Below are 57,671 nucleotides of genomic sequence, written 5' to 3' on the forward strand. Positions count from 1 at the left end.
ATGGAGCACGGCAGCATCGTCGAGCGCTTCGATGCCGGCGATCTGCAGGCAAAGATGCCGGTGCTGCATGAACTGCTCGGGGTCTGATCCCGGGATCTGACCGATACCCGGATCGTTGATTGCTGTTTGGCAGGAACGGGTGGCGCATCGCCGCCGCAAATCAGGAGACAAAGAGATGAAAAAGACTCGGCTCGCGGCCGCGATGGCGGCTATTGCCATGGGTGCGGTTTCGTTCGGCGCTGCCGCGCAGGTATCCGGCGACACCGTGAAGATCGGCTATATCACCGACATGTCGGGCCTGTACGCCGACATCGACGGCCCCGGCGGCCTGGAAGCCATTAAGATGGCGATCGAGGACCGCGGCGGCAAGGTGCTGGGCAAGCCCATCGAGATCGTTTCCGCCGATCACCAGAACAAGGCCGACATCGCCGCCTCCAAGGCGCGCGAATGGATGGACCAGCAGGGCCTGGACATGCTGCTGGGCGGCACCAACTCCGGCACCGCGCTGGCGATGAACAAGGTCGCTTCCGAGAAGAAGCGCGTCTACATCAACATCGGTGCCGGCACCGCGCGCCTGACCAACGAAGAGTGCTCGCCGTACACGGTGCACTATGCCTATGACACGGTGGCGCTGGCCAAGGGCACCGGCAGCGCGGTGGTCAAGCAGGGCGGCAAGTCGTGGTTCTTCCTGACCGCCGACTACGCCTTCGGGCACTCGCTGGAAAGCGACACTGCCGCGGTGGTGAAGGCCAGCGGCGGCACGGTGGCGGGGCAGGTACGGCATCCGCTGTCGGCGTCCGACTTCTCGTCGTTCCTGCTGCAGGCGCAGTCGTCGAAGGCGCAGATCCTGGGCCTGGCCAACGCCGGCGGCGACACCATCAATGCGATCAAGGCGGCCAAGGAATTCGGCATCACCAAGACGATGAAGATCGCTGGCCTGCTGATGTTCATCAATGACATCCACAGCCTGGGTCTGAAGAACACCGAAGGCCTGCTGATGACCGACAGCTGGTACTGGGACATGAACGACGACACCCGCAAGTTCGCCAACCGCTTCTTCGGCAAGATGAAGAAGATGCCGAGCAGCCTGCAGGCCGCGGACTATTCGGCCGCCAGCACCTACCTGAAGGCGGTGGAAGCAGCCAAGACCGATGATCCGGACAAGGTCATGGCCGAGCTGAAGAAGATGAAGATCAACGACTTCTACACCAAGGGCTATATCCGCCAGGACGGCCGTGGCATCCACGACATGTACCTGATGCAGGTGAAGACCGCGGCCGAGTCGAAGAAGCCGTGGGATTACCTGAAGGTGGTGGCGACCATCCCGGGCGACCAGGCATTCACGACGGTGGCCGAGTCGAAGTGCGCGATGTTGAAGAAGTAAGAGCCGTCGACACTGCGACGGTTTGCTCCCCTCTCCCGCGCGCGGGAGAGGGGCAGGGGAAGAGGGCCGGCGCTAGCAGGAGCGTGGCGCAACCAAACTTCCGGCAGCGGTCCTGAGGCCCGCACGCGCCGGTGTTGAAGTCGGCAGCCTCTTGCACGCCGGCCCTCTCCCCCAACCCCTCACCCGAAGCGGGAGAGGGGAGACACAACCAGCAACGGATGCCCATGGACATCTTCGGAATTCCCCTGCCTGCCATGCTTTCCCAGCTGTTGCTGGGGCTGGTGAACGGCGCCTTCTATGCGATGCTGAGCCTGGGCCTGGCGGTCATCTTCGGCCTGCTCAACGTCATCAACTTCGCGCACGGCGCGCTCTTCATGCTGGGTGCGGTGCTGGCCTGGATGGGCATGGAGTACGCCGGGCTCAACTACTGGATCATGCTGCTGCTGTCGCCGCTGGTGGTTGCCGCCATCGGGGTGGTGATCGAGAAGACCATGCTGCGCTGGATCTACAAGCTCGACCACATCTATGGCCTGCTGCTGACGCTGGGCATCACGCTGGTGATCGAAGGCATCTTCCGCTCGATCTACGGCGTGTCGGGCCTGCCGTACCAGACGCCTGACGCGCTGCAGGGTGCGACCGACCTCGGCTTCATGATCCTGCCGAACTACCGCGCCTGGGTCGTGGTGGCGTCGCTGGTGGTGTGCTTCGCGACCTGGTACGTGATCGAGAAGACCAAGCTGGGCGCCTACCTGCGCGCCGGCACCGAGAACCCAAAGATGGTCGAGGCCTTCGGCGTCAACGTGCCGCTGATGGTGACGCTGACCTACGGCTTCGGCGTGGCGCTGGCGGCGTTTGCCGGGGTGCTGGCCGCGCCGGTGATCCAGATCTCGCCGCTGATGGGCCAGAACCTGATCATCATCGTGTTCGCGGTGGTGGTGATTGGCGGCATGGGCTCGATCATGGGGTCGATCCTGACCGGCCTGGGGCTAGGCGTGGTCGAGGGCCTGACCAAGGTGTTCTATCCTGAAGCATCGTCGACCGTGGTGTTCTTCATCATGGTGATCGTGCTGCTGCTGCGCCCGGCCGGGCTGTTCGGGAAGGAGAAGTGATGAGCGCACCAACCACATCATCGACGCGGCCCGCAGTGGCTGCCAACGCGGGCCGGGCAGGAAAGGGACAGGGCGTGCAGAAGAAACTGTTGTACGGATTGCTGCTGCTGGGGCTGATCGCCGCGCCGCTGGCGGGTGCCTATCCGGTATTTGTGCTCAAGGTGCTGTGCTTTGCGCTGTTTGCCTGCGCGTTCAATCTGCTGATCGGCTATACCGGGCTGCTGTCGTTCGGCCATGCGGCCTTCTTCGGCGGTGCCGGCTACGCGGCCGGCCATGCCATGAAGGCCTGGGGCGTGACGCCCGAGATCGGGCTGATCCTGGGCACGGCCACCGGCGCGCTGATCGGCTACGTGGTCGGCTCGCTGGCGATCCGGCGCCAGGGCATCTACTTCTCGATGATCACGCTGGCGCTGGCGCAGATGCTGTTCTTTATCTGCCTGCAGGCGCCATTCACCGGCGGCGAGGACGGACTGCAGGGCATCCCGCGCGGCAAGCTGTTCGGCGTGCTGCCGCTGTCCAATGACCTGACGCTGTACTACGTGGCGCTGGTGATCATTGTCGCGGCCTTCGCGCTGATCGTGCGCACGGTGCATTCGCCGTTCGGCCAGATCCTGAAGGCGATCAAGGAGAACGAGCCGCGGGCTATCTCGCTGGGCTACGATGTCGACCGCTTCAAGCTGACCGCTTTCGTGCTCTCGGCGGCGCTGTCGGGGCTGGCCGGCTCGATCAAGGCGCTGGTGCTGGGCTTCGAGACTCTGACCGACGTGCACTGGTCGATGTCGGGCTCGGTGATCCTGATGACGCTGGTGGGCGGCCTGGGCACCTTGTCGGGCCCGATCGTCGGCGCCTTCGTGATCGTGGCGCTGGAAAACAAGCTGGGCGACATCGGCAGCTTCCTGGCCTCGGCCACCGGCCTGCAGTGGTTCAACACGCTGGGCGAGTCGGTGACGATGGTGACCGGCGTGATCTTCGTGATCTGCGTGCTGACCTTCCGCCGCGGCATCATGGGCGAGCTGCTGGCCCGGTTCGGCCGCAAGCACGAGTGATCGTGGGGCGACATGCCCGATTCTGGGGCTAGGGTTTTTTCTAGCTTGTCCTCTGTGCACCGCTTCGTTACATTCCATATACGGTTTTCGCAGGTTAAATGGAGGCGGAAGCGAGGAGACGACAGGCGCGCACCCGGTGTCGGGTAGCAGCGTTATAAAATAAAGGGCGTTGCCGGGTGATCCTCGGCAACGCTTTTTTCATTGGTGCTTCGCCCACGGCAGCGAGCACGCAATCCTTCACTGTGCCGTGTTCGCCTCATTGTGGGGCACCCATGCCGGATCGGCATCACCCCGGTCCCCGACGCATGCGACAATGCGGGCGCTTTCCGTTGCCCGCCATGCCCGACTATCCCCCTGATTCCCAAGATCCGCCGCTTCCGGACGGCTCGGGTCGTCCCGACGCAACGCCGCAACGGCCCATGCCGCAGCTGTGGGTACGCGCCGGCCAGAGTGCCGATGGCGCCATGCTGGAGGCCTGGCTGGCAGTCGTGCAGCCGTTGCCGGTGCCGGCGGCCAGGGCTCGGCGGCTGATGCTGGACGAGTTGCTGGCGCAGTCCGGGCGCGGGATCTGCCTTCTGGCCTATGGCGGCGCGCCGGACGATGTGCTGGCTTGCCTGCCGGTGGCGCTGGTGCCAAGCCTGGAACTGGCAGGCCTGGCCGCCCTGGCCACGGAATGGTGGGTACGCCCCGGCCTTGGTGCCGGTATGACCCGCGCCTGCCTGGACGCCGGCTGCGACACGCTGGCCGACTGGGGGCGCGCCCATGGCATCCGCCATGCGCTGCTCGCCCCGGCACTGGCCGGCGCGCAGGGCGGCGCGCCGCCCGGTTTTGCCCCGCATGCCAGCGGCATGTGGATGCGCAATCTTGTGCCGGCGGCCAAGGTGCTCGGCTGAGCCGGCACTGACGCGCTCCGGCGCCCCGTTTTTTCCTCTCCCCGTTTTCCTTTCCCCGTTCCTGCAATGATGGAGTTCGCTTTCCTGGCGGTTGCCGCCTTTCTCGCCGGCATGATCGACGCGGTCGCCGGCGGCGGCGGCCTGGTCCAGATCCCGGCGCTGTTCTCCGCCTATCCCGGCATGGCGCCGGCAACGCTGCTGGGTACCAACAAGGTTGGCTCGATCGCCGGCACCGCCAACGCCGCGCTGCGCTACGGCCGCAGCGTGCGCATCTACTGGGGCGCGACCGCGCCGGCGGTGGTGGCGGCCTTTGTCTTCTCGATGGCCGGCGCGTGGGCGCTGACCATGATCCCGGCCGAGCCGATGCGCAAGGCGCTGCCATTCATCCTGGTGACGCTGCTGGTGTATACGCTGGCCAAGAAGGACCTCGGGACCGAGCATGCGCCGACGCTGAAAGGCGGCCGCGAACGGCTCGCGGCATTGCTCGCCGGCGCAGTGCTCGGCTTCTACGATGGCGTGTTCGGCCCCGGCACCGGCAGCTTCCTGATGATCGTGTTCGTGCGCGTGTTCGGCTATGACTTCCTGCATGCCGCGGCGTCGACCAAGCTGGTCAACCTCGCCACCAACCTGGCGGCGTTGCTGCTGCTCGCCAGCAAGGGCCATATCTGGTGGCAGCTGGGGCTGGTGATGGCGGTGGCCAATGTTGCCGGCAGCCAGGTGGGCAGCCGGCTGGCGCTGCGGCATGGCAGCGCGTTCGTGCGCAAGGTGTTTATCGTGGTGGTGAGCGCGTTGATCCTGAAGACGGCATGGGATGCGTTTGCGCGCTGAGCAGCCGGGCGCTGACCTTGATGCGGGTTAATCCTGCTTTTCGCGTCAAGTCGCTGTGATAGACTCGATTCGCATTCCCGACCGCACGGTCGGTGAATGACAGAAGCGCCAATTCCGGGGGAATTCCGGGGAAAATGGGGCCGGTTCGCCAGGGCGAACGGGTTCTCGGCGTGGACGGGAAATGGGGAATGGTGTGTCATCGTTCCTGGCAGTAGCGCAGGTGCCGGCGATGTGCCTGCGTCAGACCCGAGGGGTCCGTAGAAAATGGGCATCCGCCGGTGGACGCCGGACGGATGCCTTTCCGTTTCAGGAACCGAAGGAGACAAGATGGATTTCAAGCGCGCCAGCCTGCTGGCAATCGCGGCGGCCTGCCTGGCTGCCGGCGCCGCCCAGGCACAGGTCAAGGTCGGGGTCACGGTGTCGGCGACGGGTCCGGCCGCATCGCTGGGTATTCCGGAGAAGAACACCTTCACGCTGATGCCCAAGGAAGTCGCGGGCAAGAAGATCGAGTACATCGTCCTGGACGACGCTTCGGACACCACCACCGCGGTCAAGAACACCCGCAAGCTGATCAGCGAAGACAAGGTTGACGTGGTGGTCGGTTCCACCGTGACGCCGAACTCGCTGGCCATGGTCGACGTGGTCGCCGAGAACGATACGCCGATGATCACCATGGCCGCCTCGGCCCGCATCATCGAGCCGATGGATGCCAAGCGCGCCTGGATCTTCAAGACGCCGCAGAATGACTCGCACATGGCTACCGCGATTGCCGAGCACATGGGCAACAACAACGTGAAGACGGTGGCTTTCATCGGCTTCGCGGATGCCTATGGCGACAGCTGGGCGCAGGAATTCGCCAAGGTGGCGGAGATGCGCAAGATCAAGGTGGTCGCCAACGAGCGCTTTGCCCGCACCGACACTTCGGTGACCGGGCAGGTGCTGAAGATGATGAGCGCCAACGCCGACGCGGTGCTGATCGCAGGCTCGGGTACGCCCGCGGCGCTGCCCGCCAAGACACTGAAGGAGCGCGGCTACAAGGGCAAGGTCTATCAGACTCACGGCGTTGCCAACGCGGACTTCCTGCGCGTGTGCGGCAAGGATTGCGAAGGCACGTTCCTGCCGGCCGGCCCGCTGCTGGTGGCTGAACAGTTGCCCGACAGCAACCCGGTGAAGAAGCCGGCCATGGCCTACAAGACCGCCTACGAGAAAGCCTTCGGCGGCCAGGTCTCGACCTTCGGCGGCCATGCCTGGGATGCGGGCCTGATCCTGCAGCACGCCATTCCCGAGGCACTCAAGAAGGGCCAGCCCGGCACCAAGGAATTCCGCAAGGCGCTGCGCGACGCCATGGAGCAGACCAGGAACCTGCCGGTGTCGCACGGCATCATGAACATGAGCACCACCGACCACCTCGGCTTCGACCAGCGCGCACGCGTGATGGTGCAGATCGTCGACGGCAAGTGGAAGCTGCTGAAATAAGCCGCTGCACTGAATTCCCGAGTGACAGTTGAGTAGGAGTGAAGCAGGGCGCATGGGTTATGCCATGCGCCCTTTTTTCTGCCGCACCGCCATACCTAGGGTTGCCGAGTATTTCCGCAATGGGCAACCCGTTTACCATTTCGTAAATCCCACCGCGCGCAGCACCCTGTCGGCCCCCTTCGAAGCAGGCAGGTATTTCAACGATACGGGGAGACAATGGACCTATCTATCGCCGCCATCCTGGCGCAGGACGGCATCACCTCGGGCGCGATCTACGCGCTGCTGGCACTGGCCCTGGTGCTGGTGTTCTCGGTGACGCGCGTCATCTTCATCCCGCAAGGGGAGTTCGTTGCCTACGGCGCGCTGACGCTGGCCGCGATGCAGGCCGGGCATGCGCCGCAGACCAGCTGGCTGCTGCTGGCCATGGGCGCGCTGACCTTCGTCTATGAAACCGTGACCGTGCTGCGCAGCGCCGAGCTGCGGCGCACGCTGGGCCAGCGGCTGGCGGTGCTGGCCGGCAAGTACCTGGTGTTCCCGCTCGCGGTGCACTGGGTGGTCCAGCAATACGGCGCGCAGCCGCTGCCGATGGTGGCGCAGATCGCGCTGACGCTGCTGGTCATCATCCCGCTCGGGCCGATGCTGTACCGCCTCGCCTACCAGCCGCTGGCCGAGGCCAGCACGCTGGTGCTGCTGATCGTATCGGTCGGCGTGCACTTTGCGCTGGTGGGGCTGGGGCTGGTGATGTTCGGCGCCGAGGGCTCGCGTACCACGGCGTTCTCTGATGCGCGTTTCGAAGTGGGCGCGCTCAGCGTCTCGGGCCAGAGCCTGTGGGTGGTGGGCGTGTCGGCGCTGCTGATCGGCGCGCTGTACTTCTACTTCGAGCGCACGCTGCAGGGCAAGGCGCTGCGCGCGACCGCGGTGAACCGGCTGGGGGCGCGCCTGGTCGGCATCGGCACCACGCAGGCGGGGCGGCTGTCGTTCACGCTGGCCGCGGCGATGGGCGCGCTGTGCGGCGTCCTGATCGCGCCGCTGACCACGGTGTACTACGAGTCGGGCTTCCTGGTGGGCCTGAAGGGCTTTGTCGGCGCGATCGTCGGCGGGCTGGTGAGCTATCCGGTCGCAGCACTGGGTGCGCTGCTGGTGGGCCTGCTCGAATCCTATTCGTCCTTCTGGGCCAGCGCGTTCAAGGAGGTCATCGTCTTCACACTGATCATTCCGGTGCTGCTGTGGCGCTCGCTGACGAGCAAGCATGTCGAGGAGGAGGAATAAGCCATGACCATGCTGACCGACAAGCAAGCGGCGGCCGTGACCGGCGCCGAGGCCGGCAGCCGTGCGCGGTTGAACCGTAACCGGATTCTGGTGCTGGCCTTCATCGTCGTGCTGGCGCTGCTGCCGGTGCTGCCGACGCCTGAATTCTGGATCACGCTGGGCAACTACATCGGGCTGTACAGCATCGTCGCGATCGGGCTGGTGCTGCTGACCGGCGTGGGCGGCATGACATCGTTCGGACAGGCCGCGTTCGTGGGGCTGGGCGCGTACAGCACCGCCTACCTGACCACGCAGTTCGGGCTGTCGCCGTGGTTCGGGCTGCTGGTGGGCCTGGTGATCACGGTAGCCTCGGCCTATGTGATCGGGCTGATCACGATGCGCATGTCCGGCCACTACCTGCCACTGGCGACCATCGCGTGGGGCCTGTCGCTGTTCTTCCTATTCGGCAACCTGGAGTTCCTGGGCAAGTACGACGGCATCAACGGCATCCCGGTGCTGTCGTTCTTCGGCATCGAGCTGCAGTCGGGCCGCTCGATGTTCTACCTGATCTGGGCAGTGGTGCTGCTGGCCGTGCTGGCGATGCAGAACCTGCTGAACTCGCGCCCGGGCCGCGCCATCCGCGCGCTCAAGGGCGGCGGGGTGATGGCCGAGGCGATGGGCGTCAATACCGCGTGGATGAAAGTGGTGATCTTCGTCGTGGCGGCGATCCTGGCGTGCGTGTCGGGCTTCCTCTACGCGCACCTGCAGCGCGCGGTGAACCCGACGCCGTTCGGCCTGAACTACGGCATCGAGTACCTGTTCATGGCGGTGGTCGGCGGCGTCGGCCACGTGTGGGGCGCAGTACTGGGTGCGGGCATCCTGACCATCCTGAAGGACGTGCTGCAGGGCGTGCTGCCCAAGCTGCTCGGCGCCAACGGCAACTTCGAGATCATCGTCTTCGGGGTGCTGCTGGTGCTCCTGCTGCAGTATGCGCGCGATGGCATCTGGCCGTTCCTGCGCCGGCTGTTTCCGTCGGGCCCCGCGGTGCTGGCGCCGGCGCAAGCCGAGGCGCTGGCGGTGCGGCGCAAGCCCGAGGCGGGCGAGCTGATCCTCGACGTGCGCGCCGCGCGCAAGGAGTTCGGCGGGCTGGTCGCGGTCAACGATGTCAGCTTCCAGGTGCGTGCGGGCGAAATCATCGGCCTGATCGGCCCGAACGGTGCCGGCAAGTCCACCACCTTCAACCTGGTGACGGGCGTGCTGCCGGTCACGCGTGGCGAGGTCCGCTATCGCGGCGAGGTGATCTCCGGCCTGCCGTCGCGCGAGATCGTCAAGCGCGGCATTGGCCGCACCTTTCAGCACGTGCACCTGCTGCCGACCATGACGGTGCTGGAGAACGTCGCCATCGGCGCGCACCTGCGCGGCGACTTCCGCGCGCAGGGCGGTGTCTCGGCAGCGATCCTGCGCATGAACAAGGTCGAGGAAGACAAGCTGCTGTTCGAAGCGAAGCGGCAACTGGAACGCGTAGGCCTGGCCGACTGCATGTACATGGAAGCGGGCAGCCTGGCGCTGGGCCAGCAGCGCATCCTGGAGATCGCGCGCGCCCTGTGCTGCGACCCCGCGCTGCTGCTGCTCGACGAGCCGGCTGCGGGCCTGCGCTACAAGGAGAAGCAGGCGCTGGCCGACCTGCTGCGCAAGCTCAAGGGCGAGGGCATGAGCGTGTTGCTGGTCGAGCACGACATGGACTTCGTGATGAACCTGACCGACCGGCTGGTGGTGATGGAGTTTGGTACGCGCATCGCCGAGGGCGTGCCCGAGGAAGTGCAGAAGAACCCGGCGGTACTGGAAGCCTACCTGGGTGGCGTGGAATAGGTGTGGAGCAAGGACCCGACATGAGCCTGATACTTGAAGTGAAGGACCTCCACGTCCGCTACGGCAAGGTGGAAGCGGTGCACGGCGCCAACCTGAAGGTGGAAGCCGGAAAGATCGTGACGGTGATCGGCCCCAATGGCGCCGGCAAGTCGACCATGCTCAACGCGATCATGGGTGCGCTGCCGGTCAACGGCTCGGCGAGCGGATCGGTCAGCTACCTCGGTCACGACATGGCCGGTATCCCCGTGGAGGGCCGCGTCGCGCGCGGCATGTGCCTGGTGCCGGAGAAGCGCGAGCTGTTTGCGTCGATGACGGTCGAAGACAACCTGTTGCTGGGCGCTTTCCGCCGCAAGCGTGCCGGCGAGAAGAACTACCTGGACCAGATGGACGTGGTCTACGACTTGTTCCCGCGCCTGCGCGAGCGTGCGCGCCAGGATGCCGGCACGCTGTCGGGCGGCGAGCGCCAGATGCTCGCGGTGGGCCGCGCGTTGATGGCCAAGCCGCAGCTGCTGATGCTGGACGAGCCCAGCCTCGGCCTGGCACCGCTGATCGTCAAGGAGATCTTCCATATCATCAGCAACCTGCGCCAGACCGGCGTGGCCACGCTGCTGATCGAGCAGAACGCCCGGGCGGCGCTGCAGGTGGCTGACTATGGCTATGTGATCGAGACCGGGGATATGTCGATGGAGGGGCCCGCAGACGAGTTGGCGGCGAACCCGAAGGTGATTGAAACCTATCTTGGGTTGGCAAAAAAGGCCGCTTAATCCGTAAGGATGATAGCCGGACGAATGAGGGCTCGCCTAGGCGAGCCCTTTTTCATTTCTCGTGTGAATAACTTTGGGGATAAGTGGTTTCAGAGGCCTGTTTTTTGGTATCGGGAGGAGCGACGCAGGGTTGGGTACGCTTCGATTCGGTTGATGAATGAAAGGCTGCGAGAATCCTCTGTAGATATCGAGGCCAACGATGATGGCGCTAAAATTATGCTTTGAAGGAATATAGTGGCGCTATCATTTTGGTGTTTTATTTTTCGCGAGAATGTCCTTCGGTATCTTGGATAGCTTCTTGCTGCGCGGTCTCCAGCAACCAATCGCGAAAGCGGTTTAGCGCCGGATGATCGCGGCGCTCCCGCGGCGCGCACAAGAAATAGCCCCGTTGCAGCGAAATCGGCAAATCAAACGGCGCAAAAACACGTCCCGCTGCAATTTCATCTCTCACCAGGCATCGCTGCAACACCGCGACTCCCATGTCGGCGCGAACAGCCTGGATCAGGATCGACACCTGGTCGAACGCTGTGGATAACATCGGCGCAGCGTTGGGTACGCCGGCCGCTCGCAGCCAGTTTTGCCAGTTCGCCGGCGCTGACGTGTGATAGAGCAGGGGCTCCTGCAACAGCTCCGCCGGCGTCTGCCAGCGGCCGGCCTCGCGGCGAGCACGGGCGCGGTCCGGATGGCAGACCGGCACCATTTCACGCCCGATCACGTAGTCGGCCTGCAGGCCCGGCCACTTGCCCGCTTCACCCGCCAGGATGGCGGCATCGGGCGTGGCGCCCGAGAGATCCTCATCGCGCTGGTAGGGAACGAAGTCGAGGTGGATTTCCGGATGGCGCCGATGGAAGTCCGGCAGGCGCGGCACCAGCCATACGCTGGCCAGCGTCGGCACGACCGACAGCGTCAGGCGGTGGCGCCGGTCGCCGGCGAGCAGGGCAGCGCTGGCATTTTCGATTGCGGCCAGCGGCTCGGCCACGGCATCGAGCAGCTGCCGGCCGGCATCGGTCAGCACCAGCCGATGTGCATTGCGCTGGAGCAGCGGCTGGCCGAAGTGTTCCTCGAGCCGGGCGATTGCCCGGCTGATCGCGCCCTGGGTGACGCACAGCGTGTCCGCGGCACGGGTGAAGCTGCCAAGCTTTGCCGCGGCGGCAAAGGCGTGCAACTCGGACATCGACGGGGAACGCAGCCGCATGGCGCAGGGTACAGCGCAGGAGAGGGGGCAGAACCTGCGATGCCACAGTGTTTACCTGGGCGTGGGGCAGGATGATCTTTGGTAATGCAAACGTGCAATATAGTCGTTTGTGCGCAACCGGTAAACGCCTGACACTCGCTCGGTTCCTTCGCATAAAACAACAGGAGAAAGCCTCATGAACCGAGCCACGATGACGCGCCGCCAGCTGATGCTGTCGGGCGCCGCAGCCGCCGCCACGCTGATGCTTACCAGCAGCGCCTTCGCGCAGGCCAACTATCCGACCCGCCCGATCCGCTTGATCGTGCCGTTTGCCGCGGGCGGTTCGACCGACCTGTCGGCGCGCCTGGTGGCCGAATTCGCCGGCCGCGAGCTGGGCCAGTCCATCGTGGTCGAGAACAAGGGCGGCGCGGGCGGTTCGCTCGGCATGGAGCAGGTGGCCGGCTCGGCACCGGACGGCTACACCATCGGCATGGCCACGGTCAGCACGCACGGCTCCAACCCGGCTGTGTATCCGAGGCTGAAGTACGACCCGATCAAGGACTTCGCCCCGGTGACCAACGTGGTCGCCATCCCCAGCGTGTTCGCCGTACACCCAAGCGTGCCGGCCAAGACCATGCAGGAGTTCATCGCGCTGGCCAAGGCCAATCCGGGCAAGTACAGCTTTGCCTCGCCGGGTGCGGGCTCGCTTGGCCACGTCAACATCGAGAACTTCATGATGCTGGCCAAGATCGACCTGCTGCACGTGCCGTACAAGGGCGCCGGCCTGGCGCTGAATGACGCTGTAGCAGGGCAGGTCAATGCCATCACCGATAACCTGTCGTCGACGCTGCCCCACGTGAAATCCGGCAAGTTGCGCGCGCTGGCGGTGCTGGGCGCGTCGCGTTCGGCACAGCTGCCGAACGTGCCGACGTATGCCGAGCTGGGCTTCAAGGACATGGGCGAGGGCGGCTGGTTCGGCATCGTCGCCCCGGCCGGCACGCCGCCGGCGATCGTCAACAAGCTGAACCAGGCTATCCACAAGGCCATGCAGAACCCCGAGTTCAAGCGCAAGGTGGAAGAGTCGGGCGGCACGCTGGTGCCGACCACGCCGGATCAGTTCAAGGCCCAGATCCAGCAAGCCATGGCGCGCTATGCCCGCGTGGCCAAGGCCGCCGAGATCAAGCTGGACTGAGGCATGGCTGAAGCGAATCATCAGGGCGCGCTGCCGCCGGTCATCGTGCGGCTGCCGGAAGGGAAGGCGCTGCCGCTGGTGTGCGACTCGCCGCATAGCGGCACCGTGTACCCGGCGGATTTCGGCGCGGCGATCCCTGCGGCGCGGCTGCGCGGCGGTGAAGACACGCACGTTGATGCGCTGTGGGCAGCGGTGCCGGCGGTCGGCGGCACGCTGCTGGCGGCTACGTTCCCGCGGGTCTATATCGACCCGAACCGGATGGCCGACGATATCGACCCGGATCAGCTGGACGGGGCGTGGCCCACGGCGCTGGCGCCGGGACCGAAGACCAGCCTGGGCTATGGCCTGGTCTGGAGCCGGATCGATGCGAGCACGCCGATCTACGATCGCCGGCTGTCCGTGGCGGAAGTGCAGGGGCGTCTGGACCGCTATTACCGCCCCTACCATGCGGCGCTTGCCGAGGCCGTGGAGGGCGCATACCGGCGCTTTGGCGCGGTCTGGCACCTGAACCTGCACTCGATGCCAAACAATGCCTATGAGCGCCTGAAGATCGACAGCCCGCACCCGCTGGCGGACTTTGTGCTGGGAGACCGGGACGGAACCACCTGCGAGCCGGGGCTGGTCGACCTGGTCGACCGGGAACTGCGCAACATGGGCTACACGGTTGCGCGCAATGACCCCTACAAGGGCGTGCAGCTGATCGCCCAGATCGGGCGGCCGGCCGAGCGGCGTAGCAGCCTGCAGATCGAGATCCGACGCCCGCTCTATATGGACGAGGCGACGCGGAAACGGAATGCCGGGTTCGATACCTTGCAGCACGACCTTGGCAGGCTGGCGGAGCAGGTTGCAGCATATATCCGGGCCAGCCTCTGAGCAGCTTGTTCCACGTGAAACATTGGCCGGGCCTTGTTGCCCGGCCTTTTTGTTTCACGTGGAACATCGTGGCACCCCAGGCGTCGCTTGCCGGCCACGCGCAGGTATCGTCCACATCATGTTTCACGTGAAACATGGTGTCGGTCGAAAAGCGGCCAGACGAATGCCGCTATAATTTCGCATTCCCGCATTTTCCCGCCAGCCTCCCGGAGGAGGTGTCTCATGCTTTACCCAAAAGAATTCGATGTCATCGTCGTCGGTGGTGGTCACGCCGGAACTGAAGCAGCACTCGCGGCCGCGCGCATGGGCTGCCAGACGCTGCTGCTGACCCACAACATCGAGACGCTGGGCCAGATGAGTTGCAATCCGTCCATCGGCGGCATCGGCAAGGGACACCTGGTCAAGGAAGTGGATGCGATGGGCGGCGCCATGGCGGCCGCCACGGACGAGTCCGGCATCCAGTTCCGCATTCTCAATTCCAGCAAGGGACCGGCGGTGCGCGCCACGCGCGCGCAGGCGGACCGTGTGCTGTATCGCAAGGCGATTCGTACTCGCCTGGAAAACCAGCAGAACCTGATGCTGTTCCAGCAGGCAGTGGATGACCTGATGGTCGAGGGCGATCGGGTCGTCGGCGCCATGACGCAGGTCGGCATCGCCTTCCGCGGGCGGGCCGTGGTGCTGACCGCCGGCACTTTCCTGGACGGCAAGATCCACGTCGGCCTGGACAACTACACTGGCGGGCGCGCCGGAGATCCGGCTGCCGTATCCCTGTCGGCGCGCCTGAAGGAACTGAAGCTGCCGCAGGGCCGGCTGAAGACCGGCACGCCGCCGCGCATCGACGGCCGCACCATCGACTTCTCGGTGATGGAAGAACAGCCTGGCGATCTGGATCCGGTGCCGGTGTTCTCCTTCCTGGGCCGTCCGGAGCTGCACCCGCAGCAACTGCCTTGCTGGATCACCCATACCAACAGCCGCACGCATGACGTCATCCGTGGCGGTCTCGACCGTTCGCCGATGTACACCGGCGTGATCGAAGGGGTGGGGCCGCGCTACTGTCCCAGCATCGAGGACAAGATCCATCGCTTTGCCAGCAAGGAAAGCCACCAGATCTTCCTGGAACCGGAAGGGCTGACCACCAATGAGTTCTACCCGAACGGGATCTCGACCAGCCTGCCGTTTGACGTGCAGCTGGAGCTGGTGCATTCGATCCGCGGCCTGGAGAACGCGCATATCCTGCGCCCTGGCTACGCCATCGAGTACGACTACTTTGATCCGCGCGGCCTGAAGTCATCCCTGGAGAGCAAGGCGATCCGCGGGCTGTTCTTTGCCGGCCAGATCAATGGCACCACCGGCTATGAAGAAGCCGCCGCGCAGGGCCTGCTGGCCGGCATCAATGCCGGTTGCTACGTGCGCGAGCGTGAAGCCTGGACGCCGCGTCGCGACCAGGCCTACCTGGGCGTACTGGTTGACGACCTGATCACGCGCGGTGTGACCGAGCCGTATCGCATGTTCACCAGCCGTGCCGAATTCCGACTGAGCCTGCGCGAGGACAACGCCGATATGCGGCTGACGGAAGTCGGCCGTGAGCTGGGTGTCGTTGACGATGCACGCTGGGATGCTTTCAACCGCAAACGCGACACTGTTTCACGTGAAACAGAGCGGCTGAAAAGCACATGGGTGAACCCGGCCATGCTGCCGCCGGAAGACGCCGTGCCGTTGCTGGGCAAGCCGATCGAACGCGAGTACAGCCTGGCCGACTTGCTGCGCCGGCCGGAAGTCCGCTATGAGTCGCTGATGGCGCTGCAGGGCGGCCGCCACGCGCCCGAAGCACCGCTCGACGCCGATGCCATGCTGGCCGACCAGATCCGTGAGCAGATCGAGATTGGTATCAAGTACCACGGCTATATCGCTCGCCAGGCTGCCGAGGTCGACAAGCTGGAAGCCAATGAATCGACCCGCCTGCCCGAGAACCTCGACTACACCGAGGTACGTGGGCTGGGCTTCGAGGTCAGCCAGAAGCTGAACCAGCACCGCCCGGAAACGCTGGGCCAGGCATCGCGCATCTCGGGCGTGACTCCGGCGGCGATCTCGCTGCTGCTGGTACACCTGAAGAAGAAGGGGCTCGGCCGAACGCGCGCCGATTCGGCTGCCGTTGGCGGCAACTCGGAAGAGGCGGCCTGAGTGGCGGGCGCTCGACACACCATGACAGACGACGCCACGCAGCGTCGTCGCCTCGAAGCCGGTCTCGCCGAGATCGGGCTGGTATTGGCACCGGTACAGATTGACAAGCTGTTCGACTACCTCGCGCTGCTGCGCAAATGGAACGGCGTCTATAACCTGACCGCGATCCGCCACCCCGATGAGATGCTTACGCATCACATGCTGGATTCGCTCGCGGCAGTGCCCGCGCTGGCCGCTGCCGCGCGTTCTGCAGAGATCGGTACGCCTGCGCGGGGCAGGGTGCTGGACGTCGGCTCGGGCGGCGGCATGCCCGGGCTGCCATTGGCGATTGCGTGTCCCGACGTGTCGGTGCTGATGGTCGACATCGTGCAGAAGAAGACCGCATTCCTGACGCAATGCCGCGCCCAACTCGGCCTGGTCAACGCCGCGGCGCACTGGGGCCCGGTGGAAAAACTGGACGATGCGGACGGCTTTGCCGTGATCACGTCACGTGCCTTTGCTGAACTGACCGACTTCGTGAACCTGTCGGGCCAGTTGCTCGCGCCGCACGGCAAGCTGATCGCCATGAAGGGTGTTTATCCACAGGCGGAGCTCGACCGGATGGAAGCCGCGGGACTGATGGCCAACTGGCAAGTCGACGAAGTACCGCGCCTCACTGTGCCGGGACTGGATGCCGAGCGCCACCTGGTGGTGCTGTCGCGGCGCGCAGGCGCGCACGCATGACCTACGCCGCGGCGCTGCAAGCAGTGCCGCGAACTGCCGGCCATGAGGCTGGCCGGATGAATTGAAGCAGGAGCCTCAGGAACATATGGCCAAGGTATTCGTGATTGCAAACCAGAAGGGCGGGGTGGGCAAGACCACCACGACGGTGAACCTCGCCGCCGGCCTGGCCGCGCAGGACCAGCGCGTGCTGCTGGTCGACCTGGATCCGCAGGGCAATGCCTCGATGGGTTCGGGCATCGACAAGCAGGCGCTGGAACACAGCGTGTACCAGGTGCTGGTTGGCCTGGCCAGCGTCCCGCAAGCGCGCCAGAAATCCGAGACCGGCAGGTACGACGTGCTGCCGGCCAACCGCGAGCTGGCCGGTGCCGAAGTCGAACTGGTCGAGCTCGATCACCGCGAGCGCCGGCTCAAGCAAGCCATCGACGCAGTCGACGACGAGTACGACTTCGTGCTGATTGACTGCCCGCCGTCGCTGTCGCTGCTGACGCTGAACGGGCTGTGCGCGGCGCATGGCGTGATCGTGCCGATGCAGTGCGAATACTTCGCGCTCGAAGGGCTGTCCGACCTCGTCAACACCATCAAGCAGGTGCACGCCAACCTGAACCGCGAGCTCAAGGTGATCGGCCTGCTGCGCGTGATGTTCGACCCGCGCGTCACGCTGCAGCAGCAGGTGTCGGCACAGCTCGAATCGCACTTCGGTGACAAGGTGTTCAAGACCCTGATCCCGCGCAACGTGCGCCTGGCCGAGGCACCGTCCTATGGCATGCCGGGCGTGGCATTCGATCCGTCATCCAAGGGCGCCAAGGCGTACCTGGACTTTGGCGCCGAGATGATCGCGCGCGTCAGGCAGCTGGGCTGAAGCTCGAGGAGGCATCGACCATGAGTACCGCAAAGACGCCGGCAAAGAAGAAGGGCCTGGGCCGGGGCCTGGAAGCATTGCTGGGCGGTCCCGCCGAGATCGTCGAGACAGCGAAGCAGGAGGGCGCGCCCAGCGTGTTGCACGTGGACCAGTTACAGCCCGGCAAGTACCAGCCGCGTACACGCATGGATGAAGGCGCGCTGCAGGAGCTCGCCGCCAGCATCCGCGCGCAGGGCCTGATGCAGCCGATCCTGGTGCGGCGCGTGGCCGAGCCGGATCGCTACGAGATCATTGCGGGCGAACGCCGTTACCGCGCGTCGAAGCTCGCGGGCCTGGACCAGGTGCCGGTGCTGGTCAAGGACGTGGCCGACGAAGCCGCGGCCGCGATGGCGCTGATCGAGAATATCCAGCGTGAAGACCTGAACCCGCTGGAAGAAGCGCAGGGCATCATGCGCCTGATCCGCGAATTCAAGTTTACGCACGAGCAGGCCGCCGAGTCGGTGGGCCGCTCCCGCAGCGCCGTGTCCAACCTGCTGCGCCTGCTGAACCTGGCGGCGCCGGTGCAGACCATGCTGATGGCGGGCGATCTTGACATGGGTCACGCGCGCGCGCTGCTTGCTGTCGACGGCGCCAATCAGATCACGCTGGCGAACCAGATCGTCAACAAGCGGCTGTCGGTGCGCGAGACTGAAAAGCTGGTGGCGTCCACGCTCAAGCCGTTCGACCTGAGGTCGCTCAAGCAGAAGGGCGTGAACAATATCCGCGACGTGGCGCGGCTGGAGGAAGAGCTGTCGGATGCGCTGGGGCTCTCGGTGCAGATCAAGGTGGGTGCGCGCGGCAAGGGCCAGCTCACCATCCACTTCAGCGACAACGATGCGCTCGATGGGGTGCTCGCGCGGCTGCGCGAATCGCGCGAAGGGCAGCAGGCAGCCTGAAATAGCGGGCGATAACCGGCCATTGCGAGGGTAACTGTTGCATCGAAGCAGCAGTGGCCGGTGCGATTATCGGTATACGTGAGGCGTACCCGCTAATCCACCATCATGCGCAGGGTCCGCTGCGCAATCCAATTACGTCAAACATCATTGCGGCGCAATTTTTGTGAAGCCATCATGCAATCGTGATGGCAACCGTTGTGCGCAACGCACTGCAAGCTAACTGTAAGCAGATTGACGCGAATCAGTAGTTCCCCTTAAAATCGTGCGGTTTGAATTCTGGTCGGGCCGATAAGTTCCGGCCTGAATGAGGCAGGCAGGTAGTGGTTCGAGACCGTCAGCAGCGCAGCGCCGGTTCCCGTCAGGAAGATGACTGGGACGACTGGAAAGAAGGCGCAGAACGTGAAGATGAAGCTGTCGATCCGCTGTCGCACGCCGATGCGGTGAAGCTGTTTGGCGAACGCGCGCTGCGTCCTTCGCGCATGACCCCGGGCAAGGTTGTCCTGGCGCAGGTGATCGTTTCCCTGCTGTCAGCATTTTGCTGGGCGTTGTTCGGGAAAGAGGCGGGGCCGTACGGCTGGTCAGCGTTGTTCGGCGGCATGGTGTGCTTCGTGCCCAGCGGATTCTTCGCATTCCGGCTGTGGGTGGCGCGGGATCGCGCATCGGTCGGCGGGCTGGTCCTGGGTGAGGCGATCAAGGTGTTCGCCACCGTGGCCATGCTGGTGCTGGTGGTGGTGCTGTACCGGGATCTGCGTTGGGTACCAATGCTGGTCACGTTCCTGCTGGCGCTCAAGACTTACTGGGTGGTGGCCCTCGCGATGCGCTAGGCCGCTGCACAAGACAGGTGCTTCATCCGGAGGTGGGGCACCGAAACGGAATATCAAGATGTTTCCGTGGCGGTTTCACCGTGGTTTCACAGCGGTGACACCGGACACGGTCAAGGTTGGAAACCCGCTTGCATCGCGGTGACCGGCGAATCCGCCGAAGGCAATGCAAGACGCGTACCGGGTGCCGCACAGGAGTGTAGCGGCGCGCGGCCCGAAGATTTCGCAATATACCGTTCGATTCGACAATGGCAGAAGCTACCCAAAGCGCGGAACACGTGCTGACACCCTCCGGCTATATCGCCGAACACTTGCAGAACTTGAACTCGGTCGGCGGCAAGCAAGCGTCGGTGGTCGATTTCTCCGTGATCAACTATGACACGGTGTTCTGGTCGGTCCTGTGCGGCGCCATCGCCGTGCTGTTCCTGTATGCCGCCGCGCGCCGCGTCACCTCGGGCGTGCCGGGCCGCTTCCAGGCCTTCGTCGAGATGATCGTCGAGATGGTCGACGACCAGGCCAAGGGCATCATCCACGGCGACCGTTCGTGGATTGCTCCGCTGGCACTGATGGTGTTCTGCTGGATCACCATGATGAACGCGATCGACTTGATCCCGGTGGACTGGGTCACCGGCCTGAATCATGTCCTGGGCATCTTCCACATCCACCTGCCCCACCACCGCGCGGTGGCCACGGCCGACCTGAACGGCACGCTGGGCATGTCCTGCGCCGTGCTGGTGCTGATGATCTACTACAGCTTCAAGATCAAGGGCGCGGGCGGCTTCATGCACGAACTGTTCTCGGCCCCGTTCGGCGCCAAGTGGTACCTGGCCCCGTTCAACCTGATCCTGAACATCATCGAATTCCTGGCCAAGGCCGTTTCGCTCGGCATGCGGTTGTTCGGCAACATGTACGCCGGCGAACTCGTGTTCCTGCTGATCGCGCTGCTGGGTTCCATCTGGACGTTTGGTGCCGACCTGTCGGCGCTGGGTTTCGTCGGCCACGTCCTTGCCGGCGCTGTCTGGGCGATCTTCCACATCCTGATCGTGCTGCTCCAGGCCTTCATTTTCATGATGCTGACGCTGGTGTACATCGGCCAGGCTCACGATCACCACTGATCGCTGCAGGTTTCAAGTTTTAGGTTTTTGGTTTTTTGATTTTTTGGTTCTAAGTCTCTCTAAATTAAAGGAGTCGTCATGCAAGAATTTCTCGCCAACATCCAGGGTCTGACCGCTATCGGTATCGGCATCATCATCGGCCTGGGCGCTATCGGCGCCTGCCTGGGTATCGCCCTGATGGGTGGCAAGTACATCGAAGCCTGCGCACGTCAGCCCGAGCTGATGAACCCGCTGCAAACCAAGATGTTCCTGCTGGCCGGCCTGATCGACGCGGCATTCCTGATCGGCGTGGGTGTTGCAATGCTGTTCGCCTTCGCGAACCCGCTGCTGGCTGTCATCAAGTAATTCTTTTCGGTCTGCATGATGCTGACGGGCGGCGCGGGCCACCAGCCCAGCCGCCTTTTGTGCATTTATCTGTAGTTTGATTACCGAAAGGAACACACCATGAATCTGAACGCAACGTTTTTTGCGCAGATGGTCGTGTTCTTCATCCTGTGGTGGGTTGTTGCCAAATTCATTTGGCCGCCGCTGGTGAAGGCGCTCGACGAACGCGCAACGAAGATCGCCGATGGCCTCGCCGCTGCCGAGAAGGGCAAGGCCGAGCTTGAACTCGCCAACAAGCGTGTGGACCAGGCCATGGCCGAAGCCCGCACCGAAGGCGCCCAACGCGTCGCTGACGCCGAGAAGCGCGCCCAGCTGACGGCCGAAGAGATCAAGCAGAACGCCCAGGCAGAAGCCGCACGCATCATTGCCCAGGCCAAGGCCGACGCCGAACAGCAGGTTACCCGCGCGCGCGAAGAACTGCGCGACCAGGTCGCCGTGCTGGCCGTCAAGGGTGCCGAGCAGATCCTCAAGCGTGAAGTGAACGCGCAGGTCCACAGCGACCTGCTCAATCAACTCAAGGCTGAGCTCTAATCATGGCTGAAACCGCAACCATTGCCCGTCCCTACGCTGAGGCGCTGTTCCGCGTCGCCAGTGAATCGAGCGCAGGCAACCTGGGTGCATGGTCCGAGCTGGTGTCGGAAATGGGGCTAGTTGCCGCCAATGCCGACATGAAGGCGGTCGCCGACGATCCGAACGTTCCCGGCGACAAGCTGGCCGAACTGTTCCTGTCGGTGCTGAAGTCCCCGGTCAGCGACGAGGCACGCCGCTTCGTCAAGCTGCTGGTGGAGAACGGCCGCCTGACGGTGATGCCTGACATCGCCGAACAGTTCCATGCGCTCAAGAACGCCCGTGAAGGGTCGTCGGATGTCGAGATCACCAGTGCTTTTCCGCTGGAAGATGGTCAGCTGAACGACCTGGTCGCCGCACTCGAACGCAAGTTCGGCCGCAAGCTGTACGCGCAGGTGGCGGTGGACCCGTCCCTGATCGGCGGCGTCAGCGTCAAGGTTGGCGACGAAGTGCTCGACACCTCCGTGCGTGCGCGCCTGGCAGCCATGCAAACCGCGCTGACCGCCGCCTGAGCGGCAGTCCGACGGATTGAAGAATTAGGAGCATTGTGATGCAACTGAACCCCTCAGAAATCAGCGAGCTGATCAAGACCCGCATCTCGGGTCTTGGCGCCGAAGCTGAAGTGCGCAACACCGGCACGGTGATTTCCGTGACCGACGGTATCTGCCGCGTGCATGGCCTGTCCGGCGTGATGCAGGGCGAGATGCTGGAATTCCCCGGCAACACCTTCGGCCTCGCGCTGAACCTCGAGCGCGACTCGGTCGGCGCCGTGGTGCTGGGCGACTACGAACACATTTCCGAAGGCGACACGGTCAAGTGCACCGGCCGCATTCTGGAAGTGCCCGTTGGCAAGGAACTGCTGGGCCGCGTGGTGAACACGCTGGGCCAGCCGATCGACGGCAAGGGCCCGATCAACGCGAAGCAAACCGACGTGATCGAAAAGGTCGCGCCGGGCGTGATCGCGCGTCAGTCGGTGAGCCAGCCGGTGCAGACCGGCCTGAAGTCGATCGACTCGATGGTGCCGATCGGCCGTGGCCAGCGCGAGCTGATCATTGGTGACCGCCAGACCGGCAAGACCGCCGTTGCCGTGGACGCGATCATCAACCAGAAGGGCAAGGGCATGTACTGCGTGTACGTCGCCATTGGCCAGAAGGCTTCGACCATTGCCAACGTGGTGCGCAAGCTGGAAGAGCACGGCGCGATGGAATACACCGTCGTCGTGGCTGCTGCCGCTTCGGACTCGGCCGCCATGCAGTACCTGGCTGCCTACGCCGGCTGCACGATGGGCGAATACTTCCGCGACCGCGGTGAAGACGCGCTGATCGTTTATGACGACCTGACCAAGCAAGCCTGGGCCTACCGCCAGGTGTCGCTGCTGCTGCGCCGCCCGCCGGGCCGCGAAGCCTACCCGGGCGACGTGTTCTACCTGCACTCGCGTCTGCTGGAGCGTGCTGCCCGCGTGAACGAAGACTACGTCGAGAAGTTCACCGACGGCGCCGTCAAGGGCAAGACCGGTTCGCTGACCGCGCTGCCGATCATCGAAACGCAGGCTGGCGACGTGTCCGCGTTCGTGCCGACCAACGTGATCTCGATCACGGACGGCCAGATCTTCCTGGAAACCGACCTGTTCAACGCCGGTATCCGTCCCGCCATCAACGCCGGTATCTCGGTGTCGCGCGTGGGTGGTGCAGCACAGACCAAGGTGGTGAAGGGCCTGTCCGGCGGTATCCGTACCGACCTGGCCCAGTACCGTGAACTGGCTGCGTTCGCGCAGTTTGCTTCGGACCTGGACGATGCGACCCGCAAGCAGCTCGAGCGCGGCCGCCGCGTGACCGAACTGCTGAAGCAGGCGCAATACCAGCCGCAGCAAGTGTGGCAGCTGGCCGCTTCGCTGTTCGCCGCCAACAACGGCTTCCTCGACAATGTGGAAGTGAAGGACATCCTGCCGTTCGAGAAGGGCCTGCACGACCATCTGAAGACCAAGTACGCTGACCTCGTCAACCGCATCGAAGAGACCAAGCAGCTCTCGAAGGAAGATGAACCCGCCCTGCGTGCCGCCGTCGAGGATTTCAAGAAGTCCGCCGCGTTCTAACCACCGCGTGATTCCACGACATCCCTGCCGCGCCTGAGTAGTCAGGCGCGGCAGGGACTCGGACGGAGAGGAAGATATGGCCGGAACGAAAGAAATTCGAACCAAGATCAAGAGCGTGCAAAACACGCGCAAGATCACCAAGGCGATGGAAATGGTCGCCGCATCCAAGATGCGCAAGGCGCAGGAACGGATGCGCAATGCCCGCCCCTATGCCGAGAAAGTGCGCAACATCGCGGCGCACCTGGCTTCTGCCAACCCCGAGTTCAAGCACCCGTTCATGCAAGAGCGCGAAGTGAAGCGCGTCGGCATGATCGTGGTCACGACCGACAAGGGGCTGTGCGGCGGCCTGAACACGAACGTGCTGCGTGCGGTGACCAACGAGCTGAAGAGCCTGCAGGGTCGAGGCGTGGATGTGCAAGCCACTGCCATCGGCAGCAAGGGCATGCAATTCCTGAGCCGCATCGGCGCCAAGGTGGCCTCGAATGTGGTGCAGCTCGGCGACACCCCGCACCTGGAAAAGCTGATCGGCGCGATCAAGGTCCAGCTCGACGCATTCACCAACGGTGAAGTCGACGCGGTGTACCTGGCGTACACCAAGTTCATCAACACGATGAAGCAGGAACCGATGGTTGAGCAGCTTTTGCCGCTCGCCGCCGACAAGCTGTCGCAGACGGAAGAAGAGAAGCGCGCCTACTCGTGGGACTACATCTACGAGCCTGACGCGCAGACCGTGGTGGAAGAGCTGTTGGTCCGCTACGTCGAGGCGCTGGTGTACCAGGCCGTGGCCGAGAACATGGCGTCCGAGCAGTCGGCGCGCATGGTGGCCATGAAGGCAGCATCCGACAACGCGAAGAACGTGATCGGCGAACTGCAGCTGGACTACAACAAGACCCGGCAGGCAGCGATCACCAAGGAACTGTCGGAGATCGTCAGCGGCGCGGCAGCGGTCTGAGGCGTCAAGAATTCAAGCTATCGGAGATACGAAATGAGTATCGGAAATATTGTGCAGTGCATCGGCGCCGTGGTGGACATCGAGTTCCCGCGCGACGCGATGCCGAAGGTGTACGACGCGCTGGTGCTGGAAGACAGCGGCGAAACGTCGTTCGCCGAAAAGGGCCTGACGTTCGAAGTCCAGCAGCAGCTGGGCGATGGCGTGGTGCGTACCATTGCCCTCGGTTCGTCGGACGGCCTGCGCCGCGGCATGCCGGTGAAGAACACCGAAGCGCCGATCTCGGTGCCGGTGGGTCAGGGTACCCTGGGCCGCATCATGGACGTGCTGGGTCGCCCCATTGACGAAGCTGGCCCGATCGCTTCGGACGAGCGCCGCGCGATTCACCAGAAGGCACCGAAGTTCGACGAACTGTCGCCTTCGACCGACCTGCTCGAAACCGGCATCAAGGTGATCGACCTGATCTGCCCGTTCGCAAAGGGCGGCAAGGTGGGCCTGTTCGGTGGTGCTGGCGTGGGCAAGACCGTCAACATGATGGAGCTCATCAACAACATCGCCAAGCAGCACAGCGGTCTGTCGGTGTTCGCCGGCGTGGGCGAGCGTACCCGTGAAGGGAACGACTTCTACCACGAAATGAAGGAATCCAACGTGCTCGACAAGGTGGCCATGGTGTTCGGCCAGATGAACGAGCCGCCGGGCAACCGTCTGCGCGTGGCACTTTCGGGCCTGACCATGGCCGAGAAGTTCCGCGACGAGGGCCGCGACATCCTGTTCTTCGTCGACAACATCTACCGCTACACGCTGGCCGGTACCGAAGTGTCGGCACTGCTGGGCCGTATGCCTTCCGCCGTGGGCTACCAGCCGACGCTGGCTGAAGAAATGGGCAAGCTGCAGGAGCGCATCACCTCGACCAAGACTGGCTCGATCACCTCGATCCAGGCCGTGTACGTGCCTGCGGATGACTTGACCGACCCGTCGCCGGCAACCACCTTCCTGCACCTGGACTCGACCCTGGTGCTGTCGCGTGACATCGCCGCTCTCGGTATCTACCCCGCCGTGGATCCGCTCGACTCGACCTCGCGCCAGATGGACCCGCAGGTTGTGGGCCAGGAGCACTACAGCGTCGCGCGCGCCGTGCAGCAGACCCTGCAGCGCTACAAGGAACTGCGCGACATCATCGCGATTCTGGGCATGGACGAACTGTCGCCGGAAGACAAGATGGCCGTGAACCGCGCGCGCAAGATCCAGCGTTTCCTGTCGCAGCCGTTCCACGTGGCCGAAGTGTTCACGGGTTCGCCGGGCAAGTACGTGCCGCTGAAGGAAACCATCCGTGGTTTCAAGATGCTGGTGGACGGCGAGTGCGATCACCTGCCCGAGCAGGCGTTCTACATGGTCGGCTCGATCGACGAAGCCTTCGAGAAGGCCAAGAAGCTCCAGTAAGCCTTGTTTCGATGCCCCCGCGCCTGCGGGGGCGGCGGGGCATCGCGCCAAGCGGTGCAGCCGCCAGAAGCGAAGCGATTGGAGAAAGGATCAGATATGGCAACCATTCTTGTAGACGTCGTCAGCGCGGAAGCGTCGATCTTCTCCGGCCAGGCGAAGTTCGTGGCGCTGCCGGGCGAGTCGGGTGAGCTGGGCATCCTGCCGGGCCACACGCCGCTGATCACGCGCATCCAGCCGGGTGCGGTGCGCATCGAGAAGGAAGACGGCAGCGAAGAGTTCGTGTTCGTTGCCGGCGGCATTCTCGAAGTGCAGCCCAAGCACGTCACCGTGCTGGCCGACACCGCTATCCGCGGTGGCGACCTGGACGAAGCCAAGGCCCAGGAAGCCAAGCGCGCGGCCGAAGAGCTGATGCAGAACCAGAGCAGCGACCTCGACCTGGCACGTGCCCAGAGCGAGCTCGCCGTGGCGGCTGCGCAGCTGGCTGCCATTGCCCGCCTGCGTCGTAAGAAGTAACTGCTTCGGTAGTACTGTCGCGTTGTTGTTTTTTCGATGCGACATTTAAAAAAGGCAGCCGCGAGGCTGCCTTTTTTGTGGGCACAGCGATATGCTTTCGTCCTGCCTGGACAAAAAAAAGCGCGCGGGCCGGGGAGGCTCCGCGCGGACGGGAAAATCCCTTCGAGGGGTCAATTCGAAGGAACGGGTTCGGTCCAGGTGACAATCAAGGCGCATCGGATACCTGGTATCCGCAACAGGCTGCAAAGGCCACGCGCTAAAACGGTCTTCCTGGTGTTCCGGTCCAGCGGCAATTTTGCTGGATCGGAAAATCGGGTTGCTGCAAGAAACGCTACAAAAAGGCTTTCTTCACCACGCCCCTTTAGGTCTGCACAGCAATCTTTGCTGGGGCGCCGCACCCCGGACAGCGGGTGTGTCAATGCATTGTGGGGGAAACTCCCCGGCATGGCAGTAACAAAATGTATCGTTTTGCAAGAAGTTGAAAGCCGCTGGCACCAATACCCGCCGTGCGCGCCACTTTTGTGCAAGTTACGACCAAGTTTGCCGTTGTAACGTGCCGATAGCGTATCATTCCCGGCTTGTTTTTCGTGTTCGCTCTCGCACCATGTCCATGTGGCGATTCGCGGTTACGATTTGATACGTCCCCAGCGCTGGCCCGCCTCGGGCCGACGGCAGCCGGACAGTTATCCCCGGTTATCCTGCAGTTGTTCAGCCGTTATCCCAAGACTTATCCCGCAGTTATTCACAGTTTCACAGCCGGAGCCGCAATGCACCCAGAGATGCAGCCAGCGATACATGCCATGCTGGCGATGAAGACCGTGGCCGTGGTCGGCCTGTCGGACCGGCTGGAGCGCCCCAGCAATGAGGTGGCGGAATTCCTGCAGGGTCACGGCTTCCGTATCGTGCCGGTGAATCCACGCCACGCCGGCGAGCGCATCCTTGGCGAAACCTGTCACGCCAGTCTGCAGCAGGCGGCCGAGGCGATGGCCGCCAGCGGCGTGCGCATCGAGTGGGTCGACATCTTCCGCCGTGCCGAGGATACCCCCGCGGTGGTCGATGACGCCATCGCCATCGGCGCGCGCGGGGTCTGGCTGCAGCTTGGCATCGTCAACGATGAAGCCGTGCGCCGCGCCACCGCCGCGGGACTGCTGGCGGTCCAGGACTGCTGCAGCAAGATCGAATTGACGCGCGCACTGGCGCCGCGCTAGGTTGCCCAAGTTGCGCTCAGCCGCGCCGGCACTGGCCCGTTTTCGTTTTTACAAGCCCTCGCAACCATGGCCATCGATCCCGAACTGACCGCCTACTATCGCCGCCTGGCCGAGCGCTATGCCGGCGCGCCCGTGCCTGCCGACGCCGCCGCGCGCCGTACCCGCTTCGCCGAGATCGCCGCGGCTTCGCAGCTGCCGGACCCCGAGGGCATCGCCGTGCGGGACCTGCAGATCCCGCTGGCGGGCCGCACCCTTGACGCGCGCCTGTTCCAGCCGCAAAGCGAGGCCCGGCCGCGGCTGATCGTGTACTTCCATGGGGGCGGCTGGGTCATCGGCTCGCTCCAGACCCACCATACCGTGGCGGCATTGCTCGCCGCGGATACCGGTTGCGCGGTGGTCAGCGTCGACTACCGGCTGGCGCCCGAGCATCCATTCCCCGCGCCTTGCGAAGACGCCATGGAAGCGGTGGCGTGGCTGGCGGGCCAGCGCGAGGCGCTGGGCCTGGCACCAGCCTTCCTGGCGCTGGCCGGCGACAGCGCGGGTGGCCATCTGGCGGCGCAGGCCGCACAGCAGCTTAACGGCGGCAACGCGGTGCGGGTCGACGCCCAACTGCTGATCTACCCCGTCGCGGCGCCGGTACTGGCCACGGAAAGCTATCGGGCCTTTGCCGACGGTCCCGGCCTGACGCGCGACGAAATGGCATGGTTCTGGACCCAGTTCATCGGCGCCGGGGCTCTTGCGGAAGGAGCGGCGCATGCCGACCCGCGCGTGCACCTGATGGCCGCAGCGCCGGTTCGGCCGCCCGCGACGGTGATCGTGGTCGCGGCCCACGACGTGTTGCGCGACGATGGTCTGTCCTACGCCGACTTCCTGGTGCGCCACGACGCCGCGGTGATCACCATCGAGGCCAGTGGCATGGTCCATGGCTTCGCGCGGCTGCAGCCGGAAGCCCAGCGTGCGCGCGAATGGATGCGGCGTGCCGCCGATGCCTTCCGCGACCTGCTCGACGACGCCTGAGCGTGGCCGCAGCGCATCGGGCCCATACCCTGAAGCGCCGGCACGCCTCGCCCATCCCTTAGAATGGCGGTCTTACGAGGATGACCATGACCGCACTGCAGAACGATACCTTCCTGCGCGCGCTGCGCCGCCAGCCCACCGAATACACGCCGCTGTGGCTGATGCGCCAGGCAGGCCGCTACCTGCCCGAGTACAACGCCACGCGCGCGCGCGCCGGCAGCTTCCTCGGGCTGGCCAAGAACCCGGCCTACGCCACCGAGGTGACCCTGCAGCCGTTGGACCGCTATCCGCTGGACGCGGCCATCCTGTTCTCCGACATCCTGACCGTGCCCGATGCCATGGGCCTCGGCCTCTCGTTCGCCCAGGGCGAAGGCCCGCGCTTCGCGCATCCGCTGCGCTCCGAAGCCGACGTGCAGAAGCTGGCCGTACCCGACATGTCCTCGTTGCAATACGTGTTCGACGCGGTCAGCGAGATCCGCCGCGCGCTGGTGCAGGACGGCCGCCAGCGCGTGCCGCTGATCGGCTTCTCGGGCAGCCCGTGGACGCTGGCGTGCTACATGGTCGAAGGCGGCGGCTCGGACGACTTCCGCACGGTCAAGGCGATGATGTATGGCCGCCCGGACCTGATGCACCGCATCCTCGAAATCAACGCGCAGGCCGTCTCTGCATACCTGAACGCCCAGATCGACGCGGGCGCGCAGGCAGTGATGATCTTCGACACCTGGGGCGGCGTGCTCGCCGACGGCATGTACCAGGCGTTCTCGCTGGCCTATATGCGCCGCGTGCTTGCCGGACTGAAGCGCGAGCACGCGGGCGAGCAGGTGCCGGCGATCGTCTTTACCAAGGGCGGCGGACTGTGGCTGGAAGCGCTGGCCGATACCGGTGCCGACGCGATCGGGCTGGACTGGACCGTCAACCTGGCCGAGGCGCGCCGCCGTACCGGCGGGCGCGTGGCCCTGCAGGGCAATATCGACCCCACCGTGCTGTTCGCGCCCGAAGCGGCGATCCGCGAGCAGGTGCGTGGCGTGCTGGACAGCTACGCCGCGGGCGGCGGCAGCGATGGCCACGTGTTCAACCTCGGCCACGGCATCTCGCAGTTCACGCCGCCCGAGCATGTCACCGTGCTGGTCGACGAAGTGCATGCCTACAGCCGCAAGCTGCGCGCCGCGCAGAAGTGACCCGCGTGATATACGCCGCGGCCGTTGGGCTCGCGGCGCCCCGCGCTGCAGCGAAACGCGCCGGCGCGTACCCGGTGATGCGGGAGCCGCGCCGTTACGCCTGTCAAGTTAACTTTTTCGCCAGCATTCGCCAAAAAGGTGCTCGGAGTTGATTCTCGGGGCTTGACTTATGCACACCGATAGGTTTGCCGCAGTGCAAGAGAGGGTAATGCCTTAACCTATCCGGGGGATGTTTGCAAGGTCTTGATTTTTAAGGCTTTGGAAGATTTGCAAAGCGTGGGCCGATGCCAGTGGATCCCTTGATTTCCGGGCCTTCCGGGCGCTCCCGAGCGACTTTTCAACAAAGTTATCCACAGGGGCGATGGAATTAGTGGAAAACCAGTCATCTATCATCGACTTAGGGCCACATTTGAAGTTTTACTTTAAGTTGATGTTGCGCCGCACACAAAAACGCCTGCGGCCGCCGTGCTGCCGCCCAAAGCACAGCGATCGTGCGACTGGCGTGCACCAGGTCGGGTCCGATGGCGGACGATAGCGGCGCCAACGCCATATTGCGGGGCGACCCGGCCATCGCCCTGCCGATCGTCCGTGTCGCGCTGGATACACCCGCCGACGATTGCTTCGACTACCTGGCGACGCCCGAGGTCGCGACCGGCGACCTCGTCGTGGTGCCATTTGGCCGTCGCAGCCTGGTTGGCGTAGCCGTGGAGCGCGCTGCCACCTCCGATGTGCCGCCCGACCGGCTGCGCCCGGTGGCGCAGCGCCTGGACTGGATGCCGCCGTTGCCGCCCGACTGGATCGCGCTGGCCGCGTTTTCGGCGCGATATTACCAGCGCCGCCTGGGCGAGGTCATGCTCCCTGCGCTGCCGCCGGCGTTGCGTGAAGCCGACAGTTGGCCGGGCCTGGCACAGCGTGCCCGCACCGACGAATATCGCCTGCTGCCCGGGCATGTGGATAACTTGCTGGCCGCCGTGCCGCCGCGCGCCCGCAGCGTGCGGGCGCTGGCTCAGGCGCTCGCCGAACGCGCGGCCGTCGGCACGCCAATGGCGCTGGCCGATGCGCGCGCGCTGTGCGCGGCGGCACCGGCCCGGCTGGCCGAATGGCAGGCCGCCGGCTGGGTCGAAGCCGATCGCACCGCGCGGCTGCTGCTGCCGACCGCGCCGATGCAGGCGCCGTCCGCGGCCCCTGCCTTGCATGACGAGCAGCGCGCCGCGGTACAGGCGATCGCCGAAGCGCAGGGTTTCTCCCCGTTCCTGCTGCACGGCGTTACCGGCAGCGGCAAGACCGAGGTCTACCTGCACGCCATGCAGGCCGTGCTGGAGCGCGACCCGCACTCCCAGGTGCTGATGCTGGTTCCAGAGATCAACCTGACACCGCAGTTGCAGATGCGCATCGCCGCGCGTTTCCCGCACCTGCCGCTGGCGGTGCTGCACAGCGGCCTGGCCGACCAGGAGCGCAGCCTGCAGTGGCTGGCCGCGCATCGCGGCGAGGCCCGGATCGTGCTGGGCACGCGCATGGCCGTGATGGCGTCGCTGCCGGCACTGGCACTGATCGTGGTCGATGAGGAGCACGATACCTCCTACAAGCAGCAGGAAGGGCTGCGCTACTCGGCTCGCGACCTGGCGGTGTGGCGGGCCAAGCAGCGCGGCATCGCCGTCGTGCTGGGTTCGGCCACGCCGTCGATGGAAACCTGGTGGCGGGCGGGGCAGGGCACTTACCGCAAGCTGGTGCTGCGCGAGCGCGCCCAGGCGGATGCCGCGTTGCCAACCGTGCGGCTGGTCGACCTGAACCATGAGCGGCAGCGCCAGCGCGCGCTGTTCGAAGGCCTGTCGGTGCCGCTGCTGGAAGCGATCGACGCCCGCCTGGCGCGCGGCGAGCAGAGCCTGCTGTTCCTGAATCGCCGCGGCTACGCGCCGGTGATTGCCTGCGACAGCTGCGGCTGGTTGTCCGGCTGCCCGCGCTGCTCGGCGTACCTGGTGCTGCACCGGCCCGAGCGGCGCCTGCGCTGCCACCACTGCGGGCTGGAGGCCCCGGTGCCGCACCACTGCCCGGATTGCGGCAATGTCGATATCGCGCCGCTCGGCCGCGGCACCCAGCGCATCGAGGAAGCGCTGGCGGCACGCTTCCCGCAGGCGCGCATCGCCCGCATCGACGCCGACTCGACCCGGCGCAAGGGCAGCGCGCAGGCGATGTTCGATGAAGTCCACGCCGGCGAAGTCGACATCCTGGTGGGCACCCAGATGGTCGCGAAGGGCCATGACTTCCAGCGCGTGACGCTGGTCGGCATCGTGCACCCGGACGCCGCCATGTTCAGCCACGATTTCCGCGCCGCCGAGCACCTGTTCGCGTCGCTGATGCAGGTGGCGGGGCGCGCCGGGCGCGCCGGGCTGCCGGGCGAGGTGCTGATCCAGACCCGCTACCCGGATACCCCGGCATTGCAGGCGCTGACGCGCCATGACTATGATGGATTCGCGGCCAGCCAGTTGCGAGAGCGGCGCCAGGCCGGGTTGCCCCCGTTCTGCTTCCAGGTGCTGGTCACCGCGGAGCACGGCGAGCTGGAGCGGGCGCTGCAGTTCCTGCAGGCAGCGCGGCGGCACGCCGATTCGTGCCGGTTGGCGGCCGAGGTGCAACTGCACGACCCGGTGCCCATGTCGATGGTGCGCATCGCCAACCGCGAGCGCGCCCAGATGCTGGTCGAGGCGACATCAAGGCCGGCGCTGCAACGGTTCATGGCTGAGTGGGTACAGACTTTCGCAGAGGTAGGAACGGAGGTGAAAGGGGTGCGCTGGCAGCTGGAAATCGACCCGCTCCGGATATGAAGCGACAGCGGCGGGCTGCGCAGGTGCAACCCATTTTTCAGGGTTAACGCTAGGGTTGCACAAGGTTGCACCTTGAGGTTTTTCGGGAGTAAGATCGCGCCAGCTCACAGGCTGCGGCCGGTCGTGCGTCCATGCCTGCGGCATCGGCGCGGCGGTACCGGCGGCGCCCCAGTTTTCGGAGAACTGCCCGCATGGCCACCACCACTCTCGGCGTCAAGCTCGACGACGCCTCGCGCGATCGCCTCAAGCGTGTCGCCCAATCCATCGACCGCACGCCGCACTGGCTGATCAAGCAGGCCATCTTCACTTACCTGGAGCAGGTCGAGCGCGGGCACCTGCCGCACGAGACCAGCGCCGCCGGCTCGGCCGACTCCGATGGTTCCGACGCCCCCGACCTGGTCGCCGCCGACGGCGCGCCGCAGCCGTTCCTGGAATTCGCGCAGAGCATCCAGCCCCAGTCGGTGCTGCGTGCCGCCATCACCTCAGCCTACCGTCGTCCCGAGACCGACTGCGTGCCGGTGCTGCTGGAGCAGGCACGCCTGCCGCAGCAGCAGGCCGAGGCAGCCATCAAGATGGCCAAGAAGCTGGCCACCGCGCTGCGCGAACAGAAGGTTGGAACTGGCCGCGAAGGCTTGGTGCAGGGCCTGATCCAGGAATTCTCGCTGTCGTCGCAGGAGGGCGTGGCGCTGATGTGCCTGGCCGAGGCGCTGCTGCGCATTCCCGACAAGGCCACCCGCGATGCGCTGATCCGCGACAAGATCAGCGGCGCCAACTGGCAGTCGCACCTGGGCCAGAGCCCGTCGCTGTTCGTCAACGCCGCCACATGGGGCCTGCTGCTGACCGGCAAGCTGGTCGCCACGCATACCGAATCGGGCCTGACCAAGGCGCTCACGCGCATCATCGGCAAGGGCGGCGAGCCGCTGATCCGCAAGGGCGTGGACATGGCGATGCGCCTGATGGGCGAGCAGTTCGTCACCGGCGAGACCATTTCCGAGGCGCTCGCCAACGCGCGCAAGTACGAGGCGCAGGGGTTCCGCTACTCCTACGACATGCTAGGGGAAGCGGCCATGACCGAGGACGATGCCGCGCGCTACCTGGCTTCGTACGAGCAGGCCATCCATGCCATCGGCCAGGCTTCGCGCGGTCGTGGCATCTATGAAGGCCCGGGCATCTCGATCAAGCTGTCGGCGCTGCATCCGCGCTACAGCCGCGCCCAGCACGAGCGCGTGATCGGCGAGCTGTACGAGCGCCTGAAGTCGCTGACGCTGCTGGCCCGCCAGTACGACATCGGCATCAATATCGATGCCGAGGAAGCCGACCGGCTGGAGATCTCGCTCGACCTGCTCGAACGCCTGTGCTTCGAGCCCGAGCTGGCCGGCTGGAACGGCATCGGCTTCGTGGTGCAGGGCTACCAGAAGCGCTGCCCGTTCGTGATCGACTACCTGATCGACCTGGCCCGCCGCAGCCGCCACCGCCTGATGATCCGCCTGGTCAAGGGCGCCTACTGGGACAGCGAGATCAAGCGCGGCCAGGTGGAAGGACTGGAGGGCTACCCGGTCTACACGCGCAAGGTCTACACCGATGTGTCGTATGTCGCCTGCGCGCGCAAGCTGCTGTCGGTGCCGGACGCGATCTATCCACAGTTCGCGACGCACAACGCGCACACGCTGTCGGCCATCTACCAGATCGCCGGCCACAGCTACTACCCCGGCCAGTACGAGTTCCAGTGCCTGCACGGCATGGGCGAGCCGCTGTACGACCAGGTGGTCGGCCCGACCGCCGACGGCAAGTTCAACCGCCCATGCCGGATATACGCGCCGGTCGGCACGCATGAGACGCTGCTGGCCTACCTGGTGCGCCGCCTGCTGGAGAACGGCGCCAACACCTCGTTCGTAAACCGCATCGCCGACGACACCATCTCGCTGGACGAGCTGGTGGCCGATCCGGTTGCCGTGGTCGAGGCCATGCACCGTGACGAAGGTACGCTGGGCCTGCCGCATCCGCGCATCCCGTCGCCGCGTACGCTGTACGGCAAGAGCCGTCCCAACTCGGCCGGCATCGACCTGGCCAACGAACACCGGCTGGCGTCGCTGTCGTCGGCGCTGCTGGCGGGCACCAGTGAGCGCCAGGTTGCCGAGCCGATGCTGGGCGCGGAGGTGCCGCGCGCGGCCGACGCCATCACCACGCCCGTGCTGAACCCCGCCGACCACCGCGACGTGGTCGGCCAGGTCACCGAAGCCAGCCAGGCCGACGTCGACGCCGCGCTGCAGGCAGCCGTCAATGCCGCGCCGATCTGGCAGGCGACGCCGCCGGACGTGCGCGCCGCCGCGCTGGAGCGCGCCGCCGACCTGATGGAAGCGCAGATGCAGTCGCTGATGGGCATCATCATGCGCGAGGCCGGCAAGACCTTCTCCAACGCCATCGCCGAAGTGCGCGAGGCGGTGGACTTCCTGCGCTACTACGCCGCCGAGATCCGCCGCGGCTTTGACAACGAGACTCACCGCCCGCTGGGCCCGGTGGTGTGCATCAGCCCGTGGAACTTTCCGCTGGCGATCTTCACCGGCCAGGTCGCCGCGGCGCTGGCCGCAGGCAACCCGGTGCTGGCCAAGCCCGCCGAGCAGACCCCGCTGATCGCCGCCGCCGCGGTGAAGCTGCTGCGCGAAGCCGGCGTGCCGGCCGGCGCGGTGCAGCTGCTGCCGGGCCGCGGCGAGACCGTCGGCGCCGCGCTGGTGGGCGATGCCCGCGTCAAGGGCGTGATGTTCACCGGCTCGACCGAGGTCGCACGCATCCTGCAACGCAATGTCGCCGGCCGTCTCGACGCCGCCGGCCGCCCGATCCCGCTGATCGCCGAGACCGGCGGCCAGAACGCGATGATCGTCGACTCCTCGGCGCTGGCCGAGCAGGTGGTCGGAGACGTGGTCAACTCGGCCTTCGACTCGGCCGGCCAGCGCTGCTCGGCGCTGCGCGTGCTGTGCCTGCAGGAGGACGTGGCCGACCGCGTGCTGGAAATGCTCAAGGGCGCGATGCAGGAACTGACCATGGCCAACCCGGATCGCCTGTCGACCGACGTCGGCCCGGTGATCGACGAAGAGGCGCGCGCCAACATCGTGCGCCATATCGACGCCATGCGTGCCAAGGGCCGCCGCGTCCACCAGGCCGATCCCAATGCCGCGCAGGGCGCCAGCTGCCGCAACGGCACCTTCGTGCCGCCGACGCTGATCGAGCTGGACAGCATCGAGGAACTGAAGCGCGAGGTGTTCGGCCCGGTGCTGCACGTGGTGCGCTTCCCGCGCGCGGCGCTCGACACCATGGTCAGCCAGATCAACGGCACCAACTACGGCCTGACGCTGGGCATCCATACCCGCATCGACGAGACCATCTCGTTTATCGTCAGCCGCGCTCATGTGGGCAACCTGTACGTGAACCGCAATATCGTCGGTGCCGTGGTCGGCGTGCAGCCGTTCGGCGGCGAGGCGCTGTCGGGCACCGGTCCCAAGGCGGGCGGCCCGCTGTACCTGCACCGGCTGCTGTCCGTGTGTCCGCAGGACGCGGTGGCACGCAGCGTACGCGCGGCCGACGTGACCAACCACGCCGAGGCGGTCGGCCCGGACGATGAAGCCGTGCGCGCCGCCGAAGCCTTCCGCAACTGGGCCGGCACCGAGCTGCCCGCGGTCGCCGACGCCTGCGCGCGATTTGCCGAGGCATCGCCGTCGGGCCTGGCAGTGACCCTGGCCGGCCCCACCGGCGAGCGCAACACCTACACGCTGCTGCCGCGCGAACACGTGCTGTGCCTGGCCGCGCAGGAGGCCGACCTGGCGCTGCAACTGGGCGCCGTGCTGACCGTCGGCGCGCGCGCCGTATGGCCGGAAACCCCCGTTGCGCGGGGGCTGTTTGCGCGCCTGCCTAAGGGCGTACAATCGCGCGTCCGCATGGTGGCTGACTGGACTGCCGCGGACATCGCCATCGATGCGGTGCTGCACCACGGCGACTCCGACCAGCTGCGCACGGTGTGCGAGCAGGTGGCGGCGCGCCCGGGGCCGATCATCGGCGTGCAGGGGCTGGCGCAGGGCGAGCCGACCGTCGCGCTCGATCGCCTGCTGATCGAGCGCTCGCTGTCGGTCAACACCGCTGCCGCGGGCGGCAATGCAAGTTTGATGACGATCGGCTGAGGCATTCTCGGACGACGCGTCTTGTCGAAGCGCGCACCGGTGGCGGCGATCCTGCCCCGGCGCGCATACCAAGGAGGGCGCGGCACTGCCAGGCCGCGCCCAGAAAAATACGCCGCCCAGGGCGCCATACCGGCACCACCGCGGCACAGAGTGGCACCAATTGGGACCCAAGGAGATCTGATGAGCTCGACATTCCACAAGACGGCACTGACCGTTGCGCTGACCCTGGCCGGCCTGACCGGCGCCTCCGCCGCCTCTGCGCAGGCGCAGGAAATCAAGCTGGGCTACGCCGGCCCGATGACCGGCGGCCAGGCCCAGTATGGCAAGGACATGCAGAACGGCATCGTCCTCGCGATCGAGGACATGAACGCCACCAAGCCCAAGATCGGCGGCAAGGAAGTCAAGTTCGTGCTGGTCTCCGAAGACGACCAGGCCGACCCCAAGACCGGCTCGGTGGTCGCGCAGAAGCTGGTCGATGGCGGCATCCAGGGCATGCTCGGCCATTTCAACTCGGGCACCACCATTCCGGCGTCGATGGTCTACAACCGCGCCGGCATTCCGCAGATCGCCATGGCGACCGCGCCGGAATACACCAAGCAGGGATTCAAGACCACCTTCCGCATGATGACCTCCGACACCCAGCAGGGTTCGGTGATCGGCGCCTACGTGGTGAAGAAGCTGGGCGCGAAGAACATCGCCATCGTCGATGACCGCACCGCCTACGGCCAGGGCCTGGCCGACGAGTTCGAGAAGGCCGCCAAGGCCGCCGGCGGCAAGATCGTGCGCCGCGAGTTCACCAACGACAAGGCGGTGGACTTCAAGGCCGTGCTGACCAACATCAAGCGCAGCAACCCGGACATCATCTTCTACGGCGGCGCCGAGACCCAGTCCGCGCCGATGGCCAAGCAGGTCAAGGAACTGGGCATCAAGGCCCCGCTGGTGTCGGGCGAGATGTCCAAGACCGACAACTTCCTGAAGCTGGCCGGTCCTGCCGCCGAAGGCACCGTGGTGTCGCTGGCCGGCCTGCCGCTGGACCAGATGCCGGGCGGCGCCGCCTACGAGAAGAAGTACGAGAAGCGCTTCGGCTCCAAGGTGCAGACCTACTCGCCGTACTCGTATGACGGCGCCACCGCGATGATGACCGCGATGGTCAAGGCCGGTTCGGCCGATCCGGCGCGCTACCTGCCGGTGCTGGCCGCGACCAGCATGCAGGGCGTGACCACCAAGACGCTGGCCTATGACGCCCGCGGCGACCTGAAGGACGGCGGCATCACCGTCTACAAGGTGGTGGGCGGCAAGTGGACCGTGCTGGAAACGGTCGGCGGCAAGTAAGCAATCAGTGCCCGCCAGGCAGGACGCCACCCTCGGGTGGCGTTTTGTTTATGTGCAATGGCTTAAAGAAAGCGGCCGCCGTGCCGATGGTTGTCCGGATGCGGATCGCCCTCATGGCGCATAATCCCGCACTCGCTTACCAAAAATGCAGAAGGAGCAGTACGTGTCCGTGCCGGAAGTCAGCTACGACCACGCCATCGAGCTTGCCAACCAGGGCCGCTTTGCCGACGCCCTGCAGATCGCCGACCAGCTTGCGCAGGCCCGGCCCGAGGTGGTCGATTTCGTCACGCTGCGCGCGCGGCTGCACTTCGACAACGGCGATGCCGCCGCGGCGCTTGCCGTGCTGGACGAGGCACTCGCGCGCCTGGACAGCCTGCCGCTGCAGCCGCCGCACCGCTGGGCCTCGCGCGGCGTGATCGCGCACCGCTACGGCGCCATGCTGATGAGCCTGGGCCGCGACGCCGAGGCGCGCCCGTGGCTGCATGAGGCCGCGCAGCGCAGCGGATTGCTGTCGGGCGAATGGCCGGCGCATTTCCACGCCGGCCTGGCCGCGCTGCGCATGAACGACATGGCTGCCGCGGCGCGCTACTGGCACGACCTGATGTTCCGCAATCCCGACCTGGGCGCGGAAGACATCGCGCCGCTGGTGCAGGACTACATTGCCCGCGCCGAGGCCGCCGGCGTGCCGGTGGAGCCGCTGATGCGCGTCTGCCTGGGGCGCGTGGCGCTGGACAACCCGCACCTGCTGCAGCTCGACGCCGATGCCGGCGACGCGCTCGCCGCCGACCAGGCCGCCCGCGTGCTGGCCGAACATCCCGACCACCCCGAGGCGCGCCGGCTGCGCGCGCCGCTGCGCTGGGGCGTGGGCGACACGCAGGGCGCGCTCGACGACCTGGCCGTCTACCTGCGCCAGGTGGCCGACCCGCAGGCCCAGGTACGCGAACTGGCCTGGCGCCATCAACTGGCCAAGGCCGGCGCGCAGGATGCCGAACGCGAGCCCTGGCAGCGCTTCGCCATCACCGACAAGTCCGACGACGGCGCCGCCTACTACCGCGCCGCCATGGCGCTGGGCGAGTTCATCGACGAAGTCCCCGCCGCCGAGGCGGCGCTGCGCCCCGCGCTGGTGGCCGCGTGCCGCCATGGCGTGAGGTGCTACGACCACTATTTCGCCACCGGCCAGGGCGATGCCGCCGGGCACGGCGGCAATGCCGATCCGCACGTGTATTCATTGTTGTGCCGGCTGCTGGCGCGCAGCCTGCCTGCCGATGCCGCGCACCTGGAAGAGCGCATTGCGCTGCATCGCCAGGGCATGGCCGCCAGCGAGTTCATCGACCACTGGATCGACCTGCTCGACTGCCATGCCGGCGCGGGCCAGCACGGCAAGGTGGTCGAGCTGGCCGGCGAAGTGCTCAATCGCTATCCGCTCGAGCGCAATCCGGCCGATGTCACCTGGGCCTTCAGCCGCCTGATCGCGGCCTGGAAGTCCATGGGCGGCGCCGAGCCGGCCGAGGCGGCGCGCGCCGCGATGGCGCACATGGACGCGCGCCTGGATGCGCTGCCGGTAGAGGCCCGCAGCGAGGCCGCGCACCCGATGGCGCATGCGCGCGCTCACTTCGCCGCGCTTCTGCAGGCACAGATGGCGCGCATGGACGAGCATGACCGTGCCGACGCGCTGGCCGAGATCGAGGGCCAGCAGCGCCGCGCGCTGCTGGTCGAGGATGCCTGGCTGTACAACCGCTTCGGCCTGCTGTGGCGCGAGCTGGGCGAACCGGAGCGCGCGCTGCCGATGTTCGAGCAGGCGGTCGCGCTGACCGAGGGCGATCCCGAGGACCAGGCCGGGCCGCGCCTCCAGCGCGGCCTGGTCCACAACGCCTCGCGGCGCCATGAAGCGGCCATGGCGGACTTCGCCGCCGCCTTTGCCGTGCGCGACGACTGGGATGCCGAGGTATGCCTGCGCGTGGTCGAGTCGGCACTCGGGCTGCAGCAGCGCGAGACGGCGCTGACTTACTTTGAAAAGGCCCGGGCACGCGGCGCTGCGCAGGGCGCCACGCGCACTTTGTACACGCAGGTCGAGACGGCGCTGAAGTCCACCCGCCCGCGCTGGAAGGTCTGGGGCGTCTGATGCGTCGCACGGGTGTGCGGACGCGTTGAGTTCCGCACAAAATGTAAAAAACGCCATCCAGAAGATGGCGTTTTTTGCGCGAACTTGACCGAAGTTCGTAAGGCGTTTGGTGCGGTGTCGGACAATCACTGACATGGATCGTGATGTGCTTACATTACCATGTCGACCATGAACGGACTGAGCCAACTATTCCCAACTCTTCCCCTCGCCCCAGGGGGCTTGTTCTGGGTCGGGCTCGCGCTGGTAGGCGCGGGCCTGGCGGGGGAAGTCAGCCGCCGCTGGCTGCGCTGCCCGCGCATCGTGGGCTATGCCGTCGCCGGGCTGTTCGCCGGCATGCTCGGGCGCGGCATCGTCGACGAGAACATGATCAACCAGACCCGTATCCTGATCGATATGGCGCTGGCACTGGCCCTGTTCGAACTCGGGCACCGGCTGTCGCTGACCTGGCTGCGCGCCAACCGCTGGCTGCTGCTGACCAGCGCCTTCGAAAGCGTGCTGACCTGGGGCCTGGTCGCGGCGGTGCTGCAATGGATCGGCGCCTCGCCTGGCGTGGCGATCCTGGCCGGCGGCATTGCCGTCAGCACCTCGCCCACCATCGTGCTGCAGCTCAAGAACGAACTGCGTGCCGAGGGCCAGGTCACCGAGCGGCTGATGGCAATGGCGGCGCTGAACAGCATCTACGCTGCCGTGATCGTGCAGGTGGCCACCGGCTGGCTGCATTCCGAATACGGCAACCTGGGCGCCGCCCTGCTGCACCCGCTCTACCTGCTGGTGGGCTCGTGCCTGCTGGCATGGGTGGTGGGCAAGGTCGGCCACGTGATCTATGAGCGCATGTCGGCCGATGACCACTACAGCTTCCTGGTGCTGGTGGGCCTGGTGCTGTTCACGCTGGCGCTGACCCGGGTACTAAAATTGTCGATGCCGCTGACGCTGCTGCTGGCCGGCGTGGTGTTCAAGCACCAGGACAGCCAGCCGCACGTCTGGCCGCCGCACTTCGGCAGTGCCGGCAGCCTGCTGATCATCGTGATGGTGGTGTCGCTGGGCCTGCCGCTGACCGCGCATGACTGGGCCGTGGGCGGCGTCTATGCCATCGTGCTGGTGCTGCTGCGCCACCTCGCCAAGTTTGCCGGCGTGATGTCGCTGGGATCGTTCTCGGGCCTGAGCATGCGCCAGTGCATGGCACTGGGGCTGGCGCTGGCGCCGATGTCGGGGCTGGCCTACCTGCTGATGAGCGACGTCGCGCGCATCTACCCCGGCACCGGACAGCCGCTGGCCGCCATCGTGCTGTGCGCGCTGGCGATCGAACAACTGATCGGCCCGGTGCTGGCAGCGTGGGCGCTGCGCTTCGCCGGCGAATCCCGGGCCAATGGAGGAGGGCGCTGATGTCGCTCGAATCGTTCAAGCAATCCGAGGCACTGACCTTCGGCGTGGAGCTGGAGCTGCAGCTGGTCAACCGCCACGACTATGACCTGGCGCCGTTCGCGCCCGACCTGCTGCGCGCACTCAAGGGCGCCGAGCATGCCGGCGACATTAAGCCGGAAATCAGCCCGTCGATGATCGAGATCAGCACGGGCATCTGCCACAGCTACCAGCAGGCGCTGGACGAGCTGACCACCATGCGCAACCTGATGGTGGCCGCCTCGCGCTCGCTCAACCTGGGCATTTCCGGCGGCGGCACGCATCCGTTCATGCAATGGGCCGACCGCACCATCTCGGACTCGCCGCGCTACCAGTACATCTCCGAGCTGTATGGCTACCTGGCCAAGCAGTTCACCGTATTCGGCCAGCACGTGCATATCGGCTGCCCGAGCGCGGACGAGTCGCTGTTCCTGCTGCACGCCATCGGCCGCTACGTGCCGCACTTCGTTGCGCTGGCGGCGTCGTCGCCGTATGTGCAGGGTGTCGATACCGGCTTTGCCTCGGCGCGCCTGAATTCGGTCGCGGCGTTCCCGATGAGCGGGCGCGCGCCCTTCCTGCTGACGTGGGACGCCTTCACCGCGTATTTCGAGAAGATGCGCAATACCGGCGTGATCGAGAGCATGAAGGACTTCTACTGGGATATCCGGCCCAAGCCGGAATTCGGCACCATTGAGGTCCGCGTGATGGACACGCCGCTGACGGTGCAGCGCGCCTGCGATATCGCCGCGTATATCCAGATGCTGGCGCGCTACCTGTTGTTGTCGCGCCCGTTCATGCCGCAGGAAGACGACTACCTGGTGTACACCTTCAACCGCTTCCAGGCGTGCCGCTTCGGGCTGGATGGCGAATATGTGCATCCCAACGAGCTGACCCGGATGCCGATCGCCGACCACATCCTCTCGATCTGCGATGCACTGGTGCCGCATGCAGAGGCATTGGGTTCGCTGGACGCGCTGGCCAATATCCGCGCGCTGGCCGAGCGCCGCGACGGCGATGCGGAATGGCTGCGCCAGACCGATGCCGACGCGCGCAGCCAGCGCGAGACCGTGCGCAAGGCCTGCGAGCGCTGGGCGGCGTAACACACCGCCCGCCGCCTAACCGCTGAACCGGCACTTACTTCACGCTGTAGCCGCGCCCTTGCATGCACGCGGACCAGGCCTGGTAGTACGAACCCATCGCCTGGCTGGTGTTGGCCTGCGCCTGCTGGTTGGCGGCGTTGGCCTGGCGCCGCGATTGCCGGTGCGCCACGCCGCCTGCCACCGTACCCGTTGCAGCGCCGACCGCCGCGCCTTTGCCGGCATCGCCCGCCATCGCCCCCACCACTGCGCCGGCAGCGGCGCCCCCCGCGGCACCGCGCACGCGCTGGCCGCTTTGCGGCTGCGCCGGGGGCGGTGCCGCGGCGGCCTGGGCGGGATCGACACCGCTCTGCTGCTTGGCCCAGCTGTAGCAGGCACCGTCGTCGCTGGCCTGCTGCTGCTGGCTCTGGCCCTTGGCCGGGTAGGCCACCGGCTTGCCTTGCGCGAGTGCCTGGACCGGGGCCAGCAGCAGGGCGGCCGCCAGTACGCCCAGGCCGCGGTACAGCGTGCAGTTTTGCCTTCGCTTCATGATCGATCCCCCGCGGTTGCCGGCCGCGCCACCGTGTGCGGTGGCGGCCGTGTCTGAAGGCCAGTATTGCAGCCGGCGTGGCGAAGTCAATGCATCGTTTCAACGCGCCGGACCGGCTGGCGCCGATGCGTGCACCGCAGGTGCCCGGCAGCGCACGCGCGCATCAGCGGGACGCGGGCGGCGACAGCAGGAACGCAAGCGCGTTGCGCCACCATGCCTCGTCGACGTACCCGGTCCAGTCGTTGTGCCCGGCGTGGTCGATCACGGCCAGGCGGCGGGGTTCGTCCAGCGCTTCATAGAGCGCCTTGCCGAGCCGCGGCGGCACGATGCTGTCGCGTTCGGCTACGACCACCATGACCGGGCGGCCAAAGGCGGCCAGGTGGCTCACGCTATCGTAACGGTCGCGCAGCAGCCATCCGGTCGGCAGCCATGAGTAGTGGTGTGCGGCGACGTGGGCGAGCTTGTCCCATGGCGTGATCAGCAGCACGGCATCGACGTGCTCGCGCTGGCGCGCCGCGGCGGCCGCCGCAACCCCGGCGCCGAGCGATTCGCCGACCAGTAGCAGCGGGCCGTCGAACTGGCGCCGGGCCAGCGCAATCGCCTGCCCGGCATCGTCGACGAAGCTGCGCTCGCCAAGCGCGCCGTCGCGCGGGCCATAGCCGGGGTATTCGGCCAGGATCACGCGAATGCCCAGCCGCGTCAGCACGCTGGCGTAGTAGCCGCGATGGCCGGCGTGCCCGGCATTGCCGTGGAAGACGATGGCGGTGGCGCGGACGGGACCGTGCGGCTCGGCCAGCAGGCCGCGGAAATCATCCGGACCCGGCCATGCGCGCAGTCCCTGAGCAACCATATCGTCGACCGAGGCCCTGTCGGGAAAGTAAAGAAAACGATCCTGCAGCATCAGGATGCCTCCCAGCAGGACCGCGCCCGCCAGCAGCCAGCGCAGCAGGCGCCGCGCCGGCGCGGATCGTGCCGCGGGCAGCGCGGTGGCCGGCATGGCGCGTGCGCTAGGCGCCGGCGAGCACCGGTTCGCACCGCACCTCGGTCCGGACCGAATTGGCGATAAAGCAGGCATCGTGCGCGGCATGGTGCAGGCGCTCCAGCTCGTCGCGGGTGGGTTCGCGCTCGCCGGAGAAAGTGACCTGGGGGCGCAGGGTCACTACTGTCATCGCCATCTGGCCTTCGCGGTTCTTTTCCATCACGCCGGTGGCGGCATCGACATAGCGGTCGACGACAAAACGCTGCTTCGCCGCCAGCGACAGGAACCACAGCATATGGCAGCTCGACAGCGAGGCGATGAACATCTCTTCCGGGTCGACCGCGCTGGCGTCCGACATCGGCAACGGCACCACATGGGGCGACGACGAGCCCGGGACTTCGGCGCCGCCGTCGAAGCGCAGCACGTGCCTGCGGCTGTAGCGGTTGCCGGTGAAATCCTGCCCGTCGCGTTGCCACAGGACTTCGGCGGTATATACGGACATGCGGTTGACTCCCAAGGTTGGAATGCTTCAGGCGCCGTGCGGCACGCTCTCGCCGTCGCGCAGGCCCAGGTGCTGGTTCGCCGGCACCGCGATATCGATCAGCCTGGGCCGCGGCAGGTTCAGGTTGCGCATCATCTCGATGAACTCCTCGCGCGTGCGGCCGGATACGCGACTGTTGTGCGCGCGCTCATGGCCGATGGTCGAGCAGGTCTGGCCCTTGTAGTCGTGCGCGGGATAGACCCGGGTGTCGTCGGGCAGCGCGAACAGCTTGCGGGTCAGGCTGTCGTACAGCGTGCCGGCATCGCCCGACTGGAAATCGGTGCGGCCGCAGCCGTCGATCAGCAGCGCATCGCCCGTGAAGACGCGGCGCACGATGCCTTCGGAGGTGGACTCTTCCCACAGGTAGCTCATGCTGCCGGCGGTATGGCCGGGCGTATGGATCGCGCGCAGCACCTGCTTGCCGAATGCGACAGTGTCGCCGTCGATCAGTTGCTTCTGTGCCGGCTTGATATCGCAGCCCGACGGCGCCGCGGTGTGCGCGCCGGTCTGCATGGCCAGGTGGCCGGCCGAGGTGATGTGGTCGGCGTGGGCGTGGGTCTCGATGACCCAGGTCAGGTGTGCGCCGGTATCCTCTACCAGCGCCAGGTCGCGTTCGAGCTGGTGGTCGACCGGGTCGATCAGCAGCGCCTCCTTCGTTTCCGCATCGATCAGCAGGTACGTGAAGGTTGACGAGGCATCGTCAAAGAGCTGGTGGAAGGTCTGCATGGCGGGCCCTCTTGTTCTGCAGTCGGGGAACGCCGCAATGATACGCCGCAAACCATGCACGATGTACGACGGTTTTCTTCCCTCTCCCGCGCGCGTGAGAGGGGAGAAAACCCCGCGTTTAGCACTCCACGATATTCACCGCCAGCCCGCCGCGCGCGGTTTCCTTGTACTTCGTCTTCATGTCGGCGCCCGTCTCGCGCATGGTCTTGATCACCGAATCGAGCGATACGTAGTGCGTGCCGTCGCCGCGCAGCGCCATGCGCGCCGCGTTGACCGCCTTGACCGACGCCATCGCATTACGCTCGATGCACGGAATCTGCACCAGCCCGCCGACCGGGTCGCAGGTCAGGCCGAGGTTGTGCTCCATGCCGATCTCGGCCGCGTTCTCCACCTGCGCCGGGCTGCCGCCGAGTACCGCGGCAAGCGCGCCGGCGGCCATCGAGCAGGCCACGCCGACCTCGCCCTGGCAGCCGACCTCGGCCCCGGAGATCGACGCGTTGAGCTTGTACAGCAGCCCGATCGCGCCCGCTGTCAGCAGGAAGTCGACTACACCCTGCCGGTTCGCGCCCGGCACGAAGCGGTCGTAGTAATGCAGCACGGCGGGGATGATGCCGGCCGCACCGTTGGTCGGCGCGGTCACCACGCGGCCGCCCGCCGCGTTCTCTTCATTGACGGCGATGGCGTACAGGTTGACCCAGTCCATCACCGAGAGCGGATCCGACAGCGTGCGCTCGGCACGCTCGGTCAGGCTGCGGAACAACTCGGGCGCGCGCCGCTTGACCTTGAACGGCCCCGGCAGTTCGCCATCGGTGCGGCAGCCGCGCGCGACGCAGGCCTGCATTACGTCCCAGATATGCAGCAGGCCGTCGATGACCTCTTGCTCGCTGCGCCACGTCAGTTCGTTCTCCAGCATCAGCCGCGCAATGCTCTTGCCGCTGTCCTGCGCCATCTGCAGCATGTCCTTGCCGCTGCGAAACGGGTGCGGCAGCTGCTGCGCGGCATTGAGCACCTGGGTGTTGGGCGCACCGGCGGTGACCACGAAGCCGCCGCCCACCGACAGGTAGCGCGCTTCGCGCAGGCTCGCGCCGCTGCTGTCGAAGGCATGGAACTTCATGCCATTGGGATGCTCGGCCAGGGCCTCGCGGCGGTAGAACGCGATGTGCTCCTTCTCGACGAAGGGCACGATATGGCGTCCCAGCAGCGACAGCTCGCGCGACTTGCGCAACGCGGCGAGGCGCCTGTCGATGGAATCGGGATCGATGGTGTCGGGAGACTCGCCCATCAGGCCGAGGATCACGCCCTTGTCGGTGCCGTGCCCCTTGCCGGTGGCGCCGAGCGAGCCGTACAGCTCGACCCGCACGCTGGCCACCTGCGGCAGCAGGCCGTCGCGCTCCAGCCCCTGCGCGAACATCAGGGCCGCGCGCATCGGGCCCACGGTATGCGAGCTCGACGGGCCGATGCCCACCTTGAACAGATCGAAGACGCTGACTGCCACGGAATGTCTCCAGCAATGGGGTGGCCTTGCAGAGGCTCTTTTCAGGCGGTCGAAGTACGGCAACGGACACCGCCGCCGGCGGGCCCGCCATCTTAAGAATAGTGCGGCGGCCGAGCCACCGCAGATGCGATGGCACGGCCCGGGGGTGCGTCAGTCGACCACGTAGTCGCTGACCGGCACGCAGCTGCAGAACAGGTTGCGGTCGCCATACACGTTGTCGGCACGGCCGACCGGCGGCCAGTACTTCTGCGTGCGCAGCGACGCCACCGGATAGGCGGCTTCCTCGCGCGTGTACTTGTGGGTCCACTCGTTCGCGGTCACCACCGCGGCGGTGTGCGGCGCGTGCTTGAGCGGGTTGTCCTCGCGGTCGAAAGTACCGTCGGCGACGCGGCCGATTTCCTGGCGGATCGCGATCATCGCGTCGATGAAGCGGTCCAGCTCATGCAGTGCTTCGGACTCGGTCGGCTCGATCATCAGCGTGCCCGGCACCGGGAAGCTCATGGTCGGCGCGTGGAAGCCGTAGTCCATCAGGCGCTTGGCCACGTCTTCGTTGCTGATGCCGGTCTCCTTCTGCAGCGGGCGCACGTCCAGGATGCACTCGTGCGCGACCAGGTCGTGCTGGCCGGTGTACAGCACCGGGTAGTACGGCGCCAGGCGCTTGGCCACGTAGTTGGCCGCCAGGATGGCGTTCTCGGTGGCGGCGGTCAGGCCGGCCGAACCCATCATCGCGATATACATCCACGAGATCGGCAGGATGCTGGCCGAGCCGAACGGTGCCGCCGACACGCCGCCGATGCCGCGGTCGTCGCGGCGGTAGCCGACGCTGTCCTGGTTGGGCAGGAAATCCGCCAGGTGCGCGCCGACTGCGACCGGGCCAACGCCCGGGCCGCCGCCGCCGTGCGGGATGCAGAAGGTCTTGTGCAGGTTCAGGTGCGACACGTCGCCGCCAAACTGGCCCGGCGCGGCGGTGCCGACCATCGCGTTCATGTTGGCGCCGTCGACATAGACCTGGCCGCCGTGCTTGTGCACGATCTCGCAGATCTGCTGCACGCCCTGCTCAAACACGCCGTGCGTGGACGGGTAGGTGATCATGATCGCAGCCAGGTTCTTGCTGTGCTGCTCGGCCTTCTTCGCCAGGTCTTCCAGGTCGACGTTGCCGTTCTCGTCGCAGGCCACCACCACCACCTTCATGCCGGCCATCTGCGCCGACGCCGGGTTGGTGCCGTGCGCCGACGACGGGATCAGGCAGATGTCGCGATGGCTTTCGCCGCGGCTGGCGTGATACGCATGGATGATCAGCAGGCCCGCGTACTCGCCTTGCGAGCCGGCGTTGGGCTGCAGGCTGACCGCGGCGTAGCCGGTGGCGGCGCACAGCATGGCCTCGAGCTGGTCGATCATCTCGCGGTAGCCCACGGTCTGGTCCAGCGGCGCGAACGGGTGGATCTGGCTGAACTCGGGCCAGGTCACCGGGATCATCTCGCTGGTGGCGTTCAGCTTCATCGTGCACGAGCCCAGCGGGATCATGGTGCGGTCCAGCGCCAGGTCCTTGTCGGCCAGCATGCGCAGGTAGCGCAGCATCTCGTGCTCGGCGTGGTGCGTATTGAACACCGGATGGGTCAGGTACTCGCTGGCGCGCGCCAGTTCGGCCGGGAAGGCGTCATTGATGGCGGCTTCGAGCTTGTCGAAATCGAGGCCCGCCGGCAGCGGCTTGCCTTGCGTGAAGATTTCCCACAGCGCAACCACGTCGTCGCGGGTGGCGGTCTCGTCCAGCGAGATGCCGACGCGCGTGGCGCCGGCATGGCGCAGGTTGATGCCGCGCGCGGTGGCGGCGGCATGGATGGCTTCGGTGTTGAAGCCGGTCTCCAGCGTCAGCGTGTCGAAGAAGGTGGCGTTGGTGCGGACGAAGCCAAGCTGCTCCAGGCCGGCGGCCAGCGTCGCGGCCAGGCGATGCACGCGCTGCGCGATGCGCTTCAGGCCCTGCGGGCCGTGGTATACGGCGTACATCGACGCCATCACCGCCAGCAGCACCTGCGCGGTACAGATGTTGGAGGTCGCCTTTTCGCGGCGGATATGCTGTTCGCGCGTCTGCAGCGCCAGGCGATACGCCTTGTTGCCCTGCGCGTCGACGGTCACGCCGACCAGACGGCCCGGCATCGAGCGCTTGAACGCATCCTTCACCGCCATGTAGCCGGCGTGCGGGCCGCCAAAGCCCAGCGGCACGCCGAAGCGCTGCGAGTTGCCCACGGCCACGTCGGCACCCCATTCGCCCGGCGCGGCGATCAGCGTCAGCGCCAGCAGGTCGGCGGCAGCCACCACCAGGCCCCCGGCGGCGTGCACCGCGTCGGCGATGGCGCGGTAGTCATTGATGTCGCCGTTCACGCCCGGGTACTGCAGCAGCACGCCGAAGGCGCCCGCAGCAGCGGCGTCGGCGGCGGGGCCGACCTTCACTTCGATATCCAGCGGCAGCGCGCGCGTTCGCACCACTTCCAGCGTCTGCGGCAGCACGTCGTCGGCGACGAAGAAGATACTGGAGTCGTGCTTGTTCACGCGCTGCAGCAGCGTCATCGCTTCGGCGGCAGCGGTGCCTTCATCGAGCATCGACGCGTTGGCGATATCCAGCCCGGTCAGGTCGGTGACCATCTGCTGGAAGTTCAGCATCGCTTCCAGGCGGCCTTGCGAGATTTCCGGCTGGTAGGGCGTGTAGGCGGTGTACCAGGCCGGGTTCTCGAAGATATTGCGCAGCACGACCGCGGGCGTGACGGTGTTGTAGTAGCCCTGGCCGATAAAGCTCTTCAGTACGCGGTTCTTGCGCGCCAGGCCGCGCAGCTTGGCCAGTGCGGCTTCCTCGCTCAGCGGCTCGGTGAACTCGCCCATCGGCATGCCGTCGCGGCGGCGGATGGCGGCGGGGATCACGGCATCGATCAGCGCGGCGCGGCTGTCGTAGCCGAGCACCTTCAGCATGTGCTGCTGTTCGGGGGTATCGGGGCCGATGTGGCGGGCGGCGAAGGCGTCGCGCGCCTCCAGTTCGGCCAGCGTGGGCCGGTTACCTTGGGCGGCGGTCATGGGAAGCGGGGCGTTCATTGGCAAGAACCTCGTGGGGAGCGCTGCGGCAGGTGGTCAGCCGTGCCGCGGCGCTGCAAATGCTGTGTGCCGATCCCGGGTGCGGGACCGGCGGGGCGATCAGGCGCCGACGCTGGCCTTGTACGCGTCGGCCGACATCAGGCCGTTGACGTCGTCGCTGTTGGCCGGCTTGAGCTTGAACAGCCAGGCGTCGAAGGCATTGGCATTGACGCTTTCCGGCTCGGCCGTGGCGGCTTCGTTGACGGCGATCACTTCGCCGGCCACCGGGGCGTAGATATCGGAAGCGGCCTTCACCGATTCCACCACTGCCAGCGCGTCGCCGGCACCGACCGACTTGCCCACTTCGGGCAGTTCCAGGAAGACGATGTCGCCCAGCGCATCCTGTGCGTGGTCGGTGATGCCAATGGTGAGCGTGCCGTCGGCTTCGACGCGCACCCACTCATGCGACTCGGTGTATTTGAGGTCGGCGGGGAAATTCATGAAGGTTCTCCGGATTCAGATCTGTTTCTTGTTGGGTGATGCCTGCCCGGCAACGCTGCCGGCAGGCGAGGGCGACCGTTGGGTGAGCGGATGTTTCCCTTAGCTCACGAGTGCCTTGCCATTACGCACAAACGGCAGTTTAACCACAGTCGCGTTGAGTTTGCGGTCGCGGATCTCCACCTGCACGGTGTCGCCGACGTTCACGCCCTGCGGCAGGCGCGCGAACGCGATCGATTGCGACAGCGAGGGGCTGAAGGTGCCGCTGGTGATTTCGCCGTCACCGGCGGCGGTGATGACCTTCTGGTGGGCGCGCAGCACGCCACCTTTGTCGCGCAGGATCAGGCCGAGGAATTGCTGGCGCGAGCCGGCCGCGGCCAGTGCCGCCTTGCCGGTGAAGTCGCGCTCGCTCTGCAGGTCGACGGTCCAGGCCAGGCCCGCGTCCAGCGGCGAGGTGCTGATATCCATGTCCTGGCCATACAGGTTCATGCCGGCTTCCAGGCGCAGCGTGTCGCGCGCGCCCAGGCCGGCCGGGCGCACGCCCGCGGCATTCAGTTTTTCCCACAGGCCGGCGACGCTGGCCGCCGGCACCACCAGCTCGAAGCCGTCTTCGCCGGTGTAGCCGGTGCGCGCGACCATGACTTCGCCAAGTGCGGGGTCCTGCACCACGACAGCGTTGAACGGCTTGAGCGCATCGGAAGGCTGGGTCGACGGGAAGGTACTCCACACCTTGGCGCGGGCGTTAGGGCCCTGCACCGCGACGATCGCCAGCGGCTGCGCGCCCGCGGGCGCAACATCTTCACGGCGCGGGGTGATGGTCACGCCGCTGCCGGTGGCGTCGTTGCGCGCACGGATCCAGTCGATATCGCCGACCGCGGTGCTGGCGTTGACCACCAGGCGGAAACGGTCCTCGGCAAAGAAATAGACGATCAGGTCGTCGATCACGCCGCCTTTTTCGTCGAGCATGCACGAGTACAGCGCCTTGCCCGGCGTCTGCAGCTTGTCGACGTTGTTGGCCAGCAGGCCGCGCAGGAAGGCGCGGGTATTGGGGCCGCTGAGGTCGACCACGCACATGTGCGACACGTCGAACATGCCGGCGTCGGTGCGCACGGCGTTGTGTTCTTCGATCTGGGAGCCGTAGTTGACCGGCATGTCCCAGCCGCCGAAGTCGACCATGCGGGCGCCGAGGGCGCGGTGGATGGCGTTGAGGGGCGTGGCCTGGAGCGTCATGGAATCCTCGGGGGCAATGTCGGGTTGCGAAAACAAAAAAGGGCCATCCGCCGCAACGATCGCTATGCCAATGGCCAAGCAATCCGCTGCGGCGGATGACCCCTCTGTCCTCGATACCTGAGAGATTACGAGGCGGATTCGTTGAATCCCGTCCTCGCGCGCCCCTTCGGTGGGCACGCTCGCCACGAATGGCGGGTGCCGCTCTCCAGAGTGCGGCATGCATCGTGTGCATGTTGCATGCCGATCCGAGCGGTCCGTGGTGCCTGAGAGTTTTCGGGTGATACCCCTTCGGCGGCGCAGATATGCGCGCTCTCCCGGTCGGATGCGCGCAATGTACGGGAGGGCCCTGCCTTTGTCAACGCGGCGGGCGCCCCCCGCCAGCAGCCATTCGCCCTATCAACGGCGATGGTCGTCGGTCATTACGTTACCGACCACGCCGCCCAGGGCGGCACCGCCCAGCGTGCCTGCGGCACTACCGTGCGTCAACGCAGCACCGCCGGCCGCGCCCACGCCGGCACCAATGACCGTGTTGCGCTGCTTCGGTGTCATGTCGGCACAGCCGGTGGCCAGGGCCGCAACGGCTATGCCGGCCATCGTCGCTTTGGAAAAGGCTCGTAGCATTTTCATGATGGGCTCCGAAAGTAACTTTGAGTACGTTCGGGACGCAGGTCTGCCATCCCGCCATACTGGTTAGAGGAGGGCCCGGACGCCCGGTTTTGGGACTTACCAAGTGTTACTTCGGTAACGTCCCCGCCCCCGGAAAAAGCGGTTCCCGCTGACTGATCAGGGCCGGCCCAGCGTGTTAACATGATTAGCTTTGCGTCCGGCGCCGCCCCATGTGGTGTACAGGGCGCGACGCCGCCCCGACCACCCCCCGCAAGCATTCCCGCGCATGAGCCACGGCCTCAACGCCGCCCAATCTGAAGCCGTCCGCTATCTGGACGGACCCTGCCTCGTCCTTGCCGGGGCGGGCTCGGGCAAGACCCGCGTGATCACGCAGAAGATCGCGCACCTGATCGAAGACAAGGGCTTCGAGCCGCGCCATATCGCCGCCGTCACCTTCACCAACAAGGCTGCCAAGGAGATGCAGGAACGCATCGGCAAGCTGATGGAAGGCAAGACCACGCGCGAGGGCAAGCGCATCCCGCTCAAGCAGCTCACAGTCTGTACCTTCCACTCGCTGGGCGTGCAGATTCTGCGCATGGAGGCGGAACACGTCGGCCTGAAGCCGCAGTTCTCGATCATGGATTCGGACGACTGCTTCGGCCTGATCCAGGAGCAGCTCGGCACCACCGACAAGAAGCTGATCCGCGGCGTGCAGAGCACGATCTCGCTGTGGAAGAACGGCATGGTCGACCCCGAGGCCGCGATCGCGCAGGCGGCCAATGCCGACGAGCACCAGGCCGCGCTGGTCTACCGCAACTACGTCGCCACGCTGAACGCGTACCAGGCGGTGGATTTCGACGACCTGATCCGCTTGCCCGCGGAACTGTTCGCGCGCAACGAAGCGGTACAGCTCAAGTGGCAGAACCGGCTGCGCTACTTCCTGGTCGACGAGTACCAGGACACCAACGCCTGCCAGTACCAGCTGCTCAAGCTGCTGGCGGGGGGCTCGCACCTGCGCGCGCCGGCCTTTACCGCGGTGGGCGACGACGACCAGGCCATCTACGGCTGGCGCGGCGCCACGCTGGACAACCTGCGCGGGCTGCAGACCGACTTCCCCGACCTCAAGGTGATCAAGCTGGAGCAGAACTACCGCTCCACCGTGCGCATCCTGGAAGCGGCCAACGCGGTCATCGCCAACAATCCCAAGCTCTTCGACAAGAAGCTGTGGAGCGAGCACGGCATGGGCGATCCCATCGCCATCCACCCGATGAACGACGAGGAGCACGAGGCGGAGTCGGTGGTGTTCCGCCTGTCGGCGCACAAGTTCGAGCGCCGCGCGCAGTTCCGCGACTACGCCATCCTGTACCGCGGCAACCACCAGGCGCGGCTGTTCGAGCAGATCCTGCGGCGCGAGCGCATTCCCTATGTGCTGTCGGGTGGCCAGAGCTTCTTCGACAAGGCCGAGATCAAGGACATCTGCGCCTACCTGCGCCTGATCGCCAATCACGACGACGATCCCGCCTTTATCCGCGCAATCACCACGCCGCGCCGCGGCGTCGGCAATACCACGCTCGAAGTGCTGGGCACGTTTGCCGGGCAGGCCAAGGTGTCGTTGTTCGAGGCGGCGATGATGGGCGGCATCGAGGGCAAGCTGCAGCCGCGCCAGCTGGAGCCGCTGCGCGTGTTCTGCGAATCGATGGTGCGGCTGGCCGACCGCGCGGCCAAAGATCCGGCCACCGAAGTGCTCGACGACCTGATGGCCGGCATCCACTACGAGGCATACCTGTACGACAGCTTCGACGAGCGCCAGGCGCAGTCGCGCTGGACCAACACGCTGGAGTTCCTCGAATGGCTCAAGCGCAAGGGCACCAAGCCGGAAGCGGCCGAGGGCGAGGAAGCCACCGGCTATGACAACGCCGACGGCTTCGGCAGCGAAGGCAAGAACCTGCTTGAGCTGACGCAGACCGTGGCGCTGATGAGCATGCTCGAAGGGCGCGAGGAAGATCCCGACGCCGTGCGGCTGTCCACGCTGCACGCGTCCAAGGGGCTGGAATATCCGCACGTGTTCCTGGTCGGCGTGGAAGAGGGCATCCTGCCCCACTGCCGCGAAGACGACGACATGACCGACGAGAAGATCGAGGAAGAGCGCCGGCTGATGTACGTCGGCATCACGCGCGCGCAGCGCAGCCTGCAGATCAGCTGGTGCAAGAAGCGCAAGCGCGCGCGCGAGACGTACTCTTGCCAGCCGTCGCGCTTTATCGGCGAGATGAAGCTGGAAGAAGCGCCGGCACCCAAGGACGAAACTCCGGCGATGAGCCCCAAGGACCGGCTCGGCGCGCTCAAGGCGCTGCTCGGCGGCCCAGGCAAGACGGCGGCAGGCTGATCTTAGGTACGAAGCCCGATACAAAACCCTACCAGGCCGACAAGACCGCGCGCGCCGCTGTCCTTAGCATGACGGTTGTGCCGCTCTGCGCTTTTCACGGTGTGCGGCTTGCGGCGGCAGGGGCTGCCCGGGTCTTGCCGCGCCAGACATCAAGTCTGGCTTTTCCCTGTAATTGGCCCCCGCCGCGCCAGCGTGCGGGGGCAATTTTGGACGTGCTCGCCCTGCTGCAGGCGGTGGTCGACGACGCCGCCGACAGCGGCCACGAGGTCGCGCTCAGCGGCCAGGCGCAGCCGCTGCTGGCGTGGCCGTCGGAGCTGCGGCGCACGGTGGTCAACCTGATCGAGAATGCGCGGCGCGCGCGCCTGTCGCTACCGCGCGCCTGACACCGCCAGCGTGACGTACTGCGAGCCGCGCTGGCCGTGGCTGAAGTCGAGGGTAAAGTCCCCCACGTCGACACGGCCTTGCAGTGCGCGGCGCAGCTCGGCGGCACCGCCGGCGCGCACGCCGGCCAGCGCCCGTGCCAGCCATGCGGCGCCGATATAGCCGGCCAGCGTCGCCGAGGACGGCGGCTCATCCAGGTATTGCTTCATGCGCGCTACGTGTTCCCTGACCACGCGCAGCGTGGCCTGCTGCGGGCCGGGCGCGACCTGGGTCAGCACCATGCCGCCGGCGTAGCCGGTACCCAGGATCTCGCGCGCGGCCGTGGCACTGACCGACGACAGGCCGACCAGGAAGCCATACCAGCCCTGCGCCGCCAGTGCGCGGCCCAGTCCGGCATAGGCCAGCGTATCGCCCGCGACGATCACGGCGCCGGGGCGGGCGGCTGCAATGCGGCGTGCCACGGCGTCGGCACCCGGGTCGGCTTTGGGATCGAGCGGCACCGCGCGCGTGCCGGTCTGCGCCTCCAGCCGGGCCAGCGATGGCGTGGCGAAGTCCGGCGCCACCGCCAGCGCGATCGCGCTCAGGCCATAGCTGCGCAACTGCCGCACTGCCGCGTCGAGTTCGGCCTGGTAGTCGGCGCGGGTGAACCAGACGTTGTCCGCTGCCAATGCCAGGCCCGACAGCGGCGCCACAATCTGCACGCCGCGCCGGACCAGCTCGGCCGATGACGCCAGCGCCGGCAGGAGACGGTCGCCGGCGCCGAACAGCAGCTCGGCGTGCTCGCTGTCGGCCAGCGCCACCGCCTGGGCCACCGCGCGGCGCGGATCGGGATCGGCGTTGCGCACCACGTGGGCGATCCGTACCGGGCCGTTGGCGGCATTGACCGCGTCGAACAGCACCTTGGCGCCGGCCAGGTAGTCGCGCGCCAGGTCCGCCTGCGCACTACCGCGGTCGATCAGGTGGCCCACCACCACGGTGCGGCGCGCGGGAGACTGGGCCAGCAGCGGGGCATTGGGCAGCGCCAGGGCCGCTGCGCCGGCCGCCAGCAGGCGTCGGCGCAGCGGTAGGTACGGCAGGGAAGGGGGCAGGGTGTCCGGGATCGGCATCGCGCAATAGAAAAAGGGGGCGCAAGTCGCGCCGGCGCGCAGCGTATCCGCCACGTATTACCGCCGTGTGACGCGGGGCGCCTGCGCACCCGTGCCGTGCCAACGCCGCGCTTGACGACGATCAACGCAACGCGCGGCGCGCAGTCCTAGCATGGGCTGTCAAACACCGTTCCCCCCGCGCCCCCCATGAACCCGCTTGCCATGACTACCCTTGCGCCCGACCGCCGCGCGCTGTCGGACTTTCGCGCTCTCGCCGGCCGCATCGACGGCAACGGCCCGCGCTACACCTCCTACCCGACTGCCGACCGCTTCAGGAACGGCCCGGACCTGTCGCTGTACCACGACGCCCTGGCCGCCTGCCGTGCCGATGCGCCCGCGCCGTTGTCGCTCTACCTGCATATCCCGTTCTGCGAGAACATCTGCTACTACTGCGGCTGCAACAAGATCATCACGCGCGACCACGGCCGCAGCGCCCGCTACGTCACCTACCTGGGCCGCGAGATGGCGCTGCTGGCCGCGCGGCTCGGCACGCGCCGGCGCGTGCTCCAGTCGCACTGGGGCGGCGGCACGCCGACCTTCCTGGATCCCGAAGAAATGCGCCGCGTGATGGCGCTGCTGCACGAGCATTTCGAACTGCCGCCCGATGGCGAGCATTCGATCGAGATCGACCCGCGCCGCGTCGATGACGCGCGCATGGCGCTGCTGGCCGAACTTGGGTTCAACCGCGTCAGCCTGGGCGTGCAGGATTTCGATCCCGAGGTGCAGCAGGCCATCCACCGGATCCAGTCGTACGAAGAGACCCGTGCCGTGGTCGACGCCGCGCGCCGGCTGGGCTTCCGCTCGGTCAGCCTCGACCTGATCTACGGCCTGCCGCACCAGACTGCCGCACGCTTTGGCCGCACCATCGACCAGGTGCTGGCGCTGCGGCCCGACCGCCTTTCGGTCTACAGCTATGCGCACCTGCCGCATGTGTTCAAGCCACAGCGGCGCATCGACGAAAGCGCGCTGCCGCCTGCCGGCGAGAAGCTCGACATCCTGGTCTCCACCATCGAACGCCTGACCGCCGAGGGCTACGTCTATATCGGCATGGACCACTTCGCGCTGCCCGATGACGACCTCGCCGTGGCGCAGCGCGAAGGCCGGCTGCAGCGCAACTTCCAGGGCTACTCCACGCACGCCGGCTACGACCAGCTCGGCCTCGGCGTCTCGGCGATCGGCGCGGTGGCGGGCCGCTACGTGCAGAACGCCCGCACGCTGGACGAGTACTACGGCGCGCTGGACCAGGAGCGCCTGCCGCTGGCGCGCGGGGTGGAGATGACCGCCGACGATCATCTGCGCCGCGAACTGATCGGCGCGCTGATG

Annotated in this window: 48 protein-coding genes and 2 riboswitches (1 of these 50 only partly in view); of the genes, 36 read left to right on the top strand and 12 right to left on the bottom strand. The window is 66.4% G+C overall.

Annotated elements, in window-relative coordinates; genetic code table 11:
- Positions 1–219: hypothetical protein (locus tag ACAD63_RS00525; RefSeq protein WP_434033303.1), on the bottom strand; the 219-nt coding region annotated here is incomplete at its 3' end.
- Between ACAD63_RS00525 and ACAD63_RS00530 the strand changes: the two genes are divergently transcribed.
- The 9 genes from ACAD63_RS00530 (at position 176) to ACAD63_RS00570 (ending at position 10,617) form a co-directional block, all read left to right on the top strand.
- Positions 176–1,384, top strand: coding sequence for an ABC transporter substrate-binding protein (locus tag ACAD63_RS00530; protein WP_029046505.1), 1,209 nt, complete (start codon positions 176–178; stop codon positions 1,382–1,384). The two genes, ACAD63_RS00525 and ACAD63_RS00530, sit on opposite strands and share 44 nt — an antisense overlap.
- 224 nt (positions 1,385–1,608) lie before the next feature.
- Positions 1,609–2,493 carry a branched-chain amino acid ABC transporter permease gene (locus tag ACAD63_RS00535; RefSeq protein WP_133097865.1) on the top strand — a complete coding sequence of 295 codons (885 nt, stop codon included), beginning with the start codon at positions 1,609–1,611 and terminating at the stop codon, positions 2,491–2,493.
- The gene (locus tag ACAD63_RS00540; RefSeq protein ID WP_240745909.1) at positions 2,493–3,539 is read left to right on the top strand and encodes a branched-chain amino acid ABC transporter permease; all 1,047 of its coding nucleotides are present in this window, start codon (positions 2,493–2,495) and stop codon (positions 3,537–3,539) included. The genes ACAD63_RS00535 and ACAD63_RS00540 overlap by 1 nt, the downstream gene beginning before the upstream one ends.
- 419 nt (positions 3,540–3,958) lie before the next feature.
- A complete protein-coding gene (locus tag ACAD63_RS00545) occupies positions 3,959–4,432 on the top strand; it encodes a hypothetical protein (RefSeq protein ID WP_434033304.1) in 474 nt (157 codons plus the stop codon).
- A gap of 69 nt (positions 4,433–4,501) precedes the next feature.
- Complete coding sequence (locus ACAD63_RS00550; protein WP_133097873.1) at positions 4,502–5,260, top strand: sulfite exporter TauE/SafE family protein; 759 nt, start codon at positions 4,502–4,504, stop codon at positions 5,258–5,260.
- A 327-nt stretch (positions 5,261–5,587) separates the two neighbouring features.
- Positions 5,588–6,736, top strand: a complete 1,149-nt coding sequence (locus ACAD63_RS00555; RefSeq protein ID WP_029046510.1) for an ABC transporter substrate-binding protein — start codon at positions 5,588–5,590, stop codon at positions 6,734–6,736.
- Between the two features lie 216 nt (positions 6,737–6,952).
- A complete protein-coding gene (locus tag ACAD63_RS00560) occupies positions 6,953–8,005 on the top strand; it encodes a branched-chain amino acid ABC transporter permease (protein WP_133097863.1) in 1,053 nt (350 codons plus the stop codon).
- Positions 8,006–8,008: 3 nt separating this feature from the next.
- A complete protein-coding gene (locus ACAD63_RS00565; protein ID WP_133097862.1) occupies positions 8,009–9,853 on the top strand; it encodes a branched-chain amino acid ABC transporter ATP-binding protein/permease in 1,845 nt (614 codons plus the stop codon).
- Positions 9,854–9,873: 20 nt separating this feature from the next.
- Positions 9,874–10,617, top strand: coding sequence for an ABC transporter ATP-binding protein (locus ACAD63_RS00570; protein ID WP_133097861.1), 744 nt, complete (start codon positions 9,874–9,876; stop codon positions 10,615–10,617).
- A gap of 256 nt (positions 10,618–10,873) precedes the next feature.
- On the opposite strand, the gene ACAD63_RS00575 is transcribed toward ACAD63_RS00570, so the two are convergent.
- Positions 10,874–11,812, bottom strand: coding sequence for a LysR substrate-binding domain-containing protein (locus tag ACAD63_RS00575; RefSeq protein ID WP_434033305.1), 939 nt, complete (start codon positions 11,810–11,812; stop codon positions 10,874–10,876).
- Positions 11,813–11,987: 175 nt separating this feature from the next.
- On the opposite strand from ACAD63_RS00575, the gene ACAD63_RS00580 reads away from it, so the two are divergent.
- From ACAD63_RS00580 to ACAD63_RS00695, 24 genes are all read left to right on the top strand, one after another.
- Positions 11,988–12,983: a tripartite tricarboxylate transporter substrate binding protein BugE gene (locus tag ACAD63_RS00580; RefSeq protein WP_434033306.1), complete on the top strand. Its 996-nt coding sequence runs from the start codon at positions 11,988–11,990 to the stop codon at positions 12,981–12,983.
- A gap of 3 nt (positions 12,984–12,986) precedes the next feature.
- The gene (locus tag ACAD63_RS00585) at positions 12,987–13,856 is read left to right on the top strand and encodes an N-formylglutamate amidohydrolase (protein WP_434033307.1); all 870 of its coding nucleotides are present in this window, start codon (positions 12,987–12,989) and stop codon (positions 13,854–13,856) included.
- Between the two features lie 222 nt (positions 13,857–14,078).
- Positions 14,079–16,037, top strand: a complete 1,959-nt coding sequence (gene mnmG / locus ACAD63_RS00590) for a tRNA uridine-5-carboxymethylaminomethyl(34) synthesis enzyme MnmG (protein WP_135706143.1) — start codon at positions 14,079–14,081, stop codon at positions 16,035–16,037.
- Between the two features lie 21 nt (positions 16,038–16,058).
- On the top strand, positions 16,059–16,760 hold the full coding sequence (gene rsmG / locus ACAD63_RS00595) for a 16S rRNA (guanine(527)-N(7))-methyltransferase RsmG (protein ID WP_195427205.1): 702 nt from the start codon (positions 16,059–16,061) through the stop codon (positions 16,758–16,760).
- An 85-nt stretch (positions 16,761–16,845) separates the two neighbouring features.
- Positions 16,846–17,619, top strand: a complete 774-nt coding sequence (locus tag ACAD63_RS00600; protein ID WP_133097855.1) for a ParA family protein — start codon at positions 16,846–16,848, stop codon at positions 17,617–17,619.
- A 20-nt stretch (positions 17,620–17,639) separates the two neighbouring features.
- Positions 17,640–18,554: a ParB/RepB/Spo0J family partition protein gene (locus ACAD63_RS00605; RefSeq protein WP_133097854.1), complete on the top strand. Its 915-nt coding sequence runs from the start codon at positions 17,640–17,642 to the stop codon at positions 18,552–18,554.
- 320 nt (positions 18,555–18,874) lie between these two features.
- Entirely contained in the window at positions 18,875–19,378 is a 504-nt protein-coding gene (locus ACAD63_RS00610; protein ID WP_133097853.1) for an ATP synthase subunit I, read from the top strand.
- 245 nt (positions 19,379–19,623) lie between these two features.
- Positions 19,624–20,490 carry a F0F1 ATP synthase subunit A gene (gene atpB / locus ACAD63_RS00615; RefSeq protein WP_135706141.1) on the top strand — a complete coding sequence of 289 codons (867 nt, stop codon included), beginning with the start codon at positions 19,624–19,626 and terminating at the stop codon, positions 20,488–20,490.
- 78 nt (positions 20,491–20,568) lie between these two features.
- Positions 20,569–20,835 (top strand): F0F1 ATP synthase subunit C, encoded by a 267-nt coding sequence (gene atpE, locus ACAD63_RS00620; protein ID WP_010811268.1) that lies wholly within the window; start codon positions 20,569–20,571, stop codon positions 20,833–20,835.
- Positions 20,836–20,934: 99 nt separating this feature from the next.
- Complete coding sequence (locus ACAD63_RS00625; RefSeq protein WP_133097852.1) at positions 20,935–21,405, top strand: F0F1 ATP synthase subunit B; 471 nt, start codon at positions 20,935–20,937, stop codon at positions 21,403–21,405.
- A 2-nt stretch (positions 21,406–21,407) separates the two neighbouring features.
- Entirely contained in the window at positions 21,408–21,953 is a 546-nt protein-coding gene (locus tag ACAD63_RS00630) for a F0F1 ATP synthase subunit delta (protein ID WP_133097851.1), read from the top strand.
- A gap of 38 nt (positions 21,954–21,991) precedes the next feature.
- Positions 21,992–23,533 carry a F0F1 ATP synthase subunit alpha gene (atpA, locus tag ACAD63_RS00635; protein ID WP_133097850.1) on the top strand — a complete coding sequence of 514 codons (1,542 nt, stop codon included), beginning with the start codon at positions 21,992–21,994 and terminating at the stop codon, positions 23,531–23,533.
- Between the two features lie 76 nt (positions 23,534–23,609).
- Entirely contained in the window at positions 23,610–24,485 is an 876-nt protein-coding gene (gene atpG, locus ACAD63_RS00640; RefSeq protein ID WP_133097849.1) for a F0F1 ATP synthase subunit gamma, read from the top strand.
- Between the two features lie 33 nt (positions 24,486–24,518).
- Positions 24,519–25,922 carry a F0F1 ATP synthase subunit beta gene (gene atpD / locus ACAD63_RS00645; RefSeq protein WP_135706140.1) on the top strand — a complete coding sequence of 468 codons (1,404 nt, stop codon included), beginning with the start codon at positions 24,519–24,521 and terminating at the stop codon, positions 25,920–25,922.
- A 96-nt stretch (positions 25,923–26,018) separates the two neighbouring features.
- The gene (locus tag ACAD63_RS00650; protein WP_010811262.1) at positions 26,019–26,435 is read left to right on the top strand and encodes a F0F1 ATP synthase subunit epsilon; all 417 of its coding nucleotides are present in this window, start codon (positions 26,019–26,021) and stop codon (positions 26,433–26,435) included.
- Positions 26,436–27,202: 767 nt separating this feature from the next.
- A complete protein-coding gene (locus tag ACAD63_RS00655; RefSeq protein ID WP_135706138.1) occupies positions 27,203–27,643 on the top strand; it encodes a CoA-binding protein in 441 nt (146 codons plus the stop codon).
- Between the two features lie 66 nt (positions 27,644–27,709).
- A complete protein-coding gene (locus ACAD63_RS00660) occupies positions 27,710–28,660 on the top strand; it encodes an alpha/beta hydrolase (protein WP_434033308.1) in 951 nt (316 codons plus the stop codon).
- A gap of 80 nt (positions 28,661–28,740) precedes the next feature.
- Positions 28,741–29,838, top strand: a complete 1,098-nt coding sequence (gene hemE / locus ACAD63_RS00665) for a uroporphyrinogen decarboxylase (RefSeq protein ID WP_135706136.1) — start codon at positions 28,741–28,743, stop codon at positions 29,836–29,838.
- A gap of 521 nt (positions 29,839–30,359) precedes the next feature.
- The gene (locus ACAD63_RS00670) at positions 30,360–32,657 is read left to right on the top strand and encodes a primosomal protein N' (RefSeq protein ID WP_434033309.1); all 2,298 of its coding nucleotides are present in this window, start codon (positions 30,360–30,362) and stop codon (positions 32,655–32,657) included.
- Between the two features lie 191 nt (positions 32,658–32,848).
- Positions 32,849–36,826 (top strand): trifunctional transcriptional regulator/proline dehydrogenase/L-glutamate gamma-semialdehyde dehydrogenase, encoded by a 3,978-nt coding sequence (putA, locus tag ACAD63_RS00675; protein ID WP_133097843.1) that lies wholly within the window; start codon positions 32,849–32,851, stop codon positions 36,824–36,826.
- A 180-nt stretch (positions 36,827–37,006) separates the two neighbouring features.
- The gene (locus tag ACAD63_RS00680) at positions 37,007–38,158 is read left to right on the top strand and encodes a branched-chain amino acid ABC transporter substrate-binding protein (protein WP_434033310.1); all 1,152 of its coding nucleotides are present in this window, start codon (positions 37,007–37,009) and stop codon (positions 38,156–38,158) included.
- Between the two features lie 163 nt (positions 38,159–38,321).
- Entirely contained in the window at positions 38,322–40,280 is a 1,959-nt protein-coding gene (locus tag ACAD63_RS00685; protein WP_434033311.1) for a tetratricopeptide repeat protein, read from the top strand.
- 159 nt (positions 40,281–40,439) lie between these two features.
- A complete protein-coding gene (locus ACAD63_RS00690; RefSeq protein WP_434033312.1) occupies positions 40,440–41,663 on the top strand; it encodes a cation:proton antiporter in 1,224 nt (407 codons plus the stop codon).
- Positions 41,663–42,778 carry a YbdK family carboxylate-amine ligase gene (locus ACAD63_RS00695; RefSeq protein WP_133097839.1) on the top strand — a complete coding sequence of 372 codons (1,116 nt, stop codon included), beginning with the start codon at positions 41,663–41,665 and terminating at the stop codon, positions 42,776–42,778. Before ACAD63_RS00690 ends, ACAD63_RS00695 begins: the two co-directional genes overlap by 1 nt.
- 34 nt (positions 42,779–42,812) lie before the next feature.
- Here the strand turns inward: ACAD63_RS00695 and ACAD63_RS00700 are convergent, their stop codons facing one another.
- The 9 genes from ACAD63_RS00700 to ACAD63_RS00740 all read right to left on the bottom strand — a co-directional run bounded on the left by ACAD63_RS00700 (position 42,813) and on the right by ACAD63_RS00740 (position 52,460).
- Complete coding sequence (locus ACAD63_RS00700; RefSeq protein WP_434033313.1) at positions 42,813–43,304, bottom strand: YMGG-like glycine zipper-containing protein; 492 nt, start codon at positions 43,302–43,304, stop codon at positions 42,813–42,815.
- A 163-nt stretch (positions 43,305–43,467) separates the two neighbouring features.
- Positions 43,468–44,301, bottom strand: coding sequence for an alpha/beta hydrolase (locus ACAD63_RS00705; protein WP_434033314.1), 834 nt, complete (start codon positions 44,299–44,301; stop codon positions 43,468–43,470).
- A gap of 10 nt (positions 44,302–44,311) precedes the next feature.
- Positions 44,312–44,785, bottom strand: a complete 474-nt coding sequence (locus ACAD63_RS00710) for an OsmC family protein (RefSeq protein WP_135706132.1) — start codon at positions 44,783–44,785, stop codon at positions 44,312–44,314.
- A gap of 27 nt (positions 44,786–44,812) precedes the next feature.
- Positions 44,813–45,550 carry an MBL fold metallo-hydrolase gene (locus ACAD63_RS00715; RefSeq protein ID WP_135706131.1) on the bottom strand — a complete coding sequence of 246 codons (738 nt, stop codon included), beginning with the start codon at positions 45,548–45,550 and terminating at the stop codon, positions 44,813–44,815.
- Positions 45,551–45,668: 118 nt separating this feature from the next.
- On the bottom strand, positions 45,669–47,045 hold the full coding sequence (locus ACAD63_RS00720) for an L-serine ammonia-lyase (RefSeq protein WP_195427201.1): 1,377 nt from the start codon (positions 47,043–47,045) through the stop codon (positions 45,669–45,671).
- A gap of 150 nt (positions 47,046–47,195) precedes the next feature.
- Complete coding sequence (gene gcvP, locus ACAD63_RS00725) at positions 47,196–50,126, bottom strand: aminomethyl-transferring glycine dehydrogenase (protein ID WP_135706129.1); 2,931 nt, start codon at positions 50,124–50,126, stop codon at positions 47,196–47,198.
- Positions 50,127–50,225: 99 nt separating this feature from the next.
- A complete protein-coding gene (gcvH, locus tag ACAD63_RS00730) occupies positions 50,226–50,606 on the bottom strand; it encodes a glycine cleavage system protein GcvH (protein WP_133097832.1) in 381 nt (126 codons plus the stop codon).
- A gap of 99 nt (positions 50,607–50,705) precedes the next feature.
- Positions 50,706–51,833, bottom strand: coding sequence for a glycine cleavage system aminomethyltransferase GcvT (gcvT, locus tag ACAD63_RS00735; RefSeq protein ID WP_195427200.1), 1,128 nt, complete (start codon positions 51,831–51,833; stop codon positions 50,706–50,708).
- A gap of 94 nt (positions 51,834–51,927) precedes the next feature.
- A riboswitch (glycine riboswitch) is annotated at positions 51,928–52,052 on the bottom strand.
- Positions 52,053–52,073: 21 nt separating this feature from the next.
- Positions 52,074–52,160, bottom strand: a riboswitch (glycine riboswitch).
- A 69-nt stretch (positions 52,161–52,229) separates the two neighbouring features.
- On the bottom strand, positions 52,230–52,460 hold the full coding sequence (locus ACAD63_RS00740; RefSeq protein WP_133097830.1) for a glycine zipper 2TM domain-containing protein: 231 nt from the start codon (positions 52,458–52,460) through the stop codon (positions 52,230–52,232).
- Between the two features lie 265 nt (positions 52,461–52,725).
- Between ACAD63_RS00740 and ACAD63_RS00745 the strand changes: the two genes are divergently transcribed.
- Complete coding sequence (locus ACAD63_RS00745) at positions 52,726–54,822, top strand: UvrD-helicase domain-containing protein (protein ID WP_434033315.1); 2,097 nt, start codon at positions 52,726–52,728, stop codon at positions 54,820–54,822.
- A gap of 212 nt (positions 54,823–55,034) precedes the next feature.
- A complete protein-coding gene (locus ACAD63_RS00750) occupies positions 55,035–55,205 on the top strand; it encodes a hypothetical protein (protein WP_434033316.1) in 171 nt (56 codons plus the stop codon).
- Here ACAD63_RS00750 and ACAD63_RS00755 read toward each other — a convergent pair.
- Positions 55,191–56,309 (bottom strand): ABC transporter substrate-binding protein, encoded by a 1,119-nt coding sequence (locus tag ACAD63_RS00755; protein WP_434033955.1) that lies wholly within the window; start codon positions 56,307–56,309, stop codon positions 55,191–55,193. The genes ACAD63_RS00750 and ACAD63_RS00755 overlap by 15 nt on opposite strands.
- Before the next feature lie 201 nt (positions 56,310–56,510).
- Between ACAD63_RS00755 and hemN the strand changes: the two genes are divergently transcribed.
- On the top strand, positions 56,511–57,671 hold the 5' portion of the coding sequence (hemN, locus tag ACAD63_RS00760; protein ID WP_434033317.1) for an oxygen-independent coproporphyrinogen III oxidase. Its footprint extends 321 nt past the window's final position; the window shows 1,161 of its 1,482 coding nt (coding positions 1–1,161); the start codon lies at positions 56,511–56,513; the stop codon falls past the right edge of the window.

It is taken from the genome of Cupriavidus sp. a3 (assembly GCF_051015765.1).
Classification (GTDB): domain Bacteria; phylum Pseudomonadota; class Gammaproteobacteria; order Burkholderiales; family Burkholderiaceae; genus Cupriavidus; species Cupriavidus oxalaticus_A.

Coding starts and splice junctions, on each gene's coding strand:
- ACAD63_RS00530 (WP_029046505.1), top strand. CDS start 176: ATGAAAAAGACTCGGCTCGCGGCCGCGATGGCGGCTATTGCCATGGGT.
- ACAD63_RS00535 (WP_133097865.1), top strand. CDS start 1,609: ATGGACATCTTCGGAATTCCCCTGCCTGCCATGCTTTCCCAGCTGTTG.
- ACAD63_RS00540 (WP_240745909.1), top strand. CDS start 2,493: ATGAGCGCACCAACCACATCATCGACGCGGCCCGCAGTGGCTGCCAAC.
- ACAD63_RS00545 (WP_434033304.1), top strand. CDS start 3,959: ATGCCGCAGCTGTGGGTACGCGCCGGCCAGAGTGCCGATGGCGCCATG.
- ACAD63_RS00550 (WP_133097873.1), top strand. CDS start 4,502: ATGGAGTTCGCTTTCCTGGCGGTTGCCGCCTTTCTCGCCGGCATGATC.
- ACAD63_RS00555 (WP_029046510.1), top strand. CDS start 5,588: ATGGATTTCAAGCGCGCCAGCCTGCTGGCAATCGCGGCGGCCTGCCTG.
- ACAD63_RS00560 (WP_133097863.1), top strand. CDS start 6,953: ATGGACCTATCTATCGCCGCCATCCTGGCGCAGGACGGCATCACCTCG.
- ACAD63_RS00565 (WP_133097862.1), top strand. CDS start 8,009: ATGACCATGCTGACCGACAAGCAAGCGGCGGCCGTGACCGGCGCCGAG.
- ACAD63_RS00570 (WP_133097861.1), top strand. CDS start 9,874: ATGAGCCTGATACTTGAAGTGAAGGACCTCCACGTCCGCTACGGCAAG.
- ACAD63_RS00575 (WP_434033305.1), bottom strand. CDS start 11,812: ATGCGGCTGCGTTCCCCGTCGATGTCCGAGTTGCACGCCTTTGCCGCC.
- ACAD63_RS00580 (WP_434033306.1), top strand. CDS start 11,988: ATGAACCGAGCCACGATGACGCGCCGCCAGCTGATGCTGTCGGGCGCC.
- ACAD63_RS00585 (WP_434033307.1), top strand. CDS start 12,987: ATGGCTGAAGCGAATCATCAGGGCGCGCTGCCGCCGGTCATCGTGCGG.
- mnmG (WP_135706143.1), top strand. CDS start 14,079: ATGCTTTACCCAAAAGAATTCGATGTCATCGTCGTCGGTGGTGGTCAC.
- rsmG (WP_195427205.1), top strand. CDS start 16,059: ATGACAGACGACGCCACGCAGCGTCGTCGCCTCGAAGCCGGTCTCGCC.
- ACAD63_RS00600 (WP_133097855.1), top strand. CDS start 16,846: ATGGCCAAGGTATTCGTGATTGCAAACCAGAAGGGCGGGGTGGGCAAG.
- ACAD63_RS00605 (WP_133097854.1), top strand. CDS start 17,640: ATGAGTACCGCAAAGACGCCGGCAAAGAAGAAGGGCCTGGGCCGGGGC.
- atpB (WP_135706141.1), top strand. CDS start 19,624: ATGGCAGAAGCTACCCAAAGCGCGGAACACGTGCTGACACCCTCCGGC.
- atpE (WP_010811268.1), top strand. CDS start 20,569: ATGCAAGAATTTCTCGCCAACATCCAGGGTCTGACCGCTATCGGTATC.
- ACAD63_RS00625 (WP_133097852.1), top strand. CDS start 20,935: ATGAATCTGAACGCAACGTTTTTTGCGCAGATGGTCGTGTTCTTCATC.
- ACAD63_RS00630 (WP_133097851.1), top strand. CDS start 21,408: ATGGCTGAAACCGCAACCATTGCCCGTCCCTACGCTGAGGCGCTGTTC.
- atpA (WP_133097850.1), top strand. CDS start 21,992: ATGCAACTGAACCCCTCAGAAATCAGCGAGCTGATCAAGACCCGCATC.
- atpG (WP_133097849.1), top strand. CDS start 23,610: ATGGCCGGAACGAAAGAAATTCGAACCAAGATCAAGAGCGTGCAAAAC.
- atpD (WP_135706140.1), top strand. CDS start 24,519: ATGAGTATCGGAAATATTGTGCAGTGCATCGGCGCCGTGGTGGACATC.
- ACAD63_RS00650 (WP_010811262.1), top strand. CDS start 26,019: ATGGCAACCATTCTTGTAGACGTCGTCAGCGCGGAAGCGTCGATCTTC.
- ACAD63_RS00655 (WP_135706138.1), top strand. CDS start 27,203: ATGCACCCAGAGATGCAGCCAGCGATACATGCCATGCTGGCGATGAAG.
- ACAD63_RS00660 (WP_434033308.1), top strand. CDS start 27,710: ATGGCCATCGATCCCGAACTGACCGCCTACTATCGCCGCCTGGCCGAG.
- hemE (WP_135706136.1), top strand. CDS start 28,741: ATGACCATGACCGCACTGCAGAACGATACCTTCCTGCGCGCGCTGCGC.
- ACAD63_RS00670 (WP_434033309.1), top strand. CDS start 30,360: ATGGCGGACGATAGCGGCGCCAACGCCATATTGCGGGGCGACCCGGCC.
- putA (WP_133097843.1), top strand. CDS start 32,849: ATGGCCACCACCACTCTCGGCGTCAAGCTCGACGACGCCTCGCGCGAT.
- ACAD63_RS00680 (WP_434033310.1), top strand. CDS start 37,007: ATGAGCTCGACATTCCACAAGACGGCACTGACCGTTGCGCTGACCCTG.
- ACAD63_RS00690 (WP_434033312.1), top strand. CDS start 40,440: ATGTCGACCATGAACGGACTGAGCCAACTATTCCCAACTCTTCCCCTC.
- ACAD63_RS00695 (WP_133097839.1), top strand. CDS start 41,663: ATGTCGCTCGAATCGTTCAAGCAATCCGAGGCACTGACCTTCGGCGTG.
- ACAD63_RS00700 (WP_434033313.1), bottom strand. CDS start 43,304: ATGAAGCGAAGGCAAAACTGCACGCTGTACCGCGGCCTGGGCGTACTG.
- ACAD63_RS00705 (WP_434033314.1), bottom strand. CDS start 44,301: ATGCCGGCCACCGCGCTGCCCGCGGCACGATCCGCGCCGGCGCGGCGC.
- ACAD63_RS00710 (WP_135706132.1), bottom strand. CDS start 44,785: ATGTCCGTATATACCGCCGAAGTCCTGTGGCAACGCGACGGGCAGGAT.
- ACAD63_RS00715 (WP_135706131.1), bottom strand. CDS start 45,550: ATGCAGACCTTCCACCAGCTCTTTGACGATGCCTCGTCAACCTTCACG.
- gcvP (WP_135706129.1), bottom strand. CDS start 50,126: ATGAACGCCCCGCTTCCCATGACCGCCGCCCAAGGTAACCGGCCCACG.
- gcvH (WP_133097832.1), bottom strand. CDS start 50,606: ATGAATTTCCCCGCCGACCTCAAATACACCGAGTCGCATGAGTGGGTG.
- gcvT (WP_195427200.1), bottom strand. CDS start 51,833: ATGACGCTCCAGGCCACGCCCCTCAACGCCATCCACCGCGCCCTCGGC.
- ACAD63_RS00740 (WP_133097830.1), bottom strand. CDS start 52,460: ATGAAAATGCTACGAGCCTTTTCCAAAGCGACGATGGCCGGCATAGCC.
- ACAD63_RS00745 (WP_434033315.1), top strand. CDS start 52,726: ATGAGCCACGGCCTCAACGCCGCCCAATCTGAAGCCGTCCGCTATCTG.
- ACAD63_RS00755 (WP_434033955.1), bottom strand. CDS start 56,309: ATGCCGATCCCGGACACCCTGCCCCCTTCCCTGCCGTACCTACCGCTG.